The 57,671-nt window shown below is 59.1% G+C and carries 48 protein-coding genes, 1 tRNA gene and 1 pseudogene (2 of these 50 cut by a window edge); 29 read left to right on the top strand and 21 right to left on the bottom strand.

Translation table 11 applies throughout. The features are described 5' to 3' along the window. On the bottom strand, positions 1–3,695 hold the 5' portion of the coding sequence (locus B5M06_RS13800) for a cobaltochelatase subunit CobN (protein ID WP_054065320.1). Its footprint begins 1,120 nt before the window's first position; only the first 3,695 of its 4,815 coding nucleotides appear in the window; the start codon lies at positions 3,693–3,695; the stop codon falls past the left edge of the window. Between the two features lie 78 nt (positions 3,696–3,773). Here B5M06_RS13800 and B5M06_RS13795 point away from each other — a divergent pair, with 78 nt between their 5' ends. Beyond that, the gene (locus B5M06_RS13795) at positions 3,774–6,062 is read left to right on the top strand and encodes a TonB-dependent hemoglobin/transferrin/lactoferrin family receptor (protein WP_080025261.1); all 2,289 of its coding nucleotides are present in this window, start codon (positions 3,774–3,776) and stop codon (positions 6,060–6,062) included. Between the two features lie 24 nt (positions 6,063–6,086). Here B5M06_RS13795 and B5M06_RS13790 read toward each other — a convergent pair whose 3' ends face one another. From B5M06_RS13790 to B5M06_RS13760, 7 genes are all read right to left on the bottom strand, one after another. Beyond that, positions 6,087–6,545 carry a Fur family transcriptional regulator gene (locus B5M06_RS13790; protein WP_054065318.1) on the bottom strand — a complete coding sequence of 153 codons (459 nt, stop codon included), beginning with the start codon at positions 6,543–6,545 and terminating at the stop codon, positions 6,087–6,089. 232 nt (positions 6,546–6,777) lie between these two features. Beyond that, positions 6,778–6,853, bottom strand: a tRNA-Thr gene (locus B5M06_RS13785). A gap of 12 nt (positions 6,854–6,865) precedes the next feature. Beyond that, positions 6,866–7,888: a class 1 fructose-bisphosphatase gene (locus tag B5M06_RS13780; RefSeq protein ID WP_054065317.1), complete on the bottom strand. Its 1,023-nt coding sequence runs from the start codon at positions 7,886–7,888 to the stop codon at positions 6,866–6,868. 90 nt (positions 7,889–7,978) lie between these two features. After that, entirely contained in the window at positions 7,979–10,666 is a 2,688-nt protein-coding gene (gene pepN / locus B5M06_RS13775) for an aminopeptidase N (protein WP_054065316.1), read from the bottom strand. Positions 10,667–10,675: 9 nt separating this feature from the next. After that, positions 10,676–11,780, bottom strand: a protein-coding gene (gene prfB / locus B5M06_RS13770; protein ID WP_114070878.1) for a peptide chain release factor 2 whose coding sequence is annotated in 2 segments (ribosomal slippage) — positions 10,676–11,698 and positions 11,700–11,780 — 1,104 coding nt in all. Because the reading frame shifts where the segments join, the coding sequence is not laid out codon by codon here. A gap of 230 nt (positions 11,781–12,010) precedes the next feature. Next, positions 12,011–14,320 carry a type IV pilus assembly protein FimV gene (locus B5M06_RS13765; protein WP_130932731.1) on the bottom strand — a complete coding sequence of 770 codons (2,310 nt, stop codon included), beginning with the start codon at positions 14,318–14,320 and terminating at the stop codon, positions 12,011–12,013. A gap of 193 nt (positions 14,321–14,513) precedes the next feature. Next, positions 14,514–15,572, bottom strand: coding sequence for a DUF72 domain-containing protein (locus B5M06_RS13760; protein ID WP_054065314.1), 1,059 nt, complete (start codon positions 15,570–15,572; stop codon positions 14,514–14,516). A 157-nt stretch (positions 15,573–15,729) separates the two neighbouring features. On the opposite strand from B5M06_RS13760, the gene B5M06_RS13755 reads away from it, so the two are divergent. The 3 genes from B5M06_RS13755 (at position 15,730) to B5M06_RS17665 (ending at position 20,805) form a co-directional block, all read left to right on the top strand. Then, positions 15,730–18,099, top strand: coding sequence for a Tex family protein (locus B5M06_RS13755; protein ID WP_054065313.1), 2,370 nt, complete (start codon positions 15,730–15,732; stop codon positions 18,097–18,099). 357 nt (positions 18,100–18,456) lie between these two features. Beyond that, positions 18,457–18,948 carry a GAF domain-containing protein gene (locus tag B5M06_RS13750; RefSeq protein WP_162777366.1) on the top strand — a complete coding sequence of 164 codons (492 nt, stop codon included), beginning with the start codon at positions 18,457–18,459 and terminating at the stop codon, positions 18,946–18,948. Between the two features lie 342 nt (positions 18,949–19,290). After that, entirely contained in the window at positions 19,291–20,805 is a 1,515-nt protein-coding gene (locus B5M06_RS17665) for a methyl-accepting chemotaxis protein (RefSeq protein WP_162781735.1), read from the top strand. Between the two features lie 208 nt (positions 20,806–21,013). On the opposite strand, the gene B5M06_RS13740 is transcribed toward B5M06_RS17665, so the two are convergent. Both B5M06_RS13740 and B5M06_RS17735 read right to left on the bottom strand, forming a co-directional pair. Next, positions 21,014–22,276 carry a flagellar basal body-associated FliL family protein gene (locus B5M06_RS13740; RefSeq protein WP_054065310.1) on the bottom strand — a complete coding sequence of 421 codons (1,263 nt, stop codon included), beginning with the start codon at positions 22,274–22,276 and terminating at the stop codon, positions 21,014–21,016. A gap of 57 nt (positions 22,277–22,333) precedes the next feature. After that, positions 22,334–22,486, bottom strand: a pseudogene (locus tag B5M06_RS17735) (zinc-ribbon domain-containing protein); the annotation flags it as partial. A gap of 330 nt (positions 22,487–22,816) precedes the next feature. Here B5M06_RS17735 and B5M06_RS17095 point away from each other — a divergent pair. Continuing rightward, positions 22,817–23,083, top strand: a complete 267-nt coding sequence (locus tag B5M06_RS17095) for a hypothetical protein (RefSeq protein WP_162777365.1) — start codon at positions 22,817–22,819, stop codon at positions 23,081–23,083. 217 nt (positions 23,084–23,300) lie between these two features. Here the strand turns inward: B5M06_RS17095 and B5M06_RS13730 are convergent, their stop codons facing one another. Next, positions 23,301–23,987 carry a TenA family protein gene (locus B5M06_RS13730; RefSeq protein ID WP_054065308.1) on the bottom strand — a complete coding sequence of 229 codons (687 nt, stop codon included), beginning with the start codon at positions 23,985–23,987 and terminating at the stop codon, positions 23,301–23,303. 248 nt (positions 23,988–24,235) lie between these two features. Further along, positions 24,236–25,309 (bottom strand): site-specific integrase, encoded by a 1,074-nt coding sequence (locus B5M06_RS13725; RefSeq protein WP_054065307.1) that lies wholly within the window; start codon positions 25,307–25,309, stop codon positions 24,236–24,238. Positions 25,310–25,422: 113 nt separating this feature from the next. Between B5M06_RS13725 and B5M06_RS13720 the strand changes: the two genes are divergently transcribed. The 11 genes from B5M06_RS13720 (at position 25,423) to maiA (ending at position 38,356) form a co-directional block, all read left to right on the top strand. Then, entirely contained in the window at positions 25,423–26,418 is a 996-nt protein-coding gene (locus B5M06_RS13720; protein WP_054065306.1) for a DNA-binding protein, read from the top strand. Between the two features lie 150 nt (positions 26,419–26,568). Beyond that, positions 26,569–27,189 carry a nucleotidyltransferase family protein gene (locus B5M06_RS13715; protein ID WP_054065305.1) on the top strand — a complete coding sequence of 207 codons (621 nt, stop codon included), beginning with the start codon at positions 26,569–26,571 and terminating at the stop codon, positions 27,187–27,189. Positions 27,190–27,201: 12 nt separating this feature from the next. Beyond that, the gene (locus B5M06_RS13710) at positions 27,202–28,212 is read left to right on the top strand and encodes an XdhC family protein (RefSeq protein WP_054065304.1); all 1,011 of its coding nucleotides are present in this window, start codon (positions 27,202–27,204) and stop codon (positions 28,210–28,212) included. Positions 28,213–28,590: 378 nt separating this feature from the next. After that, a complete protein-coding gene (locus B5M06_RS13705) occupies positions 28,591–31,524 on the top strand; it encodes a xanthine dehydrogenase family protein molybdopterin-binding subunit (RefSeq protein ID WP_054065303.1) in 2,934 nt (977 codons plus the stop codon). Continuing rightward, the gene (locus tag B5M06_RS13700) at positions 31,521–32,066 is read left to right on the top strand and encodes a (2Fe-2S)-binding protein (protein WP_054065302.1); all 546 of its coding nucleotides are present in this window, start codon (positions 31,521–31,523) and stop codon (positions 32,064–32,066) included. The genes B5M06_RS13705 and B5M06_RS13700 overlap by 4 nt, the downstream gene beginning before the upstream one ends. 11 nt (positions 32,067–32,077) lie before the next feature. Further along, entirely contained in the window at positions 32,078–33,379 is a 1,302-nt protein-coding gene (locus B5M06_RS13695) for a cytochrome c (RefSeq protein WP_054065301.1), read from the top strand. A gap of 377 nt (positions 33,380–33,756) precedes the next feature. Further along, on the top strand, positions 33,757–35,454 hold the full coding sequence (locus B5M06_RS13690) for an FAD-dependent monooxygenase (RefSeq protein ID WP_054065300.1): 1,698 nt from the start codon (positions 33,757–33,759) through the stop codon (positions 35,452–35,454). Between the two features lie 20 nt (positions 35,455–35,474). Beyond that, positions 35,475–35,669, top strand: coding sequence for a hypothetical protein (locus B5M06_RS13685; protein ID WP_054065341.1), 195 nt, complete (start codon positions 35,475–35,477; stop codon positions 35,667–35,669). Positions 35,670–35,721: 52 nt separating this feature from the next. Then, entirely contained in the window at positions 35,722–36,261 is a 540-nt protein-coding gene (locus B5M06_RS13680; RefSeq protein ID WP_054065299.1) for a VOC family protein, read from the top strand. Between the two features lie 107 nt (positions 36,262–36,368). Further along, positions 36,369–37,697 (top strand): fumarylacetoacetase, encoded by a 1,329-nt coding sequence (gene fahA / locus B5M06_RS13675; RefSeq protein WP_054065340.1) that lies wholly within the window; start codon positions 36,369–36,371, stop codon positions 37,695–37,697. A 14-nt stretch (positions 37,698–37,711) separates the two neighbouring features. After that, the gene (gene maiA / locus B5M06_RS13670) at positions 37,712–38,356 is read left to right on the top strand and encodes a maleylacetoacetate isomerase (protein ID WP_054065339.1); all 645 of its coding nucleotides are present in this window, start codon (positions 37,712–37,714) and stop codon (positions 38,354–38,356) included. A gap of 105 nt (positions 38,357–38,461) precedes the next feature. On the opposite strand, the gene hppD is transcribed toward maiA, so the two are convergent. Beyond that, a complete protein-coding gene (hppD, locus tag B5M06_RS13665; protein ID WP_054065338.1) occupies positions 38,462–39,544 on the bottom strand; it encodes a 4-hydroxyphenylpyruvate dioxygenase in 1,083 nt (360 codons plus the stop codon). A gap of 262 nt (positions 39,545–39,806) precedes the next feature. On the opposite strand from hppD, the gene B5M06_RS13660 reads away from it, so the two are divergent. The 4 genes from B5M06_RS13660 (at position 39,807) to gloA (ending at position 42,526) form a co-directional block, all read left to right on the top strand. Continuing rightward, positions 39,807–40,286, top strand: a complete 480-nt coding sequence (locus B5M06_RS13660) for an Lrp/AsnC family transcriptional regulator (RefSeq protein WP_054065298.1) — start codon at positions 39,807–39,809, stop codon at positions 40,284–40,286. Positions 40,287–40,529: 243 nt separating this feature from the next. After that, positions 40,530–41,453 carry a Bug family tripartite tricarboxylate transporter substrate binding protein gene (locus B5M06_RS13655; protein WP_240183935.1) on the top strand — a complete coding sequence of 308 codons (924 nt, stop codon included), beginning with the start codon at positions 40,530–40,532 and terminating at the stop codon, positions 41,451–41,453. 124 nt (positions 41,454–41,577) lie between these two features. After that, complete coding sequence (locus tag B5M06_RS13650) at positions 41,578–42,039, top strand: MarR family winged helix-turn-helix transcriptional regulator (protein ID WP_054065337.1); 462 nt, start codon at positions 41,578–41,580, stop codon at positions 42,037–42,039. A 70-nt stretch (positions 42,040–42,109) separates the two neighbouring features. Continuing rightward, positions 42,110–42,526, top strand: a complete 417-nt coding sequence (gene gloA / locus B5M06_RS13645; RefSeq protein WP_054065296.1) for a lactoylglutathione lyase — start codon at positions 42,110–42,112, stop codon at positions 42,524–42,526. Positions 42,527–42,580: 54 nt separating this feature from the next. Here the strand turns inward: gloA and B5M06_RS13640 are convergent, their stop codons facing one another. Continuing rightward, complete coding sequence (locus tag B5M06_RS13640) at positions 42,581–43,135, bottom strand: OmpA family protein (RefSeq protein ID WP_054065295.1); 555 nt, start codon at positions 43,133–43,135, stop codon at positions 42,581–42,583. A 177-nt stretch (positions 43,136–43,312) separates the two neighbouring features. On the opposite strand from B5M06_RS13640, the gene pdxH reads away from it, so the two are divergent. After that, positions 43,313–43,960 (top strand): pyridoxamine 5'-phosphate oxidase, encoded by a 648-nt coding sequence (pdxH, locus tag B5M06_RS13635; RefSeq protein WP_054065294.1) that lies wholly within the window; start codon positions 43,313–43,315, stop codon positions 43,958–43,960. A 166-nt stretch (positions 43,961–44,126) separates the two neighbouring features. Here the strand turns inward: pdxH and B5M06_RS13630 are convergent, their stop codons facing one another. From B5M06_RS13630 to msrA, 5 genes are all read right to left on the bottom strand, one after another. Further along, on the bottom strand, positions 44,127–45,071 hold the full coding sequence (locus B5M06_RS13630; protein WP_054065293.1) for an AEC family transporter: 945 nt from the start codon (positions 45,069–45,071) through the stop codon (positions 44,127–44,129). Between the two features lie 244 nt (positions 45,072–45,315). Further along, positions 45,316–45,666 carry a hypothetical protein gene (locus tag B5M06_RS13625; protein WP_420809970.1) on the bottom strand — a complete coding sequence of 117 codons (351 nt, stop codon included), beginning with the start codon at positions 45,664–45,666 and terminating at the stop codon, positions 45,316–45,318. Positions 45,667–45,705: 39 nt separating this feature from the next. Continuing rightward, on the bottom strand, positions 45,706–46,005 hold the full coding sequence (locus B5M06_RS13620) for a hypothetical protein (protein ID WP_054065291.1): 300 nt from the start codon (positions 46,003–46,005) through the stop codon (positions 45,706–45,708). Positions 46,006–46,062: 57 nt separating this feature from the next. Next, on the bottom strand, positions 46,063–46,524 hold the full coding sequence (locus B5M06_RS13615) for a Fur family transcriptional regulator (protein ID WP_240183934.1): 462 nt from the start codon (positions 46,522–46,524) through the stop codon (positions 46,063–46,065). A 62-nt stretch (positions 46,525–46,586) separates the two neighbouring features. Continuing rightward, positions 46,587–47,126 carry a peptide-methionine (S)-S-oxide reductase MsrA gene (gene msrA / locus B5M06_RS13610; RefSeq protein WP_054065335.1) on the bottom strand — a complete coding sequence of 180 codons (540 nt, stop codon included), beginning with the start codon at positions 47,124–47,126 and terminating at the stop codon, positions 46,587–46,589. 158 nt (positions 47,127–47,284) lie between these two features. Between msrA and B5M06_RS13605 the strand changes: the two genes are divergently transcribed. Genes B5M06_RS13605 through B5M06_RS13580 form a run of 6 tightly spaced genes read left to right on the top strand, consistent with a single transcriptional unit; the run spans position 47,285 to position 54,924 of the window. Beyond that, on the top strand, positions 47,285–47,923 hold the full coding sequence (locus B5M06_RS13605) for a TetR/AcrR family transcriptional regulator (protein ID WP_054065334.1): 639 nt from the start codon (positions 47,285–47,287) through the stop codon (positions 47,921–47,923). Next, positions 47,920–49,119 (top strand): efflux RND transporter periplasmic adaptor subunit, encoded by a 1,200-nt coding sequence (locus tag B5M06_RS13600; protein ID WP_240183933.1) that lies wholly within the window; start codon positions 47,920–47,922, stop codon positions 49,117–49,119. Before B5M06_RS13605 ends, B5M06_RS13600 begins: the two co-directional genes overlap by 4 nt. 21 nt (positions 49,120–49,140) lie before the next feature. Beyond that, positions 49,141–52,353 (top strand): efflux RND transporter permease subunit, encoded by a 3,213-nt coding sequence (locus B5M06_RS13595; RefSeq protein WP_077344937.1) that lies wholly within the window; start codon positions 49,141–49,143, stop codon positions 52,351–52,353. A 49-nt stretch (positions 52,354–52,402) separates the two neighbouring features. Continuing rightward, complete coding sequence (locus B5M06_RS13590; RefSeq protein WP_054065282.1) at positions 52,403–53,110, top strand: protein-L-isoaspartate O-methyltransferase family protein; 708 nt, start codon at positions 52,403–52,405, stop codon at positions 53,108–53,110. 32 nt (positions 53,111–53,142) lie between these two features. Beyond that, positions 53,143–53,490 (top strand): rhodanese-like domain-containing protein, encoded by a 348-nt coding sequence (locus tag B5M06_RS13585; RefSeq protein WP_054065281.1) that lies wholly within the window; start codon positions 53,143–53,145, stop codon positions 53,488–53,490. Between the two features lie 33 nt (positions 53,491–53,523). Continuing rightward, positions 53,524–54,924, top strand: coding sequence for a TolC family outer membrane protein (locus B5M06_RS13580; RefSeq protein ID WP_054065280.1), 1,401 nt, complete (start codon positions 53,524–53,526; stop codon positions 54,922–54,924). 232 nt (positions 54,925–55,156) lie between these two features. On the opposite strand, the gene B5M06_RS13575 is transcribed toward B5M06_RS13580, so the two are convergent. Beyond that, complete coding sequence (locus B5M06_RS13575) at positions 55,157–55,765, bottom strand: isochorismatase family protein (RefSeq protein ID WP_054065290.1); 609 nt, start codon at positions 55,763–55,765, stop codon at positions 55,157–55,159. Between the two features lie 196 nt (positions 55,766–55,961). Here B5M06_RS13575 and B5M06_RS13570 point away from each other — a divergent pair, with 196 nt between their 5' ends. Together B5M06_RS13570 and B5M06_RS13565 are read left to right on the top strand one after the other, a co-directional pair. After that, positions 55,962–56,558, top strand: coding sequence for a C40 family peptidase (locus B5M06_RS13570; protein WP_080025257.1), 597 nt, complete (start codon positions 55,962–55,964; stop codon positions 56,556–56,558). 42 nt (positions 56,559–56,600) lie between these two features. After that, the gene (locus B5M06_RS13565; protein WP_054065279.1) at positions 56,601–56,882 is read left to right on the top strand and encodes a hypothetical protein; all 282 of its coding nucleotides are present in this window, start codon (positions 56,601–56,603) and stop codon (positions 56,880–56,882) included. A 59-nt stretch (positions 56,883–56,941) separates the two neighbouring features. Here B5M06_RS13565 and B5M06_RS13560 read toward each other — a convergent pair whose 3' ends face one another. Continuing rightward, a protein-coding gene (locus B5M06_RS13560; protein ID WP_205245336.1) for a xanthine dehydrogenase family protein molybdopterin-binding subunit crosses the window boundary here: on the bottom strand, positions 56,942–57,671 show its 3' end. Its footprint extends 2,264 nt past the window's final position; the window shows 730 of its 2,994 coding nt (coding positions 2,265–2,994); its start codon lies off the right edge, out of view — the gene reads right to left on this strand; the stop codon is at positions 56,942–56,944.

Genomic DNA, 57,671 nt, shown 5'->3' with positions numbered 1-57,671 from the left:
CGCGCCTGCGCCGGGGCTGCACCGCGCTCTTTCAGGGTGCGCTCCACCGCCTGCACGCCCTGAGCGACGGCATTGTCCGCTTCACGCGCCTGTGCCGCCATGGCCACGGCCTGGTTGATCAGGTACAGGCGTGAGGCGGCCAGATCGCGCAGCTGGCCCGAGGTCTGCACCACCACATCAATGCGGGGGCGGCCCAGCACTTCACGGTCAATCAGGCGCAAACTGGAGACACGGCCAAAGGCATCGCGCACCGGTTCCACCCCCAGCAGGTAGAGGATTTGCGCCACGCTGGTGCCTTCGGTGTGGATGAAGTCACCCGCCCACAGCGTGAACGCCACTTTGCTGGGCCACTGGCCCTCATGGGCAGCGCGGTGCTGGGCCAGCATCTGGTCCACCATCTGGCGTGCCACACGCCAGGCCTGCTCGGATGGGGCCTTTTCCGCATCAATGCTGTAGAGGTTGCGGCCCGTAGGCAGCGCCTGCGGGTTGACCAGGGCATCGCCCCCCGAAGACGGCTCGGTAAAACCGCCAGAGAGCGCATTGCTCAGCGCCGCCAGTTCACGCGCAGGGCTGTGGGCCAGCTGCTCGCGGTAGTCGGGGATGGCCTGCAGGCGTGCGCGCAGCGACAGCACGGCCTGGGCAAAGCGGCGCTCGCTGTCCTGCTGCTGATCTTCTGCTTTTTGTAGCGCTTTGCGCAGATGCTCTAAGCCTTTCAAAGCATTTTGTATTTGAAATGCTGATGTATCAAGCGCTGGCTGCTCTGTTTTTTGCCAGAACGCCAAGGCAGCGTGCAATTGCGCACGGGCCGCTGGATTGAGTTGCTGCACGTGCTGTTGCGCCTGTTCTGCACTGGTGATGGCAGCTGCCGTATCCAGCGTGCCTTCATACTGCTGGGCCTGTGCCAGCCATGCCTGCTGCGCGCGCTGCCTGGCCTGCAGTAGTTCAGCTTCTACGCTGGCCTGCAACGTGGGGTCGGCCAGCCAGTCGAACACTTTCTGGCGGCCTGCCGCGCTTTGCATGACTTGCAGCAGGGGCAGCACATCGGCATCAGTGGCGATGTCCAGCGCCTTGCCCATGACCGGAATGGCCTTGGCGATGCTGCGTGCGGTTTGCAGCGCCTGAGGGTCCAGCGCCCGCAGTGCGTGCTTGAGCTTTTGCTCAGAGCGCAGGCTGTGCAGAAATTCCTGTTTGTCAGGGTCGGCCAGTGCGCGGGCGAGGTGCTGGCGCAGCACGGCATCATCCACAGCCGGGGCTGCGGCAGGTGCTGCAGATGCGCGCTGGCTGCCCAGTGCGATAAAGCCGCGCACCAGGTCGTCATCGCTGGGGCGGTGCTGGCTGTGCTCCCAGTCCAGCGCGCGTTGCAGCTCGCCGGGCTGCAGCACTTGCTCCAGCAGTTTTTGTGCAGGCTCGCCTTGCTGGGCCAGCTCGATCAGCGCCTGCACACGCGGGCGGTAGGTCTGTGCCAGCCATGCGCTGTGCTCCAGCTGGGCCCGTGCAACGCTGCCGCGTGCTACGTCCAGCTCTGCCAGTGCGTGCAGGATGGCGTCTTCCCCCATCAGCTGGGCCATGCTGTCCAGCGCGCGATCCGAATAGGGCGTGCCCAGTGTGTAAAGCCCATCGGTGATGTTCGCGCTGGTCACGGTTTCCATGTGGTCGGCCAGCTGCTGCAGCTGTGCTTCGCTCCACGGGGCATCGGCGGTCAGGGACAAGTCCTGGTGCAGGCCCAGTACCACCGCCTGCTGCTGGATGTCCTGGGCGTACTGGTGCTTGAGCGCGCCACTGTCTGCGCTGCTCCAGGCCAGCAGCAGATCAGCCAGCTGCTTATGTGCAGATTGGGCACCTGCAGCACGCAGTGGCGGCGTCAGGTGCGAAACAGTGGTGGCATAGCTGCGCCGTTTGGCAATCATGGCTTCACCCACATTGGCCATGGTGTACAGGTACAGATGCGGCACATTGCCAATCAGGGCATCGGGCCAGTCGTGGTCTGACAGGGCCATCTGCTTGCCGGGTGTGAATTCCAGGCTGCCGTGGGTGCCAAAGTGCATGACCACATCGGCGCCAAAGACTTCGTGCGTCCACAGATACGAAGCCACATACGGCCAGGGCGGAGCCTGCTTGGTGCCGTGCACGATTTTGAAGCTGTCGTCACCCACGCCAGACAGGGGCTGCGGCAGCAAGACCACATTGCCCAGCGGCACACGGGCCACGGCGACGTGGTTCTGGTGGCTCAGGTAGTTACCGGGCGCAGGGCCAAACTGCTGGCTGACTTGCTCACACAGTGTTGATGCAATGCGTGCGCCGCACCATTGCTGCAATTGCGTGGCAGACACCAGTGCAGGGTCTGCATGCTGCAGAAACTGGGCAAAGTCGCCCTTGGCGTAGGGCCCAATATTGGGGCCGCGCTGTTGCAGCAGGCGGGCAAACTCCGCTTCAGTGGCAGGCAGGCCATCCACTCGGTAGCCCTGTGCACGCAGGTGCTGGAGCAGGGCGTACAAAGAGGGCACGACCTCCAGATCACCTGCCGTCAGCGCACTCTGGCCGGGGCCTTTGTAGTAGTAAATGGCCAGTTTTTTCTCGGCATTGGGCATGGTTTTGAGGGCCACGCTGCGCTGCACCAGATCGGCAAAGCGCTCCAGTCGCTGGGGCAGGGCGCGGAAAACGCGCAAACCCGTGCTGTCGCGAAACTGTGCGGCAATCGCCATGGGGGTGGTGGCGCCGTCCAGCTCTGGCAAGGTGATGGACATGGTCAGCAGGCTGCCGTCAAAGCTGCACGGCTCATCCAGCCATGCTTGCTCTTCCGCAAAGATGCTCACGGGGGCAAACAGCGGAATATTGCGCTGCGCCAGCCACTGGCGGGCCTCATCGGCCTGGCCCAGCGTCAGCCGCCCATGGGGCATGTAGACCACGGCGTCGGGCTGGACCTGCTGTAAAAAAGCCAGGCGCTGGCGCACCGCTGCCATGGGAATGACTTCAAAGCCACGCGATTCAAATGCGCGGATGGTGGCATCCACATGGTCACGATTGGCATTGAAAGGTCCGGGCACGCTGGTCAGCAATGCCAGACGTGGGCGCTGTGGCTGCCAGCCGGGCTGCTGTTGCAGGTGTTGCTCCAGGCTGGGTAAATCAGCGAAGACAGCTTCATCGCCCAGGTGAAAAAACACATCCTGCGGCATTTCCTGCGCAGGCTGTACGGCCTGCGTAAAAAAGCGCTTGCCATCGATCATGCTGCGTACGTAGGCCTGCAGGCGTTCGTAATTGGCAGGGCCACCGCTGTGCAGGTAGCTGGAGACGGCGTCCAGATCCCCACCCTGCAAGTTGGTGAGGGTGTCGTGTTGCGGGTTGCTGGCCCCATCCACAAACAAAGGGGTGCCTGCCTGCGCAGCTTCGCGCAAATGCTGCAGCTGCGCTTCATCCAGCTTGAGGCCACGGCCAAAAACCAGCACCAGGTCATAGTCCTTGACCTGCTGCAGGCGCTGCAGTGGCAACACGCTGATGCGATGAAAAGCATCAGGGCTGGCCTTGACCAGGCGTGCTGCCTGGAACTCCGGGTAGTTCACCAGCGCGATGCGTGTGGGTGCCAGCCATGTGCGCCAGCCTATCCACAGCCACACAGCACATGCCAGCAACAGTAAAGCGCCCAGCGCAATGCGCTGCCAGCGCCGGGCAGTAAAGCGTGAGCGAAAAGCTCCTGTCATTTTTCTTGACCTGTTCAGAAAATCAATTTGTGATGTTATAACATTCTTTGTTTCGCATTTGGTTCAAGGTGAAGTGAGATGTTTCGTATGACTGCGCTGCAAGCAGCGATCTGGGGGGTATGTGCCAGCATGGGAGTGGCCTGGGCACAGCAAGCACAGGGGCAGATGCATACGCACCCCGGCGCACAAGACAAGGCAAGTGCCAGCCTGGAAGCCGTCACCATTACGGCAACCCGCAGGCCCTCCGCAGCGTTAACGACGCCTGCGACGGTGACCGTGATTGACAGCCAGCAGCTGCAGGAAGACCTGGTGAGCGATCTGCGCACCATGTTTCGCCACGAGCCCGGCGTGGCTGTGGGGCGCGATCCACGTGGCCGAGGTGGAGAGGCGCATATCGAAGTGCGTGGCATTGGCAGCCAGCGACTGGGCTTGATGGTTGATGGCGTGCGCCAGCCAGGCGGTTATGTGGCCGCAGGCGCCAACCATGGGCAGTTAAAGCTGGATGTACGGTCGCTGTCGCGTGTGGAAGTGCTCAAAGGGCCGGCATCCAGCCTGTATGGCAGCGATGCGCTGGCGGGTGTCGTGCTGTTTCGCACGCTGGAGCCACAGGATTTTCTGGACGATGGTCAGCACCTGGCAGGCTCTGCATCTGCAGGCTTTGATGGTGCTGATGACAGCCGCTGGGCCAATGCCAATCTGGCATTTCGCGCGGGTGCCGCGCAAAACCTGGTGTCGGTTTCATCCAGCCGTGGGCATGAGCTGCAAAACCACCCTGACAGTGCACTGCAGCCAGACCCACAGGATTGGCGCATGCACAACGTGTTGCTCAAGTCTGTGCTGGGCATAGATAGCAGCCAGAGCATGACGCTTACGGCAGAACACTTTCGCAAGGAAAACAGCGCCTATCTGCAATCGCTGCTAGGCCCCATCGCAGGTGGTACACGCATTACGCGCAGTGCGGCCGATGACAGCAGCCAGCGCGATCGCCTGGGGCTGGCTTATCGCTACACACCCGGAGGGGCATGGTTTGAAAACCTGTCCGCACAAATCGATGTGCAGCACAGCCGCAGCAACGAATTCACCGACGAGGCACGCCAGCCGCCGGGCGCACAGCCTGCCCAGCTGCGCGAAAGCACACTGGCACACAGCGAAAAGCAATGGTCTGGCAGCCTGCAACTGGATGGCCAGCACCAGCAGGGCGCACTGACCCACCGCTGGGTACTGGGCGCAGACATGCTGTACAAAAAGCTGGAGGTGCGCAATGACGCACTGCAGCGCACTGTGGGCAGTCAAGTGGTGAGCAAGATCGTGGATGGTGACTTGTACCCGCGCAAAATCGCACCAGACACCACGGTGCAAAACCTTGGCGTTGTTGTGCAGGATGAAATTGCGCTGCTGCATGACCGCCTGCGCATCACGCCCAGCCTGCGCTTTGACACTTACCGGATTACGCCACACCCCGATGCGCTGTTTGCCAATGCCAATGTGGCTGGCAGCAAACCCGTGGGGCAATCCAAAACCGCATGGACGCCGCGCCTGGGCCTGAGCTACAGTTGGCTGCCCCAGCAGGTGATCTATGCCAACTTCGTCACGGGCTTTCGCATGCCCACCTATGACCAGCTCAACCGCATAGGGCGCGTGCCTGTCGCCAGCTTTATTCACGACTTTATTCCCAACCCCAACCTCAAACCTGAGCGCAGCAGGGGATTGGAGCTGGGCATGCGTGGGCAGTTTGAGCGCGGCTCCTATGAGGTTGCGGCTTTCTACAACCGCTATACCGACTTTATCCAGACGCAGATGATTGCCTTCATTCCACCAGGGCAAAGCGGCGATGCGCGGGCCATCCGCACGTTTCAGTCACGCAACATTGGCGAAGTAGAAATCTACGGCATTGAAGCCAAGGGGCATTTGTCAATCGGGCAGTGGCTGCACGCCAAGGACCACTGGAAGTTGCTGGGCGCGCTGCAGTTTTCTGTGGGTAACGACAAAGTCACCAACCAGCCACTCAACAGCATTCAGCCCGCACGGCTGGTCGCTGGTCTGCGCTGGGATGAGCGCAGCCGCCGCTGGGGCGCAGAACTTACCGCCAACCTGGTTGCCGGTAAGCGCCGTGTCAATGAAGCTTTGGCGCAGACTGGCCCCACCGCACCTGTGCCGCTGAAAACCAGCGGCTATGCCACCGCAGATATCACGGCCTACTGGAGGCTGGGCAAGCAGGTGACGCTTCATCTGGCGATCCACAATATGTTCAACCGCTCGTATTACGACTGGTCCACCGTGAGCCACCTGACAGGGAATGATCCACGCCTGGCTGCCTACAGCGCACCGGGGCGTACAGCCGCAATGAGCCTGCGGCTGGATTTTTAAGGGCGAAAGAGGCAAGCCGAGGGCTCAGGCCCCGGCTGTCGGTTCAGGTTCAGGTTCAGGCTCTGCCGCAGCCGTTTGGTGGCACTGGTCACAGGTGCCATGCATTTCTACCGTCGCCGTGTGCATGTGAAACGCATTGCTCTTGGACCAGTTTTTCAGACGGCGCTCCACCGTCTGGTCGGGAAACTCATTGACATGCCCACACTGGTCACAAATCGCAAAGACGACCAGGCCATGCTGATGATCATGGGGGTGGGCACATGCCACATAGGAGTTCAGACTCTCTACACGGTGCACCAGGCCGTATTCGATCAACTTGTCCAGCGCTCTGTAAATCTGCTGTGGAGCACGCAGACCTTCACCACGCAGCTGATCCAGCAGCGTATAGGCGCTCGCCGGAGCTTCCTCACGCGCAAGCGCGTTGAGCACGAGTGACTGGTGCTTGGTCAGCTCATGGTGGTGCGTCTTTGCTGTGGATGACATTGCTTGCATAAGTGATGTTGTAACGCCAGAGAGTTTAGCCTTTATCGCAAGCACGCATGACTGACCCCAAGTGCAGGAGCGTGTGCGTCCAGCAAGGGCAGGGGAAAGCTGCAGATGTGCAGAACGAGGGCATGAACGGGTAGCCCATGAAAAATACAGTGCACCTGGCTACACCAGCCACTAATGCAAAAAGCATGCTACTTTTCCAGTAGCAGGCTTTTCTTTATTTCATTGGTGCCGGAGACATGAATCGAACACGCGACCTTCTCATTACGAATGAGCTGCTCTACCAACTGAGCTACACCGGCAACGAGGAAAAATTATAGCGCTTTTTGATCCGCTTCGAGGTGATATTGCGTCACGCGTTCCACTTCGTTCTTGGAGCCAAGGATGACGCTCACGCGCTGGTGCAGCTCGGTGGGCTGGATTTCCAGAATGCGCTGGCGGCCGTTGGTGGCCATGCCGCCAGCTTGCTCAATCAGCCAGCTCATGGGGTTGGCTTCATACATCAGACGCAGCTTGCCGGGCTTGTGGGGCTCACGCTTGTCCCATGGGTACATGAAGATGCCGCCACGGCACAGGATGCGGTGTACGTCTGCCACCATGGCTGCCACCCAGCGCATGTTGAAGTTCTTGCCACGGGGGCCTTCTTCGCCTGCCAGGCACTCGTCCACATAGCGCGTTACGGGGGCATCCCAGTGGCGCATGTTGGACATGTTGATGGCAAATTCCTTGGTGTCTTCAGGAATCTTGACGTTTTCTTCAATCAGAATGAAGGAGCCTTGCTCGCGGTCCAGCGTAAACATGGCCACGCCATCGCCCACGGTCAGCACCAGTGTGGTCTGGGGGCCGTAGATGCAGTAACCTGCCGCGACTTGCTGGGTGCCAGGCTGCATGAAGTCGTTGTCGTGCACGCCGGGGTGGTTATCAGGTTTTTTGAGCACGCTGAAGATGGTGCCAATCGACATGTTGATGTCGATGTTGGAGGAGCCATCCAGTGGGTCAAACATCAGCAGGTATTCGCCCTGGGGGTAGCGGTTAGGCACCACATAGATGCCTTCCATTTCTTCCGAAGCCATGGCTGCCAGGTGGCCACCCCATTCGTTGGCTTCGATCAGGGTTTCGTTGGCGATGATGTCCAGCTTCTTCTGCACTTCACCTTGAACGTTTTCACTGCCAGCGGTGCCCATGACATCGCCCAGTTCACCCTTGTTCACGGCAAAGCTGATGCGCTTGCAGGCGCGTGCCACCACTTCCAGCAGCAGGCGCAGCTGGGGGGGGATGCGTCCGTCAACGCGTTGTTGTTCGACCAGATAGCGGGTCAGGCTGACACGACGTGTCATGGGGTCTCCTTCGGGTAGAAGTGAAAAATAAATATCAAAAATGCTAGCTACTAGCGCTTGCTGCACAAGCGCTAGAGGCCAATTTCTTATTTAATCGCCAATCGCGCGGGTGATGACTTCACGCACATCGTTGCTGAGGTCGGGCTTGGCAGCCACGCGGCCCAGTGCTTCACGTGCGGCAGTGCGGTAGGGCTCGGCCAGCTTGCTCCAGCGGTCCATGGCACGCGCAAGGCGGGCGGCAACCTGTGGGTTGATGGCATCCAGCTCCAGCACACGCTCGCTCCAGAACACATAGCCTGCAGCATCGGGACGGTGGAAGGCGCCGGGGTTGGCTGCGCAGTAGCTGAAGATCAGGCTGCGTGCGCGGTTGGGGTTCTTGAGGCTGAAATCAGGGTGCTGCATCAGCTGCTTGACCGCAGGCAGCACCTGGCCACCACGGTCGCAGGCAGCAGCCTGCAGGCTGAACCACTTGTCAATCACCAGCGGCTCGTTCTTGAACATGGCGTGGAAGCGCTCCAGCGCAGGCTGGGCCAGCGCCGCGCCGCTGTGCACCAGGGCAGACAGGGCATTGAAGCGGTCGGTCATATTGCCTGCCACCTTGAAGCGCTGGTAGGCCTTGCCGGGCCAGACCGTGTCGCCCGTGCTGCGAGCCGCCAGGCACAGCATCAGCAGGGCCAGACCAGTCAGCGAGCGGCGACCTGCAGACACAGGGTCTGGCCGGTATGCGCCGGTGTCCTGATGGGTCTCATAAGCCCATTCCCAATCCGCTTGCAAGGCCAGTGCCAGCTGCTGGCGCATGGATTCGCGCACGGCATGGATACGCTGTGGGTCCACCACGTCCAGCTGTTCGGCAATGTAGGCTTCAGAAGGCAGCTGCAGCACGAGTTCCTTGTAGGCCGCGTCCAGTTCAGGGTGACGCAGCACATCGCGCAGGGCGCTGACAAAAGCTGCGGGCAGGATGTCGGCAGCCACTTCACCTTCAGTACGGATGGCTTGCAGCGCGTAGCGCAGGGCCAGGCGCTGGCCCGCTTCCCAGCGGTTGAAGGCATCGCTGTCGTGCGCCAGCTGGGTCAGCAGCTCTGCATCGCTGAAGTCGTAGTGCAGCACCACAGGGGCGCTGAAGCCACGCAGCAGCGAGGGCACGGGCGCTTGTGTCACACCGTGAAAGACCCAGGTCTGCTGGTTTTCTGTCAGCACCAGCGTCTTGCTCAGGCTGCTGTCTGCTTCGCCTTGCAGCTGCAAGGGCAGGGCGGTGCCGTCCTGACCCAGCAGCCCCATTTGCACAGGAATCACAAAAGGCAGCTTCTCGCTCTGACCTGCAGTAGCAGGGCAGCTTTGCGACAGGGTCAGGGTATAGGTCTGTGCAGCGGCATCGTACTGGCCCACAGCCTTGACCGCAGGAGTGCCAGACTGGCTGTACCAGCGCTTGAACTGCTCCAGATGCTGAGCCAGTGGGCTGTCGGGGTTGGCATCTGCCATGGCCTGCACAAAGTCGTCACAGGTCACGGCGTTGCCGTCATGGCGCTCAAAGTACAGCTTCATGCCCTTGGCAAAGCCTTCGCGGCCGACCAGGTTGTGCTGCATGCGCACCACTTCGGCACCTTTTTCGTAAATCGTGACGGTGTAGAAGTTGTTGATTTCGATATAGCTGTCCGGGCGCACGGGGTGGGCCATGGGGCCTGCGTCCTCAGGGAACTGCACGGTGCGCAGCACGCGCACGTCTTCAATGCGCTTGACGGCGCGGGCCGAAGGTGTACCCGCCATGTCCATGCTGAATTCCTGGTCGCGGAAGACCGTCAGGCCTTCCTTGAGGCTGAGCTGAAACCAGTCACGGCAGGTGATGCGGTTGCCGGTCCAGTTATGGAAGTACTCGTGCCCCACCACGCTTTCGACGTTGGCAAAGTCCACGTCGGTCGCTGTGGACTGGCTGGCCAGGACGTACTTGGTGTTGAAGATGTTCAGGCCCTTGTTTTCCATGGCGCCCATGTTGAAGTCGCTGGTGGCGACGATCATGAAGCGGTCCAGGTCCAGGCTCAGGCCAAAACGTGCCTCGTCCCATGCCACAGAGTGCATAAGCGAGTTCATGGCATGCTCGGTTTTTTCCAGATCGCCGGGGCGCACAAACACCTGCAGCAGGTGGTCACGGCCTGCACGGCTCTTGATCAGCTGCTCGCGAGCCACCAGCTTGCCAGCCACCAGTGCAAACAGGTAGCTGGGCTTTTTGTGGGGGTCTACCCACTTGGCAAAGTGGCGGCCATCCTCCAGATCACCGGCTTCCACCAGGTTGCCGTTGGACAGCAGCACGGGGAAGGCTTCCTTGTTGGCGCGCAGTGTCACGGTATACATGGCCATGACATCGGGGCGGTCCAGGAAGTAGGTGATACGGCGAAAGCCTTCTGCTTCACACTGCGTAAAGAACGTGCCCTCGCTCACATACAAGCCCATGAGCTTGGTGTTCTTCTCAGGCGCGCAGGTGGTGAAGATTTCCAGCTCGATAGGGTCATCCCCTTCTGGGAGGTTCTCCAGCACCAGCTGGCTGCCATCCATCCTGAACGAGGTGCCGCCACCGTTGACCAGCACGCGTGCCAGATTCAGCTCGTCGCCATCCAGACGCAGTGCCTGTGCAGGCACGTCGGGGTTGCGACGGATGCGCATCTTGTTGAGCACACGGGTCTTGGCAGGGTCCAGGTCGAACGTCAGATCGACGGTCTCAATCCACCATGCAGGCGCCTGGTAGTCGGCGCGGTAAATGGCAGTGGCTTGTCCTTCACGCAGCATGAAAGCTCCTTACAGGCCTTGCTTGAGCGAGGCTTCAATAAACATGTCCAGATCGCCGTCCAGCACCTTCTGGGTGGCCGAGACTTCAACGTTGGTGCGCAGGTCCTTGATACGGCTGTTATCCAGCACGTACGAGCGGATCTGGTGGCCCCAGCCCACATCGGTCTTGGTGTCTTCCAGCTTTTGCTGTTCTTCCTGGCGCTTGCGCATTTCGTAGTCGTACAGGCGCGAGCGCAGGCGTTGCCATGCCACGTCACGGTTGCTGTGCTGCGAGCGGCCGTCCTGGCACTGCACCACAATACCCGTAGGAATGTGGGTCAGACGCACGGCAGAGTCGGTCTTGTTGATGTGCTGACCACCAGCGCCGGAGGCACGGTAGGTGTCGGTGCGCACGTCAGCAGGATTGATGTTGATCTCGATGGAGTCATCAATCTCTGGGTAGACAAACAGCGAAGAGAAGCTGGTGTGGCGGCCGCCCGAGGAGTCAAAAGGCGACTTGCGCACCAGACGGTGCACGCCGGTTTCCGTGCGCAGCAGACCGTAGGCGTATTCGCCTTCAATCTTGATGGTGGCGCTCTTGATGCCAGCCACGTCGCCGGGAGTTTCTTCTTCCACGGTAGCCTTGAAGCCCTTGCGCTCCGCGTACTTCAGGTACTGGCGCAGCAGCATGCTGGCCCAGTCGCAGGCTTCGGTGCCGCCGGCACCCGCCTGGATGTCGATAAAGCAGTTCAGAGGGTCTGCTTCATGACGGAACATGCGGCGGAACTCCAGCTCCTCGATCAGGGGCTGGAGCTTGGCGGTTTCTTCTTCGATGGTCTCCAGACCAGCGTCGTCGCCTTCTTCCTTGCTCATCTCGAACAGCTCGGCATTGTCAGCCAGTTCTGTGGTGAGCTTTTGCAGGGTCAGGACGACGGAGTCCAGCGACTTCTTTTCCTTGCCCAGTTCCTGAGCCTTCTTGGGGTCGTTCCAGACGGCAGGGTCTTCCAGTGCCGCGTTTACGGTGCGCAGACGTTCGTACTTTGCATCGTAGTCAAAGATACCTCCGTAACTCTTGGGTCCGGGTGGACAGGTCTTCAAGAGTTGCTTCGATTTGATTGATGCGTTCGGCTTCCATGTCTGATTCCTGTTGTTTGGGGTTTGTATAGCCGAGTGCAGTCCGCATAGGAGCTGTAGGCTAGTCAAAACGGGGATTTTCGCATGTCCTGACCGCTCATGGCTTGAATGCTGTCCAGCAAAAGCAGTGAATGGCTGCTATTGCCTGTGGCGCACACCAGCGAGCCATCCAACAAAAACGCCACCAGCAGTGTGGTGGCGTACAGATGCCGGCCAATGGCGTGCCGTAAATTAGCGATTCTTGGTTGCAGGTGGCAGATCACGCTCATCCATGATGAACGCCTGCAGCTCCAGGTCCATCGCCTGGGCTTCAGGGGCGCGCAAAGGCTTGACCGTCGCTGCGGCAGGCACAGCTGGCTGGCTAGCTGCTTCACTCAGATCCAGAGAGAGCTCTGCGACCAGCGCCTCGTCAGGTGCAAAGTGCTGCACAGGCTGGAAGTGCGACTGGCCCGATTGCTGTTCCAGCGGTTCATGCACGGGCATGGTGCTGAGCAGGCCCAGATGCGCTTCATCAAGCGACAGTACAGGGGGAGCTTCAGCGGCAGGCGCTGCCGCAGCCTGCACAGGAGATGCTGCACCAGGCACTTCCGGAAGAGGGGGAACAGCTTGCCCCGGCGTCACCTCAGGTGCAATTTCAGGCAAGGGCGCTTCGCTGGGAGCGGTGCGCCTGCGACCAGGCATGGCACCGCGGCTGGCGGCTGGGGTGCTCTTGGCCACGTTGTAGAGCATCAGCAGCTCATCAAACGCGGCCAGGTCAAAGCGCTGCGCTGCTTCGTTCTTGCGCAGAATCAGATTGCGCAGCAGCTCCTGCACTTCATCTGTGGGCCACAGCGCTTCAATCTGCGCCAGTACGTCAGGGTGGGCGCTCCACAGATCATGCCCCTTGCGTGAAAAGCCCAGAAAGTCAGGGATGTGCACATTGAAGTGCTTCTGGAACTGCTGGCGCACTTCTTCATAGGCGTCCATGCGGCCAAGGCGGAAAAGCAGCTGCAGCAATTCCACATAAGCCAGCGGGGAAGAGTTCTCATGCTCCGCAATATGGGCCTGCAGAATTTCAATGGCCTGATCGTTTTCGCCAATAGAGGCATAAAACTCAGCCTGCTCCTGCACATCGAACAAGGCCTGGGCAGTCAGCACCTCGGTGAGCGGGAACATGGTCGCAGGAGCGAGCGAAGGCGGCTGAATGCTGGATTCAGCAAACGCCGTATCCGGGAACTGCGTGAGTGCCTGCGCCTGCGGCACGCTGTCGCGCGTGTGCAGGGAAGCGGCGGCCATAGAAGCCACAGGCTTTGCCACTGGTTCCGCCTTCGCCGCAGCCACTGGGGACGCAACTGGTGCAGAAGGCAACTGGCCCTTGCCGGTACGGACTGCGGCGCTGTCAGTATCAACACGCGTAAGGCTTGCAGAGTTTTCCACTGCCAGCACGGTGTTTGCCCAGTCGTTCTGCGCTTTCAGGCGCTCCTGGCGCAGGCGTTGCAGCAGCCAGGCGATACAGGCCAGCGCCAATGCCAGCAGGCCCAGCGCTGCATGGACCCAGACTGGCAAGGCTGCGTTCTGCGCTTCGACCAGTTGCCGCTGGAGGGTAGAAATTTCTGTGAGATTGCTGGTCAGCTGCTTTTTAAGCGCCAGCAACTGGCCTTCCAGCGCATCAATGCGTTCCGTATTGGCCTGCAGCAGTACCTGTGTTGCTTCAGCAATGGGCGACTCTGCCTCTGGTACTGTATCCGGCAATGGCGCGGCAGATGCTGCTCCAGTTCCAACTGCAGCAGCATCTGCGACTGCGTCTGTAGCGGGGGCCGTGCTTGCATTAGCAGGTTTTGCATGCAAGCCTTCCAGGCCGTCGAGTGGTTCCATGCGCTGGCGAGAGCGGCCGGTATCAGCGGCCTGTGCATCTGCTGTACCTGAGGGCACCGCAGCTGGCTGCGAAGCAGACTTGGCGGGTGTTTCTTCAGGCGCAGGAATATCTACCGTATCGGCAGACGCAACCATGGAGGGCACAAAGTACGCTGGCAGGCTGTTGTCCTGCACCGCCCGTGGGTTGACGGCGCGTTTGGCAGGGCGACGAGGTGTTGCCGCAGCGCGTGTTGCAGTGCTGGCGCCTGCGCTGCCTGCCACAAACGCAGCGGGCAGAGGGGCTGCCGCCTGAATTTTGCTCAGATCAATGGGCTGCACCGACGCTGCCATAGAGCCTGGCGGGTCCGCAAAGAAGGTGTAACTGCGCGTCATGGTGGCGGAACAGCCAGCACTGAGCTTGACGGTAAGCAAAGGCTCGTTCACCGGAATGGTGGTTTGCACACGCACAGAATTGCCTTGCGGCACGAGTGTGAAGTCTCCGCGCGCGAGCGGGACGTCGCCCATCAGAATGTCAGCAGCAACGCAGCTGGTTTCTGCCGTATGGCCAGCATCCGGCTTGAGCTGAAAGACCAGATCCATGGGCGAGCCAAGCTGCACATTGCCCTGGCTGTTGCCAAGCGATAAGGCGCTGACTTGCGAAGCAGCAGCCACACCGCTGAGCAAAACGAGTAGATCACGAAGGTTCACGGTCATTCTTTGCCGTCAGAAGTTGACAAGCGCACTGTGCGCTGCGAATGCATCTCCCACCCCTATGCGATCGCTGCCGTGCGAGAGCTGAAAATGTATCAAATCGTGAAGCACAAATGCCTTGCCTCAAAGCAATTCAGTGCGAAAAACTCCGAATGTGGCGCAATGAGAACTAAATGTTAATTAATGCTAACTATCTAGAAGGCGTCTGAATAGCTTGCATCGACAGCGCCTGCAAGTGTTCTGCCAGACGCTGGATAGAGCGTGGCGCACAGCCTTCCGCATCGTTACTGATAGTGACAAAGGCCGATTGACCAGCACCTGTGATGCCTTTCACGGTGCGCGCCAACACCGCCAAGGTGTGCGGGTCTGGCGTGCGGATTTCGTGAAACGGCTGGTGCTTTTCCTGTGCGACAGGGTAGCCAAAGGGACCAAATGCCGTATTCAGATTCCACCTGCAGACCAATGGCGTGGGCCAGAGGCGGCGCAGCATGGGGAGTTGCTGCTCAATGGGTGGCATCTTGCCGTGCAGGCCCAGGCACAGCGTAGCTCCATGCTGCTTGAGCACCTGCACCAGCGCCTCTTCCAGCAGCAGCGGATCACGCACCTCGACAGCCACGATCACATCCGGGGCCTGTGTCAGTGCTTCACGCGTGGCTTGCAACAGGCTGGCGAGCAGGTCATAAAGTGGCGCTGTGTGCGAGAGCATGTCCCACGGCAGGGGACTGAGTTGGTAGACCAAGACCCCCAGCTTGCTACCCAGCCCCTGCAGGGCAGGCTCTACAAACTGCTGCACAGCCAGCCCCCCGTCCAGAAAAACCGGATTGCGCTGCTGGCCCTTGCCGTCCTCGCCGCGCACCAGCGCATCGGTCACTACGTTCGGACATTTGACGACGAAGCGAAAGTCCTCAGGCACCTGCGCCGCCATCTGCGCGTACTGCTCCACGCTCAAGGGCCGCCAGAAGCTGCGGTCTACACAGACCGTGCGCATCAGCGGGTGCTGGCTCAGTGCCGTCAGCCCCTTGCGAGAGAGCACGCTGGGGTCGTATGCACCGTCCCACACCAGCCCATCCCAGCCAGGATAGGACCAGGTCGACACCCCCATGCGCAGCTGGGGCGGCATGGCCTGCGCCAGTGCCAGCAGGGCTTCGGACGGCACAACCGCCTGCACGCCCCTGGACTTGCGCACAGACTGCGCGGCAGGCGTGGTGGAGGGCGGTGGCGCATCTGCGCCAAACAGATCGTCTTGCATAGATGATGAAATTTTGAGCGATTTTGGCCCCCAGGGCAGATCCTGCCTGCGCGAACAGCTATCAAATGTGAGGATATGTTTTTGTCTATGGGCACGGCTGCGGTCTATGGCAAACTTGCGCGCTTTCGGAGCTACAGCGCCAAGGGGCGCGCAACGCATGCAAAAAATCATTGGGCAGATTGCCGCAGAGATCAAAGTCAGTGCGCAGCAGGTGACAGCTGCCGTGGAATTGCTGGACGGCGGAGCCACCGTCCCTTTCATCGCCCGTTACCGCAAGGAAGTCACAGGCGGGCTGGACGACGTGCAGCTGCGCGAGCTGGAAGCTCGTCTTGCCTATCTGCGCGAGCTGGAAGACCGCCGTGGTGCCGTGCTCAAGGCCATTGACGAGCAAGGCAAGCTCACGGACGCGCTGCGTCTGGCCATTGCCAATGCGCCCACCAAGCAGGAGCTGGAAGACATCTACCTGCCATTCAAGCAAAAGCGTCGCACCAAAGGGCAGATTGCCAAAGAGTTCGGCATTGAGCCCCTGGCCGACAAGCTGTTTGCCGACCCAACGCTGGACCCGCACGAAGAGGCGAAGGCTTTCTGCAAGCCTGCCACTACGCTGGATGACGGCAAGCCCGGCCCAGACTTTTCCACCACTTTTGCCGTGCTGGACGGTGTGCGCGACATCCTTTCTGAACGCTGGGCAGAAGATGCCACCCTGGTGCAGAAGCTGCGTGAATGGCTGTGGCAGGAAGGCCAGCTGCGCTCACGCAAGGTGGACGGCAAGGACGAAAACGACGCTGAAGTCTCAAAGTTCCGCGACTATTTTGATTACGAAGAACCCATCTGCCGCGTGCCATCGCACCGGGCGCTGGCTGTGTTCCGTGGCCGTGCGCAGGAGATTCTGGAAGTCAAGCTGGCGCAACCTGAAGAACCGGTGGTGGGTCAACCCAGCCTGGCCGAAGGCCGTATTGCCCTGCATCTGGGCTGGAGCCACGCCAAGCGCCCCGCAGACGATCTGATTCGCAAATGCATTGCCTGGACCTGGCGCGTCAAGCTCAGCCTCTCGACGGAGCGTGACCTGTTCAGCCGCCTGCGTGAAGATGCCGAGCAGGTGGCCATCAAGGTGTTTGGCGACAACCTTCGCGACCTGCTGCTGGCCGCACCTGCCGGTGCGCGTACCGTGATGGGTCTGGACCCCGGAATCCGCACCGGCGTGAAAGTGGCCGTGGTAGACAGCACCGGCAAGCTGGTGGATACCGCCACGGTCTATCCCCACGAGCCCCGCAAGGACTGGGATGGCTCGCTGGCCGTGCTGGCCCGTCTGGTGGAAAAGCATGGCGTGAACCTGATTGCCATTGGCAACGGCACGGCCAGCCGCGAAACCGACAAGCTGGCCGCTGACCTGATCAAGCTGGCTGCCAAGGTGGACAAGCAGCTGGAAAAAGTGGTGGTGAGCGAAGCCGGGGCATCGGTCTACTCGGCCAGCGAATTTGCCTCGCAGGAGCTGCCGGATGTGGATGTGAGCCTGCGAGGTGCGGTCTCCATTGCCCGCCGCCTGCAGGACCCGCTGGCAGAGCTGGTCAAGATTGACCCCAAGAGCATTGGCGTGGGTCAGTACCAGCACGATGTCAACCAGAGCGAGCTGGCACGCAAGCTGGATGCGGTGGTGGAAGACTGCGTGAACTCCGTGGGCGTAGACCTGAACACGGCTTCTGTGCCGCTGCTCACCCGCGTGTCGGGCCTGAGCGGCTCGGTGGCCAAGTCGGTGGTGCGCTGGCGTGATGCGAATGGTTCGTTCCGCAACCGCAAGCAGCTTATGGAAGTCTCTGGCCTGGGCGCCAAGACGTTTGAGCAGGCTGCAGGCTTTTTGCGCATTCGCGGGGGGGACAACCCACTGGATATGACCGGCGTTCACCCTGAAACCTACCCCGTGGTGGAGCAGATCATTGTGGCCACCGGCAAGCCTGTGGACCAGATCATGGGCCGCCCCGAAGTGCTCAAGCCCCTGAAGCCAGAGCTGTTTGCCAACGAGCAGTTCGGCCCCATCACGGTCAAGGACATTCTGAGTGAGCTGGAAAAGCCCGGACGTGACCCACGCCCTGACTTTGTTGTGGCCCGTTTTAACGATGGCGTGGAAGACATCAAGGACCTCAAGGAAGGCATGATTCTGGAAGGCACCGTGAGCAACGTGGCGCAGTTTGGCGCCTTTGTGGACCTCGGTGTGCACCAGGACGGTCTGGTGCACGTGAGCCAGATGAGCCACAAGTTTGTGGAAGACGCGCGCGAAGTGGTCAAGACCGGCCAGGTTGTGAAAGTGAAGGTGCTGGAAGTGGACGTGGCCCGCAACCGCATCAGCCTGACCATGAAGCTGGACGCCGCCCCTGCACGCCGCGATGGCCCACGCGACAACCGCTTTGAAGCTGCAAGCCGCAACCAGCAGGGCCGTGGTGGCTACGCCCAGCCCCAGCGCAGAAACGATGCCCAGCCACAAAGTGCCATGGCATCGGCCTTTGCCAAGTTGCAAGGGCTGAAGAAATAAGGCTTGGGCCTTGGCTGCAAAGAGCTGCTTCGGCAGCTCTTTTTTATTGCTGCAGAGGCGGTAAAAGCGATGGTTTACGGCCTGGATTTGCTCAAAATTCATAGCTTCCAGCGCTTGATTGACGGACGCCACATTCTGAAAACACTCATAAATCAGGCAAGGGATGACGTAAAAGCCTGACAGCCTGCAGCTGCATGGCATCTACGCGACCTGTGCCAGCCATGCACTGACGGCGACAGTGGCGCAGGAAGCAACCCAGGGCTGGGGCGATGTGCAGTGGCTGGTGGTTTCCGTCTTTCATGCCCAGCCACAGCCCATGGTGCGCCAGCTGCGCTGCCAGACAGCGATGCCGAACGCGTGCAAGCCCTGCAGCGCAGCGGGTTGCGCTCTCCCAGTCTGCTGCCTGCGTACAAGGAAGCGGTGCTCAAGGCAGCCAATGCCTTTCATGTGAAATATGCACAGGTGTCGTTGGTCGATCACGAATGGGTGCATACCCCCGGCAGTCTGCTGGCGCATGACCATGCGCCCGATGAACTGCCCGGCCTGGCACGCGATATATCCATTTGTTCCTATGTGGTTCACGATGGCGAAGCGCTGGTTGTGGAAGACGTGGCACGCGATCCACGCTTTGCCGATAACCCGGCCCTGCAGGAGGCCGAGGTCAAGTTCTATGCCGGTGTACCGCTGCGCAACAGGCAGGGCGATGTACTGGGTACGCTGTGCATCATGGATGAAGCCCCTCGGCAAATGGCTGAAGGGGAAATGGATGTCCTGCAGGAAATGGCCAAGGAGCTGGAGGAGGCATTGCGCATAGCCTCGCAGGACAAAGGCAGCACGGCCAACCCATGAAACCACGGCACTGCAGCTCGTGCATCAAGCACTTGTTGCCATATTTTTGATTCCCCGCTTTTCGCGGATGCCCAGCTTGCACTCAGCAGAGTGCGCATGCCACGAAAGTGCCAGCGAAAACTCACTTGTAAACATCTACTCACTCGCATTTCGATAGCTTCAAAGCCATATAGCATCAACGCTTTCTCGTGAGTGCGGCGCTGCATCAGGAAAAACCACACTGCTTACATTGTGTAACAATGAGCGCCTCTTTATCGAAGCCACTGGCGTATTGCCTGTGGCTTTTTTTCATTAGACCTTATGCAATTTCAAAATATTTCAGTTGCCAAAAAAGTTTGGGCATTGGTCATCGCCATTCTGGTGTTACTCGTTGCAGCCAGCCTTGGGCTGGCCCGCCACATCAGCAATCTGGAGCAGGAGGTACGTGAAAACACCAGCCTGATGGAGCATCGCATCTTGCTGGCTTCCAAGCTGAGAACAGGCATGGATCTGGGCGGTGCAGAAAATGCGGCCTCCAACCTGGGCAAGGACCTTGCCACGCAGGACTTTTTCGACGCACGCTTTGCGCGGACCAAGCAGCGCAATGCGGCCATGATGCAGGAGTTTCTGAAAGTGGCCACTACGCCTGAATCGGAAGCACTGATGGCCAGTCTGATGGCCCAGCTCAAGAAGTGCGACGCCTTGATTGATGAGTCCGACAACCTGCGCAAGCGTGGTGTGGACGTGGACGACCGCGTGCGTGGCGTGAACATGGTCTGTACTGACGAGTTCACGGCCAAGTTCGACGAAATGGTGGATCTGCAAAACCAGATGAAGCAGGCCTATCTTGCCAAGGCAGACGAGCAGCGCCGCACCGCATGGCTGGTAGCCAGCCTGTGCTTTGCCGTGGTCATCATTGTGTCCTTGCTGGTCGCTTCCTGGCTGGTGCGTCAGCTGACCGAGCCTTTGGGCCATGCCGTGGTGCTGGCGCAGGAAATTGCCAAAGGCAATCTCACCCATGAACTGAACGACAGCCGCCAGGATGAACTGGGCGTGCTGCTGCGTGCGCTGAACACCATGACACAAAAGCTGCGTGCCCTGGTGGGTGAAGTGCGCCATGGCGTGGACTCCGTACAGACGGCAGCAGCACAGATTGCGGAAGGCAACCAGGACTTGTCGGTGCGCACAGAGCAGACCGCCGCCAACCTGGAGGAAACTGCTTCCAGTCTGGAAGAGTTGAATGCGCATGTGTCACAGGCTTCGGACACTGCACGCCAGGCCAGCCAGCTGGCAGCTACCGCCGCCAAGGCGGCCGAGCATGGCGGAGACGTGGTCAGCCAAGTGGTGCACAGCATGGAGCAGATCAATACCTCCAGCCGCAAGATCAGCGACATCATTGGTGTGATTGACGGCATTGCCTTCCAGACCAATATTCTGGCGCTCAATGCAGCGGTGGAAGCCGCACGCGCTGGCGAGCAGGGTCGTGGCTTTGCCGTGGTGGCCGCAGAGGTGCGCTCTCTGGCCGGGCGCAGTGCCGAGGCTGCCAAGGAAATCAAGGAGCTGATCACCAGCAGCGTGGCCAATGTAGACACGGGCACCCAGCAGGTGGCCGAAGCCGGCAAGAGCATGCAGGACATTGTGGACAGCGTGCGCCGCGTGACCGATCTGATCAGCGAAATTGCTGCTGTCGCCACCGAGCAGCGCGATGGTTTTGGCCAGGTGAACCAGGCCGTCAACAATCTGGACCAGATGACGCAGCAAAACGCGGCCTTGGTGGAAGAGTCCAGCGCTGCTGCACTGGCCATGAAGGAGCAGACGCAGCGCCTGGCAGAGCAGGTGGCACAGTTCAACCTGGGAGCACGCCAGAACGTGATGTAAGACGGCTATAGCGCTGCGGCATACGCGGCGCTTCTAAAAGCAGAGCTGCCTGCGCTTATGTATTCTTGATTTCAAAGTTGTAATGCTTTGAAATCCAGCAAATAAAAGCGCAGGCAGCTCTTTTTTATGTAGCTTCAGAAGAAAAAATGCGCTGTTTCCAGCGCATTTTTTAGGTGCTTTGTGTTTTGTGCTTTGTGCTTTCAGCCCATTAATTTCCGCTGGAGAAAGCATCACTATTGCTCGACCTGCGCATGCAGCCTGCAATATTGTTGTTCCAGTTGTAGCCATCCGGCGCGCACTTCCAGAAGGTGGCAGGTCCTTCCAGCATGCAGACCGGGCGCGACAGGAAGTGCGCCTCGCTGCAGCTGCGCACCTGAACGGCAGGCTGTGGAGCAGGGGCTGGCGCAGCTGGAGGAGGGCTACTGCGTTGCGCCGCCTCACGTTCCCGGCGCTCTCTGGCTTCTGCTTCACGTTTGGCCTTTTCAGCCTCACGCTTGGCGCGCAGCTCTGCATCGCGCTTGGCCTTGGCTTGCGCCTCTGCCTTGGCTTTGGCTTCATCCTCTGGCGATGTGCTGGGGACGGCTGCAGCTGGGGGAAGTCCAGCCGTGTCAGGCTGGGGTGCTGGCTCAGATGCAGGAGCAGGCGCTGGCAAAGACTGCGGAGGAACGGAACCTGTAGAGGAGGTGGCCTTGTCTGCCTTGTCAGACTTGCCATCAGCACTACCCATCAGGTAATACGCAGCACCACCAGCTGCCAGCAGCAGCACCAGAACGCCTGCAATGATGTAGCGCCACATATTGCCCGGAGGAGGCGGAGGTGGTGTAGTGCCAGACTGGCCACCACCCGTCGCGGGCTGGGTCTTCAAGCTGGTATCCAGAGGCGCTGAGTGGGGCGTGGAGGGCTGGACACTTTGCGGCTGCCCCACACCTGCTGGTGATGGCTGCGACTGGCCCGCTGCTGCAGCGCCTGCACCTGCACCTGCAGTAATGGCAGTCACTGCTGCGCCGGTGCCGAACAGATCGTCAGCATCAACACCTGCTGCATCAGCAGGCTGGCTTGTGTTTGCGGTGCTTTCAGCAGTAGCTGCCTGCGCAGCTGTGGGCTGTGCGGCAGCCGCACCAGTATTCACAACCACGGGAGCAGGTGTGGATTCGCCAGTGCCAAACAGCTCATCCACTTCAGCAGGGGCTGGTGTGACAGCAGCAGGTGCAGAAGCTGCAGATGGTGCTGCGGGCTGTGTCACCTCAGGCTGAGAGCCTGCAGCATCCGTGCCGAACAGCTCATCCACATGGGTCACAGCGGCTTCGACTGCCACTGCAGCAGTGGTTGTGGCAGTAACAACAGCCGCCGCGACCAGCGCATCATCGGTCTTGGAAGCTGTGTCTGCTTCTGCTGGGGGTGTATCGGAGCCAAACAGCTCATCCACATCCAGCGGCTTTGCTGGCTCAGCGTTGACTGGGGCAGGCGTCACAACGGGGTCAGTAGCAGGTGCGCTCTCAGGCTGGGGCTGCTTGCTGCCGCAATGGCTGCAGAAGCTGGCATTGCCTCTGAGGGGGCTATGACATTCCCAGCAGGTGGGTGCCGTCGATGCTGCGCTGGGCGCAGGCGTGGTTTTCTGTCCGCATCCGGAGCAGAACGCCGCGCCGTCCGGTAGTTCTTTATTACAGTGTGGGCAATGCATGGCTCAAGCTCAACGAAGTTTGTGACCGCAGGAAGTGTAGAAGGCATCGCCTGCGCCTACCACCTGGTGGCATGCAGGGCAGCTGATTGTTGCAGCTGCTGCAAGCTGGGCCACGGGCGCAGGGGGCGTACTGGTGCCTGTGCAGCAGGAGTTGGCACGGGGGCAGGTGCCGCAGCTGGAGCCGCTGAAGGGACAGGCGCGGCAGGGGTTTGCACAGGTGCTGGCGCAGTGGCAGCAGCATAGGACTGACGGTTAGCTGTGTTGATTGTCTTGACCGCAGCCTGCAGCGCTTGCAGCTGACCGCCTTCCGTGGTTGCCACATAGACACGCATGCCTGCTGCAGGAGGAACTTCAGACATCCATTCCTTTTCCAGCGTGAACAGGTATTTTTTATTTATTGCCATTGGAATTAATCAAGCCTGTGCCGTGCTGACAGTCGCGCAGGATAGTGCCTTGGTGCATGTTTGTTTGCATGGTGTAGTTAGTGGTTATAAACAAAGCTTTATTGCACAAAAGCACAGCAATGCATCTAAACCGGGCAATATATCGCGATGCATGATCTGCAATGTGCTTAAAGCACAGTATTTACTTGGCTGAATGTTTTATTTTTTCTTCTCAAGACAGCACATCACAACTTCTGGAATCACCGCTTTGGCGACTGATTTTGTGAATGATGCTGATCTACGCACCTGCATTCGTGCGAATACTTAGCCAAAAGATAAAGAAAACTGCGGTCAGCAAAGCTGAAACCGCAGTTGACAAAAGCTGGCTTACGCATCAGAGGCTTGCATGAAGCAGGCCAACAGCCTGCGCATCAGGCATAGACATGGTCAAAAAACTGTCGCTCCAGTTGTACGGCACGCTGAAAGTAGCTGGCAGCTTCAGTGCGCTCTGCCTCGCTCAGATCTGTTGCAATGCGATCCAGCTCACTGCGCAGCCAGCCGACAAAGCCACGGAAAAAGTCATTCGCGTGCAGCGTGATCCATTCTGCATGCTCAAATCGTGCAGGCAGGGGCAGATGCTTTTTGGCGGGCTGATCAGCCCAGTCCAGGTACAGGCCTTCAGCCACGGCCAGCACCGCAATGCAGTTGGCGTACTTCTGGCTTTGCGCCGCTTCATGCATGAGCTGCTGAAATGCCTGGGTAGGCGCCGTCAGCGCAGGCTGCAGGCGTTCTGACGCGGGAACACCCAGCGCATCAAAGCAGCGCAGAAAATAAGTGTTCTCATCGCTGGTAATCATGGCTGCAAATTGCGACAGCGTAACGCGAGGTGCAAACACATCGGCACTGGCAATGGCTGCGCCCAGCAATGCCACAAAGCGGTTGATGAACTGATAGTCCTGCACCAGATAACGGCGCAGCACGTCATCACTGAGGCTGCCATCAAAAATCTCATGCACGAAGCGGTGCTGCACGCAGGCATTCCAGTCATCCAGACAAAGCTGGCGCAGCTGTTCGGCAAATCCTGTGGCGACACTCGCCGGGGCAGTGGTGGCAGACATATGGTCCTGGTCTCCTGAAACGCTCTATATATGTACGGGCTTAAATGCTGCGCTGCAGCGCGCGTATTGTGCAGGCAAATCTGCGCAGCCCTTTGACCTGCATGCCGACCTGCTGGCAGTGCAAGACGCAAAAAACATAGCTGTCAGCGCTTGATGAATCTTGATTTCGAAGATGCTTTACCTTGAAACCAAGATGAATCAAGCGCTAGCCGCTCTCTTTCTAATAGAAGTCGCAAACACTGCCAGCGCTACTCCTCATCCATCAGATTCGCGGCCTGGTTGTGGATCACGGATTCCGCGCGGAAGTAGCCCAGCACGGTCGCCACGCTCTGGTGCCCCGTCAGTGCCATGGTCTCCGCCAGCGGCACATTGCGCTTGCCAGCTTCCGTCACAAAACCCGAGCGCAGGGAGTGCGCTGAAAAATCACCTTCCACTCCCGCCAGAGCGCAGCGTTCCTTGACGATGGCGCGTACTGCGGGTGCCTGCAGGGGCTCGCCCACATGGCCACCTTTGCGGATACGGCGAAAGATGGCGCCTTCCGTGATCTCGCTGGCCTGCAGCCAGTCACTTAGCGCTTTGCCTGCCGCTCCCAGCACCGGCTTGGTGTTCTCAGGCAGGTCTGCGCCGCTCTGGTTGGTTTTGGAGACAGCCAGTTCATACAGATATTGATCCGGGCCAATTTGCCGCAGGTACTGCATGTCTGCTGCACTGACTTCAGAGCGGCGACGGCCGCCGCTGCTCCAGGCAAACAGGAGCAGGGCGCGATCGCGCTTGCCGCGCAGGCTGTCGTCACAGGTGGCCAGCAGCTTTTGCAGCACATCTTTGGTGATCGCCGCTTTTTTCTGTGCACGCTCGCCACGTTTGGCGTAGGCCTTGCGCGTGCGTGAGAGCAGTTCGCGCACGCGCTCGTCATGACAGGGATTGGGCAGACCGCGGTTCTGGTGCGCCTTGGACATGACAGCCACACGGTGCACCAGGGTGTTGTGTGAGGGCGGACCTAGCCTGGCCTTGCAGCCGGACTGCACCAGCGCAGCGTCAATCGATGCAGGCAGCTCACAGCGCAAGCCATAGGGCGTGCTGCGCTGGGCGTGGTCCGCAATAAACAGCAGCACAGTTTCCACGGGCAAGGGCAGGGCAATGGCTTGCCCCATGCGGAACTGGTGCCAGCCTGCCCAGTAGCGCATGGCGCTCTGGTAGCTGCGCACTGTGTTTTCTGCTTCACCTTCTCTGAGCAGCTCACGCAGGGCATTGAGCGTGCTCTGGCTGAGCTGCGTGAGGCTTTGCGCCCCAGATCCGGCGAGCAGTTGGTTTTCACCTGACATATGTTGTATTTTTTCTATATTACGTATTAAATATTACATGTTATGTATGTTGTTATATAATAATATTTAACAACTCACGATAACAATCTCTTATCGATGGTAATCTACTTCCTATGCAACCAGTAGCACCAAAAACATCGCGTGGCATTCAAGAGGCAGACGTCTGGGCTGCCGCAGACGCCTTGCTGGCCGATGGCCAGAAACCCACGATTGAAAAAGTCCGCCAGCGCATGGGGCGCGGCTCCCCCAATACCGTGGCCCCCATGCTGGACGCCTGGTTCGCCACACTGGGCGCACGCCTGGGGCTGAATCAGCAGACGCAGGAGCTGCGCAATTCCGTGCCCAACGAAGTGCTGGAAGCCGCACAAACCCTGTGGAGCAGTGCACTGGAGCAAGCGCGTGAACTCGCAGAACAGGCACTGGAAGTCAGAGAAAAGGCAGCCAGTGAGATGGAGCAGGCGCTGCAAGGCCTGCAAGCCAAACTGGCACAACGCGAAGAAAGCCTGCAGCAGCAAAAAGAGGCCATGGATGCCGCACTCAAGCTGGCCCATGCCCAGCGCGAAGATCTGTCGCGCCGCCTCGATGAAATGCAGCAGCAGTTGACAGAGCGTGACCAGTGGCTGGAAAAGCTGCGCCAGGAAAATGCCGAGCAGCGCAAGGCCAAGGAAGCCCTGCGTGAGCAGCACTCCCGCGAGCTGGAAGCAGCTGCGCAAGAGCGCCAGCGGCTGGCCGAGCAGTTCGCAGGCAATGAGCGCCGCATGCTCTCTGACGTGGATCGCAGCCGCCAGGAAGCGGAAAAGCTCAAGAAACAAATGCAGGATGCAGAGCGCGCCGCCGCTGCACGCTATGAAGAGCTGCAAAACCGCCATCTGCAGACCGAGGAAGAATTGCTGACCACCCGTGCTGCTCACATCAATCTGCAGCAGGCCCTGGACATGGCCAATGAGCGCGTAGCTGAACTCAAGCTGCTGCTGCAGGCTCGTACTGCTGCCCCTGCAGAGTTCGCAGCAGCCGCCGAAGCACCAGCCGACAAGCAGCGCAATAGCCGTTCGTTGCAGCGCCGTGCACTGTCGCAGCGCTCGCTACGACTGGGGCGCAAATCCATCTGATAGCCGTCCCGTGGGTGGCTGCAGCGGCACAGCCATCCACTTTTGAGCTTTGTCCTACAAACAAGGCCCTGCACAGCGCCGCAACTGCTGGACAATAGTTCTTTGAAGGTGAGCACCGTGGCCTCACCTGCAAGGATTCGCTCTTTCCCCATGACTGCTGCAGCAGCACATCCCCATCCATCTCTGTCATCACTGAAAGTTCTGGTACTTGCGGCCGGGCAGGGCCAGCGCTTTACAGCCAGTGGTGGGCGCACGCACAAGCTGCAAGCTTCTTTATTCGATAAACCAGTGCTGCAGCATGTGCTGGATACGGTGGCCGATGCAGGCTTGCAGGCCTTTGTGGTTCGCCCTGACGGCGCAGCCACCGCGGGCATGGGTGACTCGATTGCCAGCGGGGTACGCGCAAGCTCTGATGCCTCAGGTTGGCTCATCCTGCCTGGCGATATGCCTCTGGTACACGCGGCCACACTGCGCACCATTGCGCAGCAACTTCTGAGTACTGACCGCTTTGACGCTGTGCAGCCCGTCTGCAATGGCCAGCCTGGCCACCCCGTAGGTTTTAGCGCCCCATGTGCTGCGGCGCTGCAGCAGCTCACTGGCGACCAGGGCGCGCGCTCGGTACTGCAACAGCTGCGCAGCCAGGGCAGGGTGGTGCAACTGCCCGTCGAAGACCCAGGCATCCTGCAAGACATAGACACGCTGGACGATTTGCAGCGCGCGCAAGCCGTGCTGGAGCAAGGTGCTTTGGTGCGCCCGCTGTCAACCCCATAGAAAGACTCCCCGATGGACGCTGTAGATATCACCGTATTGCGCGCACTCAAGGCCTGGCGAGAAGCGGGTGAAGACGCCTTGCTTGTCACCGTCGTCAAAACCTGGGGCTCCTCACCGCGCCCTGTTGGGGCCATGCTGGCGGTCAGAGTCGGAGTGGAAATGGTGGGCTCTGTCTCAGGCGGCTGCATCGAAGACGATGTGTTCCAGCGTTTTGCCGATATACGCGACATGCCAGCCACCACATTGCTGCGTTATGGCGTAAGCGCCGAGGAAGCACATCGCTTTGGCCTGCCATGCGGTGGCACGATTGAACTGATGGTGGAGTGCAATCCCAGCCTGCAGTCCATCGATGCCTTGCTGACACAGCTGGATGCAGGGCTGCTGGTGCAGCGCAGGGTAGACCGGGCTTCCGGCAGCGTTGAACTGGAGCCTGTGAAAGCCTATGTGCCTTTGCAGTTGACGGAGCAGGCCATGTCCTTGTGCATTGGCCCACGCTGGCGCATGCTGCTCATTGGCGCAGGGGTGCTGGCCCAGTATCTGACCACCATTGCACACAGCACAGGCTTTGCCGTGACGGTGTGCGACCCACGCTCCGAGCACAGCTTCAGCTGGGATGAAAGCCTGGCACCGCTGATGCGCTGCATGCCAGACGACGCCGTACAGGCATTCAAGCCTGATTACAGCAGCTGCATCGTCACCCTGAGCCATGACCCCAAGCTCGATGACCTGGCTATTCTGGAAGCATTAGGCAGCCCGGCCTTTTATGTCGGAGCCATTGGCTCCCGCCGCAATAACGAGGCCCGACGCGCCCGACTGATGGAGCATTTCGATGTCTCGCCTGCAGTCATGCAGCGCCTCAGAGGCCCGATTGGTCTTTTTATAGACAGCAAAACCCCGGCAGAGATCGCGGTGAGCATCATGGCAGAAATCATTGCCGTGAAAAACGGGGTGCCCTTGCTGCCGGAAATGCAGGTCTGCGCTGGCAAAGCGCTGCACGAACTGCGTGCCAGGGCCGAGGCCTAACAGCGAAAGAAACCGCTGCAGCACAAACCTGAAGGCAAGATTCAGGTATACCGACCTCAAGGTGTTGGATTTTTTACGCCCATCTCAATAATCCAAGACTGTTGGCGTAGGAATTTTCCTTCATGTACGTAGGAATTCAAGAAATTCAGGACACAACTTCAATCAATAAAAACAATAAGACATTGTTTTTATTAAGTTTATTTTGTTTGAAAAATGTTTGATTCATCTAGCACTGACAAGACTTGCTGAATTGAAAAGTGCCATTTCTTTGGCACACTCTCACAGCACACAGATATTCATGCTCCACGAATCACCCAATACATCAGCCCATGTGCTTGAGTATGTCTTGCGGTGAGGTCCAGACAGGAAAAACAAATAATGGCTGCAAGTTTTAGTCGCCGCGACTTTATCAAGTTAGGCACATTTGGCAGCATCACCGTCATGCTGGGGCGCCTGCCCGTGACGCAGGCGACGGAGGTGCATTCTGGTCCCCAGACCAGTGAGTGGATGGCGCCCAACGGGGATGTCAAATACCGCTGGGATGCCATTCGCAAGGTGACGGGGGAGAAAGTGTTCGCACGCGACTTCCGCGCCAAGGATCTTGCGGGCTGGCCACAGGAACAGGCCCATGCCTTTTTCCTGAAAGCCACTGATATCGAACACAGCTTTGAGGACATTGATCTTTCCGTACTTGGGCAAGATCTGCAGCCAGACCAGCTGGTACGTCACGAAGACATGGCGCGTGACGGCATCGCCGTGCCAGAACTGCAGGATCTGGGCATTGGCTTTTACGGCTACAACTTCCTGCTGCCCAAAGGTGAAACATCGCCCATGTATGGCCATCCTGTGGCTTTGCTGGTCTACAAGGATTTTGATCGCTTTGAGGCAGCCAAACGCCTGCTGCGCTTTGACAAGAACGTTGTCAAATATGGCAAGCACACAGGCCCCAAGCCACCACCCAACTATGGTGCAGCCCGCTATGTGCGCATTGGCGGTGAGACGCCATCTGCAACGCCCGCCTTTTCGCCCATGCAGGATGCAGTGATCTGGGGCAATTTTGACGGCGACACGCCCGTGTGGCCCAGCCCGGATGCAGAAGGCTTTCTGGTGCCGCGCTCCGTCATGCTGCGGCATCGCGGGGGTGGGGCAGTGCGTGATCCAGAGCAGGTGGCCCACGAAACCTATGAACCCATGCGCCGGGGCATGGCAGCAGCCAAGGCCCTGGAAGCAGAAATCGAGGCAGCACGCCAGAACCCGAACAAGCTGGTGCTGCAGCGCCAGGGTTTTTCGCAGTCTATTGACCCCAGTGCCATGGAGCCGGACAACGGCAATGCCTGGTACGACGCGGCCAGCAAAACGCTGCACATCATGATTGCAGCGCAGTCGCCCTACGAGGTGGCGCGGGTGGCAGCCTTCATGATGAAGGACAACAAGCGCTTCCCCGTAGAGAACATCGTGCTGCTGTCTGGCTCGACGGTGGGCTATGGCTCCAAGGACCACTCCATCTTTCCGTTCTACGTGATTGCTGCCTGCTTCTACGGCAATGGTTTGCCCGTGCGGCTGGCCAATGACCGCTATGAACAGTTCCAGATGGGCATGAAACGCCACAGTATTGAGGCAGACCTGACACTGGTGGCAGATCGTGCAACCGGCAAGTTTGAATTGCTCAAGGCTTTCTACAACTGCAACGGAGGAGGGCGGGCCAACTTCTCTTTCTCTGTGGCACAGGTAGCGGCTACTGCCGGGCAGTCTATTTATTACTTCCCCAAGTCCGACATGTCCAGCGCCGCTATTGCAAGTGCAGCAGTGGAAGCAGGTTCCATGCGCGGTTACGGCACGATTCAGGCCATGTCCCTGACGGAGCTGCTGGTCGATGAGGCGGCTGCCGAGCTGAAGATCGACCCGATTGAACTGCGCCGCCGCAACGCACTGCGTGCAGGCGATGCCAACACCCAGGGTGCAGTGCAGCTGGGTGATCCACGCAATGTGGAAATGCTGGAACTCGCGGCCAAGCATCCGCTGTGGACCAACCGTGACAAGGCCAAGGCAGCCTACGAGGCGCAGCACCCTGGCAAGCGCTACGGTGTGGGCTTTGCCCAGGTCCAGAAGGACTACGGCACAGGCGCTGATACCTCGGCACTGGTGCTGGAGTTTGATGCCCAGGGCCAGATCACCATGCGCCATTGCGTGCAGGAAATTGGCACAGGCGCCACCACAGCGCAGCAAGTCATGGTGCAGCGCATGCTGGGCAAAGCACCAGACGTGACGATCTGGGGCGAAACCGACTTCCCGCAGCTGCCGCTCAAGAGCAATTTCGAGCCTTTTACCATTACCCAGGAGCAGCAGGACGAGCTCTCACGCGACCCGCACTGGGTACCGTGCATTCTGCCGGCCATGAGTGCCTCCAACAGCGCTTACTTTCTGGGCTTTGGCACACGTCAGGCTGCACAGTTTCTGCTGGAGAACACCATCTGGCCTGCCGCCAAGGCCATCTGGAGCAGTGGCCCAGCAGGCGGGCAGATCGCCAGTGGCAATGTGACCCTGCAGGATTTGCGTGCCGTGCCCGGCGGCATTGGCGGTGGCGGCATGGCCACCATTGCTTTTGCGGACATTGCCCGCAAGGCACATGAGATGGGCCTGGTCACCGGTGTGGCCGTGCACTGCTTCAGCCGCTGGGAATGGGCAAGGGCGGACTTTGACATCCCCGGTGTTGGCAAGCGCCATCTGGCAGTCGATGCGCTTGCCGTGCGCTACGGCGATGGTGCACCGCAAGCCCTCAAGTCGCGCATGACGACTGGCGGCTATGACTTTATTGCACGCAGTCAGGTGCATTTCCCCTCTGCCCAGCGCAACAACGCAGGTGTGACGACCTACACGCCTGCTGCCTGTCTGGTGGAGCTGAACGTCAACACCTTTACCGGTGAAGTGCAGATCATGAGCCACCACAGTCTGCTGGACCCCGGCAGCGTCATCGTTCCCGCGCTGGTCTCCGGCCAGCAGCAGGGTGGGGTGGCCATGGGCATTGGCCACGCACTGATGGAAGAGTTGCCGCTGTACGCCGATGGCCCCGGCAATGGCACCTGGAACTTCAACCGCTACACCTTGCCCCGTGCACGGGATGTAGCGGTCTGGACCCAGACTGCAGACTATCTGGAGCCCTTGACCGAAACCTCCCCACCCAAAGGCATGGCTGAGGTGGTGATGATCCCCGTCGTCGCTGCAACCGTGAATGCGGTGACGCACGCGACCGGCACACGTTTTTATCGTCTGCCCGTGACCCCTACCAAAATCAAAAAGGCGCTGATGCTATGAGTCTGGAAAAACGCCCTCTCGCACTGACGATCAATGGTCAAAGCATTGGCCCTGTGGACGTACCCGTCGGTATGCCCATGATCGACTTTCTGCATGACTATCTGAACCTGACTGGCACACGCTTTGGCTGCGGCCAAGGCATATGCCATGCCTGCACGGTCATGGAGCTGCGCGAAGGCAATACACCCATAGAGACACGCACCTGCGTGTTTGATGCCCATTTCTTCAATGGCAAGAAGATCATCACCATTGAAGGCCAGGCCAAGCGTGACGAAAAAGGGCAGGTGCAGGAGCTCACACCCGTGCAGCAAGCCTTTATCGAGCACTTTTCCTTCCAGTGCGGCTACTGCACACCGGGCTTTGTGACGGCTGCCACCGTCTTCATTGAGTCACTCAAGCAAAAGCCGGTAGCGCGCGCTGAGCTGCGCAGCCGTATTGAGGCATCGTTGAACGACCACATCTGCCGCTGCACGGGCTATGTCCGTTACTACCAGGCGGTAGAGGAAGTGGCGCTGAAGACACCAGGCTGCGTAATCGGCTGAAGGAGATGACGATGAAAAGCCATACCTTGCGCAACAGCCTGCTGGGCATTCTGATTCTGCTGATCGTCTTGTCCATTGCCGTGCTGGTTGGCGTGTTTCGTAGCAGCAGCGTCGCCCCGCAGGCCAAACAGCCGCTCAGTGATGCCCAGATGCATGACCTGATCCCCACAGGCCGGGAACTGGCGCTGGCAGGTAACTGCATGGGCTGCCACTCGCAGGCCCAGGGTCCCATGGGAGCAGGGGGCGTGCCCATTGACACACCTTTTGGCACGTTGCACTCCACCAACATCACGCCAGACCCCACCTACGGTATTGGCAAGTACACGCGCGAAGACTTTCACCGCGTGATGCGTGATGGCATTGCACCCGGCAATCGCAATCTGTATCCCGGCATGCCGTTTGTGTTCACGCACATTACGCGGCCTGACGATATCGACGCCCTGTATGCCTACATCATGAGCGTGCCGCCCATTGCACAGCCCAATGCGAACAACACCGGCGTGTTCACCTTGCCCGTGCGTCCGTTCATGAACTTCTGGGCGCTGATCAACTTCCCGGACCGTGAACCACCCACACGCCAGGGCGCTTCCGAGCAATGGCTGCGCGGTGCCTATCTGGTGGAAGGCCTGGGCCACTGCGGTGCCTGCCATACGCCACGCAATATCACCATGGGGGTGTCGTTCTCGCGCTCCTTGCAGGGCGGTGATGCGATTGACGGCTTGACGGTGCCCAACATCACGGCTGAAACGCTGGCACAGCGCGGCTTTGATGCGGCATCGCTGAGCCAGTATCTGCGCACAGGCACTTCGGCGCAGGGCACATCGTTTGGCAGCATGTACACAGTGACGCATTTCTCCACCAGCGCCATGCAGCGCGAAGATGTGGATGCAATTGCTACCTATCTGATGACCGACAAGCAAGGCAAGCTGCTGACTGCAGCACCTGGCCCCGAAGCATTGCCGATAGCTTCTGATCCACTGCTGCAGCCAGGCCGCCTGAGCTATATGTCTGCCTGCGCGGCATGCCACGGCGTAAGTGGTGAGGGCATTCCCAATGTCGCGCCGCCCATGCGTGGCAATACTGCCGTCATGATGGAAGACCCGAACAATCTGGTCACAGTCATCCTCCATGGCGTACAGACGCAGACCTTTGCTGGCAACGAGCGCATGTATGCCATGCCTGGTTTTGCCGACCGCATGAGTGCAGCAGACGTTGCAGGACTGGCCACCTGGATGCGTGCGCAATGGGGCGCTCAGGCGCAACCCGTGACTGCAGAGCAGGTGCAAAAGCTCATCCCCAAGACATACGACTGACGCGCTTTGCGCCTTCGAACCATCCAGCCGTGCTGAGAGCGATCTCAGCGCGGCTTTTTCATGCATATGGCACACACGCCAACGCACAAGCGCTTTACAAAAAATAGCTGCTAGCGCTTGCAAAATCTTGTTTTCAAAGTCTTATGGCATTGAAAACCATATGAATTCAGCGCAAGCAGCTCTGTTTTCAATAGTGCAGTACCCAAGCTATGCTGCGATGACTGGATAGCTTCATACATTAGCTATTTAACATAATATACATTGTATTTAATTCGCAGATCCCCACAGGGTAAGCACCGATTGGGCTACTTAGTTGCCTGTGCAACTATTTGAACATTCATCCACGTTGATTGTTCATTGCGTTTTGCCCAATAGCTATGCACCAGCCAGATTCCACACCCCGTCCTTCGATTTACTACGACTACCAAGTCTTTCAGCCATGGTTGCCCAGCGCGCATGGCACGCCAAGCCGCCAGCAAGTGGTGATCGTTGGCAGCGGCCCTTCAGGCATGGTGACGGCGCTGGAGCTGGCGCGTTACGGTGTGCGTAGCGTGGTGCTGGAGTCCGAGCTGCAGGTTTCCGCTGGCAGCCGCGCCATTGTCTTTACCCGCCGCAGCATGGAAATCCTGCAGCAAGTGGGCGTGGCAGACCGTATGGTCGAAAACGGTCTGCCATGGCAGTTTGGCAATTCCTACTATCGCGGCCAGCGCGTTTTCCGCATGGAAGCACCGCACGATGCGGATGATCGCTTTGGCCCCATGCTCAATATCCAGCAGCAATACATGGAGCAATACCTGCTGGAGGCATGCGAGGCATCGGACTTGATTGACTTTCGCTGGGGCAACAAAGTGGTGAAAGTCAGCCAGGACGCACAGACCGCCACACTGGAAATTGATACGCCCGAGGGCACATACACGCTGGAAACAGACTGGCTGGTCGCTGCTGACGGTGGCCGCTCCGGCATCCGGCAGGGATTTGGCCTGAAGATGGAAGGCGCTTCCTACGAAGGCCTGTTTGTGATTGCAGATATCAAGGTCGATCTGCCGCTGCCCACGGAGCGCCTGGCCTTTTTTGACCCTGAGTGGAACCCCGGCAACACCATCTTGATGCACCGTGAGCCACACGGCATCTGGCGCCTGGACTATCAGCTGCCTGCAGGTGAGACACCTGAAGAGGCGCTGGCACCTGAATCCTTGAAGTCGCGCATCGATGCGCAGCTGGCCATGATCGGCTATCCGGGTATTGCCTGGGAGCTGGACTGGTCCTCGGTGTACTCCGCCCGCACGCTGACACTACCCAGCTATGTGCATGGCCGTACCCTGTTTACTGGCGATGCCGCCCACCTCCTCCCCATCTTTGGCGTGCGCGGTGCCAACACAGGTTTTCAGGATGCGCAGTCACTGGCATGGCATCTGGCCATGGTCGTGCAAGGCCGCGCAAAGCCCAGCCTGCTGGAAAACTACAGCCGCGAACGCGTAGGTGCGGCACGCGAAATCATTGACGAGGCTGGCAAAAGCACACGCTTCATGACCCCGCCCACCAAGGGCTTTCGCCTGCTGCGCGATGCCGTCCTGTCTCTGTCATTGACGCAGGAGTTTGTGCGTCCCCTGTTCCACTGGCGCACTTCCCGCCCCCATGCCTACGAGCATTCAGCCCTGAACAGCCCATGTGATGACAACGCCCTCTTCGCTGGTGGCCTATCCCATGGCGCACCGCCACAGAACATACGCCTGGGCGAAGACCAGTTCCTGTTGGACAAGCTGGGCGCGGCTTTCGAGCTGCTGTACTTCACAGATGCAGACGCCCTGCCAGCAGACATTCAGAGGGTAGTCACCGACATTCAAGCCACAGGCATGCCGCTGCGTGTGACGGCCATCCGCCGCAGTGGCACAGCCAGCGTTCTGGGAGTTGACCAGACCTTGCTGGACCCTGCAGGTCAGGTGCACCAGCGCTATGGCGTGCAGCAGGCAGGCAGCGCGTATCTGCTGCGACCTGACCAGCACGTCTGCGGCCGCTGGCTGCAGCTCGATGCACAACGCCTGAAAGCCACTTTGGAGCACATCCAACAATGCTGAATCACCTGGAGACAAGCACCATGACCCGTAACCCCAACACCTCCAGTCTGGCCGATACCGAGGCCATCTACGATTTGCTGGCCGAGGCCATTGACCAGGCTGGCCCCGGAAAAACCGAGCTTTTCCTCACCAAGCTGGCTTTGCTGCAATCGCACGCTATTGGCCATGTGCCCAGCGTGCAGCAATATGTGAACACGGCTTTGCAGGATCTGTGACGCGCTTTTGCCAGGGCGCATCACGACTCAACCCCTTCAGGAGACAAACACCATGCTGATTCAAAAAATTCACCACGTGGCCTACCGCTGCAAAGACGCCAAAGAGACCGTGGAGTGGTACACCAAGCATCTGGACATGAAGTTCGTGCTGGCCATTGCCGAAAACGAAGTGCCTTCCACCAAGGCACCTGATCCTTATATGCACGTGTTTCTGGATGCCGGTGATGGAAACATTCTGGCCTTCTTTGAGCTGCCCACCAAACCAGAAATGGGCCGCGATGAAAACACGCCTTCGTGGGTGCAGCACCTGGCCCTGAAAGTAGAGTCACTGGATGTGCTCAAGTCCACCAAAGCGCGTCTGGAGTCCGAAGGTATCAAGGTCATCGGCCCTGTTGACCACACCATTTTCTATTCGATCTATTTTTTTGACCCCAACGGCCACCGCCTGGAACTGGCTGCCGATGTCGGTACACCCGAGATGTACGCAAAGCTCGATGCCGTGAAGTGGGACATGCTGCAGGAGTGGAGCGAAACCAAGCGCGCCCCCAAACATGCGGCCTGGATGCATGACGGCAGCATGCGCAAGCAGTAAGAACCGCCAAGCCTGTGGCTTTGCGCCATATTTTTCCCTCCGCAGCGCTCGCACTTGTGCCGCTGCGGCTTTTGCATTTGTACTTTTTCCGTTGAATGCCATTTGCCATGACAGACTTTTTGAACGAAACCCACAACCCTGAACTGCGCAGCTGGGTGGGCAGCGCCAATGTGGCCGGATGTGACTTTCCCATCCAGAACCTGCCTTTTGCCAGCTTCAAGCGCAGCGGCAGCAGCGAGCCCATGCGTATCGGCGTGGCCATTGGCACTGAAATTCTGGATTTGACGGCCGCTGCAAAGACGGGCGTTTTTTCGGACCAGGCCGCCGAGGCTTTGCAAGCGGTGGCACAGCCCACGCTGAACGCACTGATGGCACTGGGCAAGCCCTGCTGGAGTGCGCTTCGTCTGGCCCTGTCGCGCGCTTTGCGAGAAGGTGCAGCGCAGCAATCGGCCCTGCAATCCTGCCTGGTTCCGCAAGCTGAAGTGGAATACGCCCTGCCCGCGCAGATTGGTGACTACACCGACTTCTACACCTCCATCTACCACGCCACCAACATCGGTCGACTCTTTCGCCCCGACAATCCATTGATGCCCAATTACCAGTGGGTGCCGATTGGCTACCACGGCCGTGCATCCAGTGTGGTGATTTCGGGTGAAAACTTTGCGCGTCCATGCGGCCAGATCAAGGCACCTGATGCACCTGCACCTGTGCTTGCACCCAGCAAGCGCCTGGATATTGAGCTGGAACTGGGTGTATTCATTGGCAGCGGCAACACGCTGGGCCAGCCTATTCCTCTGAGCCAGGCCGAAGACCATGTCTTTGGCATCTGCCTGCTCAACGACTGGTCCGCCCGAGATATTCAGGCCTGGGAATACCAGCCGCTGGGCCCCTTCCTGGCCAAAAACTTCGCGACTACGATTTCCCCCTGGGTTGTCACCCTGGAGGCATTGGCCCCCTACCGCGCCCCGCTGGAGCGCCCTGCGCAAGACCCGCAGCCCCTGCCCTATCTGGACAGCGCAGACAATCGCAGCCACGGCGCGCTCGACATTCAACTGGAAGTGGGCCTGCAAACCAGCCAGATGCGTCAGCACGACCCTAAGGCAGAAGCTCGCATCTGCCGCACCAGCTACCGCCATGCCTACTGGACCATGGCACAGATGGTGACGCACCACACCGTCAATGGCTGCAACCTGCAGCCCGGCGATCTGCTGGGGACAGGGACGCTGTCCGGCCCCACACTGGATCAGGCAGGCGCACTGATCGAGTTGACCAGCGGCGGCAAAAATCCCTTGCAACTGCCCAATGGAGAGCAACGCACCTTCCTGGAAGATGGCGATGCAGTGGTCCTGCGCGGCTGGTGCGAAAAACAAGGCTTTGCGCGCATCGGTTTTGGTAGCTGCTGGGGCACGATCCTGCCTGCTAAACAGCCAATTTGAGCCCGGAAACAGCCATGAAGCACTACAACTACTTTCGCAGTGGCACTTCCCACCGCCTGCGCATTGCGCTCAACCTCAAAGGTGTCAGCGCGGAGTACATTCCGGTCGATCTGCGCGCAGAAGCGCATTTGCAGTCTGACTTCACCACGGTAAACCCCCAGGGGCTGGTTCCCGCCCTGGTGCTGGACAGCGGCGAAGTGCTGACCCAGTCTCCCGCCATCATTGAATGGCTGGAAGAGCGCTACCCTGAGCCATCGCTGCTGCCCGATACCCCTGAAGCACGCGCTCATGTGCGCGCCCTGGCTGCGCTGGTCGGATGTGATATTCACCCCGTGAACAACCGCCGCATTCTGGAGTATTTGCGCCATCAGTTTGGTGCGAATGAAGACGCCATCAACCAGTGGTGTGGACACTGGATCACGGCTGGTTTTGATGCCTATGAGGCACTGCTGGCGCAGCATGGGCAGACCGGGCCCTACAGCTGGGGCGACAGCCCCACACTGGCCGACGTCTATCTGGTGCCACAGGTAGAAAGCGCACGCCGCTTCAAAGTGGATGTGTCGCGCTGGCCCAGAATCTCGGCCATTGATGCTGCCTGCGCCAAGCTGCCAGCGTTTGCACAGGCATCTCCCTGGACACAGCCAGACACACCGGCTTAAAAACGATCAAGGGCTGCGTCCACAGCCCTTGTTGTTGCGTAGCGCTATAGAAAAACGCCCTGCATGCGCCAGATCATGCAGGGCGTTGTGCTTGGGAAAGCAGTGTCAGGCCGATTCGGTCACCAAGGTGCCGCGACGGATCTGGTCACGCTCGAGCGACTCAAACAGCGCCTTGAAGTTACCCTCTCCAAAGCCTTCATCGTTCTTGCGCTGAATGAACTCAAAGAATACGGGGCCCAGCAAAGGCTGAGAGAAGATCTGCAGCAGCAGGCGCTTTTCGCCATTGGCCGTCGTGCCATCCATCAAAATGCCGCGCGTCTGCAGTTCGGCAACGGGTTGGCCGTGGCCTGGCATGCGCTCTTCCAGCATTTCGTAATAGATGTCATTGGGCGCAGTCATCAGAGGCACCCCGGCCATTTGCAAGGCATCCACACTGGCGATGAGATCGTCGGTCAGCAAGGCAATGTGCTGAATACCTTCACCGTTGAACTGCATCAGGAACTCTTCAATCTGACCGCCGTTCTTGCCCGACTCTTCATTGAGCGGGATGCGAATCATGCCATCGGGGGCCGTCATGGCCTTGGATGTCAGCCCCGTGTATTCGCCCTTGATATCGAAGTAGCGAATCTCACGGAAGTTGAACAGGCGCTCGTAAAAATCTGCCCAGAACGCCATGCGGCCTTTGTACACGTTGTGCGTCAAGTGGTCTATGACTTTGAAGCCGTGGCCTGTCGGGTGACGATCTACACCGTCAAGGTATTCAAAGTCGATGTCATAAATGCTCTTGCCGTCTTCGAAACGGTCAATCAGATACAGCGGTGCACCGCCAATGCCTTTGATGGCAGGCAAGCGCAACTCCATCGGACCTGTGGGAATTTCAATGGGTTGCGCGCCCAGCTCCAGCGCACGGTTGTACGCGTAGTGCGCATCCTTGACGCGGAAAGCCAGACCACAGGCACTGGCACCATGCTCTGCCGCAAAGTAGCTGGCGATGCTTTTGGGTTCACGGTTGACGATGAAGTTGATGTCTCCCTGGCGATAAAGCACCACATCCTTGGAGCGATGCTTTGCGACCAGCGTAAAGCCCATGCGCTCAAACAATGGCTCCAGCACTTGCGCCATGGGAGAGGCAAACTCCACGAATTCGAAGCCGCACAGCCCCATGGGGTTGTCATACAAATCTGCCATTTCTGTCTCCTTGGTCGTTTGCATGCAGCTCTCCGATGAACGTTTCTGCATGCAAAAAGATTTCTTAACTGCTCCTGCTGCTCTGATCCCGGAGCATGTCAAGATAGTTGTCGCCTCATTCCTTGCCCGTAGATCAGCAGCCATGCATTGGATAAAGTCTAAAAATCAAGCCTCACAAAGAGTTTTTATTTGAAGCGCTGGATTTCCCTTAAGCACCAAATAAAAATTCATCCAAAGCCAATAAAAAGAGAAAATATTTCCTATGAATGAGACAAGCATCACACTGGACCGCATCGACCAGAAAATCCTGGCCCACCTGCAGACCAACGCACGCGCGACCAATCTGGAGCTGGCGCAAGTGGTGCAGCTGTCTCCCGCGCAGTGCCACCGGCGCCATAAGCGGCTGGAAGAACTGGGGCTGATTCGTGCCTACGAAGCGCGGCTGGAACCTGCAGCGCTGGGCTGGAGCGTGACAGCCTTTATTCATGTATCCATGGAGCGCAGCCATGTCCGCGAGCTGGAGCAATTTCTGGTGCATGTGCGCCAGCTGGCTGAGGTACTGGAGTGCTACTCCGTCACTGGTGACTTTGACTATGTGCTCAAAGTCACTGCGCGGGATTTGCCATCGCTGTCCCGCTTCCTGATGGGCACGCTCATGCGTCTGCCTGGCGTGGCATCTGTGCGCTCCAGTGTCTGCATGGATGAAATCAAATGCACCAGTGCGCTGCCTGTCGAGCTGTAATCCATCCGCTGGAATCTGAGCTTTGCGTTAATAGATTTCTCATTGCTTTTCCACCTGAATAATCAAACTCAACGAGAAAAAACTCGGGAAACCTCTTGGTTGCGTGCGCAACCTTCACCGCTACAGTCTCCGTGTTGCTGCCACAAGGCAACACTATTCCAACCAGAAAAAAAGAACCAGAAGGTTCTACGGAGACGTTTCATGTCCTTAGCCCGACGTAGCTTTGTTATTTCCTCCTTGCTTATGCCCCTGGTCACATGGGCAGATGCTTATCCCAGCAAACCCATTGAATGGGTCGTGCCCTATGCTGCGGGTGGCGGCACAGACGTAGTGGCACGCGTACTCAGCGAGCCCATGGGCAAGGCACTGGGCCAGTCCATCATCGTGGTCAACAAGCCTGGCGCAGCCACCAACATCGGTGCGGATGCCGTAGCGCGCGCCAAGCCCGATGGCTACACCATTCTGACTGGGGACACTGGCACCCTGGCTGCCAACCCCTATCTGTACAAAAAACTCAGCTACAGCGCAGAAAAAGACTTCGTGCCAGTGGGGCTGCTGGTGCGCTTTCCCATGCTGCTGGTGGTCAACAGCCAGCTGCCGGTCAACAACTATGCTGAATTTGTGGAATGGGCCAAGCAGCAGACCAAAGGTGTTTCCTATGGCACGCCTGGTGCAGGCAGCCCACACCATCTCGCCATTGAGTTGCTGCGCTCGCAAAGTGGCTTGAACTTTGTGCACATCCCCTACCGCGGCTCAGCCCCTGCGGTACAGGACGTTGTGGCGGGTCAGCTGCCATTCATGTTTGTAGACACGGCCGCAGGCATTCAGCACGTGCAAGGCGGCAAGATTCGCGCCATTGCCGTGGCCAGCCCTGCCCGTCTTCCTACACTGCCAGATGTACCTACGCTGGATGAACAAGGACTCAAAGGCTTTGAAGCCTATGCATGGCAAGGCATTGTGGCGCCGGCTGCCGCCCCTAAGGAACGCGTAGCCAAGCTCTCCGATGCCCTGCAATCTGCGCTCAAGCAGGCTGACATCGTGGCCAAGCTGGAAGGCATGGCGCTGGAAGTCACGCCCAGCACCGCTGAAGAAATGGATGCCTACGCTAGCGCAGAACGTAACAAGTGGCGCAGAGTGATTGAAGAGAGCCAAATCACACTGGACTGAGCCGCCTCAAGATCGCCATCTTGTGCGGGAACGTACAGGTAGTGAGAATTGGGGCTTTCAAAGACCCCGCCTTGCAAAGGCCTGCCACATATTCTCTGGCAGGCCTTTGGTTTGAATGACAGCCATGAATTCACGCGAACACACAGACTGGGTGCCTCTGGACAGGACCTACACCCACCGCATTCACACGCTGATGAAGCTGGCCGATCGCATCACGCAGCTCGCCTATGAGCAAGAGTCCGGCATTCCCGCCCATGAAGCGCGCTGCCTGGCAGCCATTGGCAACTTTGCGCCGCTTTCCGTGAAAGATCTGGCACGAAGCGCCAACCTCGATAAGGCCCAGGCCAGCCGCGCAGCGCAGGCACTGGTAGACAAAGGCCTGATTCTGAAAGCAAGCAGCCCAACCGATGGGCGCGGTGTGGTGCTGAACCTCACGGCGCAAGGCCGCGAAGTATGGGTGCGAACCATGCGTCTGGTCACGCGGCGCAACCAGGAAATAACAGCCTGTCTGGATGCAGAGGAAGCACAGCAGCTGGATGTCATTCTGGACAAGCTTGTGGCCCATGCGCGCCAGAGTCTCACGTAGTGGCACCAGCCAAGGCAATATTTCCCGTGCACTGCCATGTGCGCTGCATCTTTGTGCAGAATATGCGCTTATGAGAATCCTCCACACCATGCTGCGCGTTGGCAATCTCCAGCGCTCTATCGATTTCTACACCAAGGTGCTTGGCATGCAATTGCTGCGCACTTCGGAAAACACCGAGTACAAGTACTCGCTGGCCTTTCTGGGCTATGAAGGCGGCAACCCCAACCAGGCAGAAATTGAGCTGACCTATAACTGGGGCACTGAAAGCTATGACATGGGCACGGCTTATGGCCACATTGCCATTGGTGTGCCAGACGCCTACGCGGCTTGCGACAAGATCCGCGCTGCAGGCGGCACCATTACGCGCGAAGCTGGCCCCGTCAAGGGCGGCACAACCGTGATTGCTTTTGTGACAGACCCTGATGGCTACAAGATTGAGCTGATCGAACGCAAGGACGACGCTGGCACTGGTACTGGCTTGCGTTAAACCATATCCACGGTCACCTTCAAACGCCCAGGTAGCTGATGCACCGGGCGTTTTTTATTTCTTCAGCAGTGAAACTTCCACACGGCGGGCTTCAGCCAGATCGAGCGTGTCTTTGGAGACTGCGGGTTTGTTCATCTGCATGACAGATGCTGGTACACCCAGATCTATCAGGCGTTTTTGCACTTCCAGCGCGCGTTTTTTTGCCAGCGCAGTGTTGAGCATGGGATTGCCTGTCTGATCATGAAAGCCCGCAATCTGAATCTTGTGTCCGTCACGCCAGGCATCTGCAATGGCTTTCAGGCCCTGATCCGCAGTCTCGCGCAGCTCTGCACGGCTGGCCGCAAAAAAGAACTTCACCTTGTCCTGCTCTACCCGGTAAGCCGGTGTACCCGCCTGCACGACGGCCGAAGGAGCCAGTGAAGGCGGCTCGTATGCGTGGGGGCTTAACCCCGCCTGCTGCAAAGTCTCTGTGCTTGAAGCAGCAGATGCTGATGGGCTGTCGCTGGAAGCATCAGCTTCCACCGAAAACGCCACAAGCATGGCAATACCTGCAGCAAAAGCAGCAAGAGGCAGTAAGGGAGGATGGGCAGCGGCGCTGAACTGTGACATGGGCAGGATCTTGCAAGCGAACGGATGTGCGCAGTGGAGCGTGGAGGTCGGTTTCTAAGTGTTACGGGAAATTGTAAAAAAATCTATACATTGGTGAGCTCTTTTTACTGCAGCACATCAAAAAAATGCCTAGTAACTTCCCTTTCATTGGCATTTTCACGGTACACAATCCGCTGTATGAGCCAAATTTCCACCCACATTGCTGATTTGCGCAAGAGCTATGAACGTGCGGAGCTCAACGAAACAGCCTCGCATGCTGACCCTCTGCAGCAGTTTGACCAGTGGCTGCAAGAAGCCATCAAGGCAGAAATTGCCGAACCCAACGCCATGACGGTAGCCACCGTGGGCAGCAACATGCGACCCAGCACACGGGTCGTGCTGATCAAGGGCTATGACGAGCGAGGCATTGTCTGGTACACGAACTACGACAGTCGCAAAGGCAAGGAGCTGGCTGGCAACCCTTTTGCTGCATTGCAGTTTCACTGGGTGGATCTGGAGCGTGTGGTACGCATCGAAGGCCGCGTCGAGCGTGTGAGTGCGCAGGAAAGTGACGCCTATTTCAACAGCCGCCCGCTTGACTCACGCATTGGCGCCTGGGCCAGCCCGCAAAGCCAGGTCATCAGCGGCCGCAGTGTGCTGGTGACGAATGCGGCCAAATACGGTGCGCAGTTTCTGTTGAACCCTCCTCGCCCTCCGCACTGGGGTGGCTTTCGTCTGGTGCCGGACCGCTGGGAATTCTGGCAAGGGCGCAAAAGCCGTCTGCATGACCGTCTGCGTTATGAACTGAGAAACAACGAGTGGGTGCGCGAGCGTCTTGCCCCTTGATGGCAATGGGCCGCTAAAAATCAGCTTTCCACGTTTGAAAGCTGATTTTTACACCATGTAAGCTAGATTCAATCCAATATTGATAGCTGCTTGCGCAGTTCTATAAAGGTTTTCAGATATTTTTCATATTGAAACTCAATGAATTCAAGCGCTAGCAGCTATCTTTTTATTGAACCGCACTGATCAGCAACAGCATCACAGGCACGGTGACAAGACAGCACATGGTGCCCAGTGCAATGCTGGCCGTGACCTCTTCTTCTGCCACACCATAGCGCTGGGCAAACATCAGCACATTGGCCCCTGTGGGCAAGGCAGCCGCAAGTGCCATGGCCACCATGGGGATGCCCTGCAGATGCATGCACCAAGCCACGGCCAGAAAGACCAGCGGGTGAATCACAATCTTGACGCCTGCCATGCGCAGTGCCGGCTTGAGCAAACTGCCGATGCGGCTGTACGCTAGGGTCACGCCTACCAGCAGCAAGGCCATGGCGCCCAGCGCTGAGCCCAGCAGTTGCAGGGGCTTGTCAATCACAGCCGGAATGCTCCAGCCCGTCTGCGCAAACAGCAGCCCTGCAATAATCGGCAGCGGCACAGGGTGAATGACGCTGTTTTTCGCGGCCTGCCCCAGCGTGCGCAGCAGTCCTTGCGACCGCCCTGCCTCGCTGTGCTGCCGGGCCTGCGCAAGTTCCAGAATCAAGGTGCCACTGCCCAGCAGCAGCAGCGCGTGAACGGAAATCAAGGTCAGCAAAACCACCAACCCCTCCTTGCCCAGCACCAGGCCAATCAGGGGAATGCCGATCATCACGTTATTGCTGAAGGTATGGCCCAGCGCACGCGTTGCAGCCAGCGTGTTAAAGCCGTTGACCAGCAAGGTGCCCGCAAACACCAGCCCTGCGGCCATGAAGTACACCACGATGGGCTTGAAATCCAGCTCAGACAGCCGCACGCTGGCCATGGTGCGAAACAGCAGTGCCGGGGTCAGCACATAAAACACCAGGTGCGACAGATCGCGAATGGCCGTAGCCCGGATCCAGCCCAGCTTGGCGGCCAGCACACCGCTCATGATGATCAGAACAACAGGCAGCAAAGCCGTCAGCGCAGGGGAATCCACGTTGCCACACCCATAAAAAAAGCCGAGGCACGCACCCTGCGTACCTCGGCTTGACATCTTAAGAAGATTTCAGTGCATGGACGGACAAACTGGCGACCGATTTTGGCGAGCAATTTCAGCGCTCACCGTGCTCGCTACCCGGCATTGCATGGATGCAGACCAGGAACATCTACATCGGAAATATGCATAAAAAGTGGCTTTACCGCTGATACAGCAGGCGATAACAGCTATGGTTTTAGAAAATTCAGACCGGCATATGTGGCGGTGCACGTGCATCAAAGCCCGCGCGAGCCACAGGCCATGCACCGGCTGCCGGGCACCAGACCGGAACAGCATGCGGCTGGCCATGGGGGTGCAATGCCAGCGGCAAGGGCTGGTCGCAACCGAGGTTGAGCTGGTCAAAGGCCAGACACTCCAGCGCAGAGTGATCCGCAAACAGCGCATGCCCTGCTTCATCCCCTGGCTGTGCCTGGGTGTGTGGCAATACAGGTGCGTGCAGCACTTCATGCATGCGCCCCAGCGCTGGTGCCACCACCAGAGCCAATGCCAGCCACCACGCCATCCAGGGCGTGCGCAGTTGGTGCATGCGGGACAAGAAAGTCATGACAAAGTTACGCAGCAGCTCGCCCTGTGCTTAGTGGCTATGGCGCATGCCGCAGTTCTTGCCCAGTGCCAGGCCCTTGCAGCTGGTCTGCAATTGTTTCTGGCAGTCTTCGTACTTGTTGCCCTGTTCCAGACACTGTGCGGCCTGCTCGTGGGCGCGCGCCATACCGCGGTGGCGTTCGATGTCTTCCAGCGTGTGCTTGTCCAGCTGGCTGGATGCAGGCGCTGCGTGGTCATGGGCGTGCGCATCCTTGGCATGGTCGTGGTTATGGGCAAAAGCCGGTGCGCTCAGCGCCAAAGTGGCGGCAAAGATGCAAAGCAGTGATTTCATGGTGTGAAGTCCTTGAAGGGGTGAAGGTAAAAAAGCCAAACGTGCTGCGTGTGGCGCTCATTCAGGGCTTTGTGCACATTGCGCGCACTCGCCATGCATGGCCACATCAATGGAAGAATTGCGCACACCCGCGCTGTGTGCCAGGGCCTGGCGCAGAGCCTGCAGCGCCGACTGCACGGCGGCTGAGCCCTGATCCAGGCTGAAGTGCTGGCGGCAGCGCGTGCATTCGAGTTGCGGCACGGCATCGGCACCCTCTGCCGAGCGCAGCCAGTAACGCGTCACACGCGAAGCATCCACGCTGCGCTGCAGCAAGCCCGCCTGCACAAAGCGGTCCAGCGCCCTGTACACCGTCACGCGATTCACCACCACCCCACGCGCCTGCAAGGCGGATTCGACCGTACTTTCGGTCCAGCCCTGCATGGGCTGCTGGGGCAGGATGTCAAGCATGGCCAGCACCGCACGCGTGGCACGCATGCCAGCGGGCAGCTGCAGTGGTGTAGAAGGTGAAACAACAGGCATAGGCAATTCCATGGCATTGCTAACGCAACACAGTTGCAATTATGCCTGTGCAAAGTGCAGCTTCAGTCGTCCTGCTTCACGTGCTGCGCAAAGGTATGCAGGAACTTCTGCACCTTGGGGCCGACCACATAGGCGCAGTAGCCCTGCAATGGATTGCGCGCAAAGTAGTCCTGGTGGTAGCCCTCGGCGGGCCAGTAGTTGTCCAGCGGCTGCACCTGCGTCACAACCGGCTGACCAAAGGTGTTCTGCGCATTGAGCTGCTGCACAAAAGCCTGTGCCTGCTGCAGCTGGGCCTCGGTGGTTGTGTAGATGGCACTGCGGTACTGCGTGCCTACATCGTTGCCCTGGCGGTTAAGTGTGGTGGGGTCGTGCGTGCCAAAGAAGATCTCCAGCAACTGCTCCAGTGCAATCTGCGCCGGGTCAAACTCCACTTTGAGCACTTCGGCGTGCCCGGTCGTGCCTTCACACACCTGCTCGTAGCTGGGGTTGGGCACATGGCCATTGGCGTAACCGCTTTGCACATCCAGCACGCCCCGTACGCGGTCGAACACAGCTTCTGTGCACCAGAAGCACCCGCCGCCGAAATAGATGGTTTCCTTCATGCCCTGTTTGTACACGCTGTCATCCCGCACTGACTACCGGCACCATGCTTGTCCATGCAGGAAGCAATCCTTACTTGACGCACACCCATCTGCTTTCTAAGATTCTGGTTAATGACCGATCGGTCATTTTCTTTTTCCCCTACCGCTCTGACACTCAGGTGAACACTGCTTCCACCCGCCGCACTCGCCGCAAAGCAGCACGCCCGGCTGAACTGCTGGCGGCGGCCACGCGCCTGTTTGTGGCAAAAGGCTATGCCGCCACCCGCGTGGAAGAAGTGGCTGCGCTGGCCAATGTCTCCAAAGGCACCTTGTTTCTGTACTACCCCAGCAAGGAGGCCCTGCTCAAGGCCGTGGTGCGCGAAAACATTGCCGGGCGCTTTGCCGAATGGCAGGCCGAGTTGGAAAGCTTTACCGGCAGCACGGCCGATCTGGTGCGCTATGCCTTTGCTGTCTGGCTGGAGCGCATTGCCAACAGCGAAGCAGGTGGCATCTACAAGCTGATGACCAGCGAGTGCTGCAACTTCCCTGAGCTGGCCAGCTTTTACCTGCAGGAAGTGATTTACCCCGGGCAGGCGCTGGTGCGCCGCATTCTGGAACGCGGTATTGCACGTGGCGAGTTCCGGCCCATTGACCTGGACGCTGGCGTGCACCTGATCATGACGCCCATGTTCTCCTACATCCAGTGGAGGCATTCCATGGGTGTGCACTACCCCGAATCGCTGGGCATCAGCGACACGGCGTACTTCGATATTCACGTTGACAACCTTCTGCGCGGCCTTGCCGCACTATCCGCATGACGCAGACTTCTTCTTCCTCTTCCTTTCGTGTGCCGAAATGGATGTGGCTGCTGGCCATTATTTCTGTCATTGCCATCGCAGCTGGCGTCTGGCGAGCGGTCGATGGCAGAAGCGCAAAAAAAGAAGCACTTGAGGCAAGCACAGCAAGCGCTGCACGCACTTTCAGCATTCCTTCACAGGAGTGGTTTACCGTGCAGCCCAGGCAGATGCCACTGGGCATTCCCATCACCGGCAGCCTCTCAGCCATGGACAGCGCGCTCGTCAAAGCCCGCATTCCCGGGGAACTGCGCGATCTGCAGCTGCGTGAAGGCGACCGTGTCACACGCGGCCAGGTGATTGCCCGGGTCGATGCCACAGAAACCGAGGCACGCTTTCGCCAGGCCAAGCTGCAGGCCGATGCTGCACAGGCCCAGGTCACGATTGCCCAGCGCCAGTACGACAACAACCGCGCACTGGTGGCCAAGGGCTTTATCTCTGATACGGCCCTGACGGCTTCGCTGTCTAACCTGCAGGCCGCACAGGCCAACCATGCCGCAGCACGTGCGGCGCAGGATGCTGCCCGTAAAAATCTGGACGACACCGTGCTGCGCAGCCCCATTGACGGCCAGATTGCCAGCCGCATGGCACAAAACGGCGAACGCGTGAATGTGGAAGCTCCCATTGTGGAAGTCGTAAACCTGTCTGCGCTGGAGCTGGAAGCGCAGATTCCTGCCAACGACTCTGCACAGGTTCAGATCGGCCAGGCGGCAAGCCTGCAGCTGCGTGCCAGCAACGGTCAGCTGCCTCAGAGCCTGCAGGCCAAGGTGGTGCGCATCAACCCCAGCGCCTCCAGCAGCAACCGTGCGGTACCTGTCTATCTGCAGGTACTGCCCGCTGAAGGCATCACCCTGCGACCCGGCATGTATGTAGAAGGCTTTATCCAGACCGGCAGTCTGGAAACACTGGCTGTTCCCCTGTCTGCCGTGCATACCGACCAGCCTCTGCCCTATGTGCAGACCGTGCGGGATGGCACCGTGCAGCACACCACGGTGTCGCTGGGCGCACGCAGCGTGGGGCAGGACGTGACCTGGGTAGCCGTTGAAGGTCTGCAGCCTGAACAGATCGTGCTCACAGGCTCTGCGGGGCGTATTCCTGCAGGCACGCGGGTTGAGCTGCAGCCGCAATCCACACCTGCCCAGCCGTCCAATGCCTCGTAGCGCAGAAAGAAGAGCTGCATCATGTGGTTTACCAAGGTAAGTCTGCGCAATCCGGTCATGGCCACCATGGTCATGCTGGCCTTTGTGGTGCTGGGTCTGTTTTCCTACCAGCGTCTGGCGATTGATCAGTTCCCGAATGTGGATTTTCCCGTGGTGGTCGTCACCGTGGACTATCCCGGCGCTTCACCCGAAGTGGTGGAAAGCGAAGTCACCAAGCCGCTGGAAGAAGCCATCAATTCGATTTCGGGCATTAATGCGCTGACCTCGCGCAGCTACGAAGGCAAGTCCGTCATCATCATCGAGTTCCAGCTGCACATGGATGGCCGCAAGGCCGCTGACGATGTGCGCGAGAAAGTAGCCACCGTACGTCCTACGCTGCGAGATGAGGTCAAGGAGCCGTGGGTGCTGCGCTTTGACCCGGCCAGCGCACCCGTGTGGTCTGTGGCGGTACTGCCCAATCCAGCTACCTTGCCTGAAGGCGCCCAGCCACTCACGCCCATCCAGCTGACCACCTGGGCCGACCAGGTGCTTAAAAAACGCCTGGAAAACGTGCGCGGCGTGGGTGCCGTCAATCTGGTGGGCAGTACACCGCGCGAGATCAATATCTATCTGGAGCCCACATCGCTCAAAGCCTATGGCATCACCCCAGCTCAGGTGGTGCAGGCGGTGCGCAGCGAAAACCAGGACCTGCCGGTAGGTACCATCCGCTCTTTGCAGCAGGAACGCGTGGTGCAGATCAATGCACGCGTTGCCCGCCCTGAGCAGTTCGCCGACATTGTGGTTGCACAGCGCAATGGCGCCCCTGTGCGCCTGGGCCAGCTGGCGCGCATTCAGGATGGCGCGCAGGAACTGGAGAGCCTGGCGCTGTACAACGGCGAGCGCACGCTGGTGCTGTCGGTACAAAAAGCACAGGATGAAAACACCATCGAAGTGGTCAACGGCCTCAACCGTGTGGTCGCAGAGCTGGACCAGGACCTGCCGCCCGGCATCATGCTCGAGACCATTGCCAACACGGCCCGCCCCATTCAGGTGGCTGTGGACAACGTGCGCCAGACGCTGATTGAAGGCGCGGTGCTCACGGTGCTGATTGTGTTTCTGTTCCTGAACTCCTGGCGCTCGACCATCATCACCGGCCTGACCCTGCCCATTGCGCTGATCGGCACCTTCTGGTTCATGTACATGTTTGGTTTTTCAATCAACATGGTCACGCTGATGGCGCTGTCGCTGTGCGTGGGCCTGTTGATTGACGATGCCATCGTGGTGCGCGAGAACATCGTGCGCCACGTGCAAATGGGCAAGTCGCCCTATGACGCTGCCATGGACGGCACGCAGGAAATTGGTCTGGCCGTGCTGGCGACCACCCTGTCCATCGTGGCCGTGTTCCTGCCCATTGGTTTCATGGGCGGCATCATTGGCAAGTTCTTCCACGAATTTGGCATCACCATCGTGGCAGCGGTGCTGATTTCCATGTTCGTCAGCTTCACGCTGGACCCTATGCTCTCCAGCGTCTGGCATGACCCCAGCATTCACCTGCACGGGCAGCCTGCCGCGAACAGCAAACGCAGCCTGTACGACCGCACCCTCGGTCGCCTCACGGCCTGGTTTGACAAGGCGACAGAAGACCTGACCGAGCTGTACCAGCGCCTGCTGCGCTGGTCGCTGATGCACAAGCTGGCCACCGTGCTCTCTGCGCTTGCCATCTTTATCAGCAGCTTGCTGATGCTGCCCTTGCTGGGCTCTGAATTTGTGCCCGGTGCGGACTTTTCGGAAACCTACGTCAACTTCGAAACGCCGCAAGGCTCCTCCATCGAAGCCACGGAAACCAAGGCACGGCAGGTGGAAGCCATCATCCGCGCCCAGCCCGGCGTGCGCTATACGCTGACCACCATCAACACAGGCAGCGCCGAAGGCAAGCACTCGGCCAGCATCTACATTCGCCTGACAGACCGCAGCGAACGCGCTCAGAGTCTGGAGCAGATGACGCGCACGCTGCGTGATGCACTGCGGGGCATTCCCGGCATTCTGGTCACGCACGTGGGCCAGCTGGAACCCGTGAGCGGCCAAAAGCAGATCGAGTTTTCCATCATGGGGCCTGACCTGCAGGAGCTGGACCGCATCAGCCAGGAGCTGCAGAGCAAGCTGCAGCACATTCCCGGTCTGGTCGATCTGGACAGCAGCCTGCAGCCGCCCAAACCCATTGTGGAAGTCAAAGTCCACCGTGATGCAGCGGCTGATCTGGGGCTTTCCGTGGCCAGCATTGCCAGCAGCCTGCGCACGCTGGTGGCTGGCGACACCATTGGCAACTGGCGCGCCAGCGATGATGAAACCTATGACGTGAATGTGCGCCTGGCGCCTGAAGCACGCACCCAGCCTGCGGACTTGCAGCACCTGCCTTTTGTACAGACACAGGCAGATGGCAGCCCGCGTGTGGTGGAGTTGAATCAGGTGGCCGATGTGGTCGAGTCGCGCAGCCCCAGCCAGATCAACCGCCGCTCCATGACGCGAGAAGTGCAGTTCACCGCCAATACCTCGCTGCGCTCGGCGGGTGAAGTCTCCAGTGACATTGCCAAGATGCTGCAGGATCTGCAATTGCCGCCCGGCTACCACTGGGAGTTTGGGGGCTCTACCAAGAACATGAATGAGTCCTTTGCCTATGCCGTGTCTGCACTGGCGCTGGCCGTTATCTTCATCTACATGATTCTGGCCAGCCAGTTCAAGAGCTTTATCCAGCCGCTGGCGCTGATGACTTCGCTGCCCCTGACCCTGATTGGCGTGGTGCTGGCACTGATGATGTTCAACTCTGCCATGAGCATGTTCTCCATCATCGGCATCGTGATGCTCATGGGCCTGGTCACCAAGAACGCCATCTTGCTGGTGGACTTTGCCATCCGTGCCCGTGGCGAACACACGAACGAGCAAGGCGAGATCAGCCCGGGTCTGCCCCGCGAGCAGGCCCTGCTGCTGGCAGCTCGCGTGCGTCTGCGCCCGATTCTGATGACCACGCTGGCCATGGTGTTTGGCATGGTGCCGCTGGCCTTTGCCGTCAGCGAAGGGGCCGAGCAGCGCGCCCCCATGGGCCAGGCCGTCATTGGTGGGGTGATTACCTCGTCGCTGCTGACGCTGGTGGTCGTGCCCGTGGTGTATTGCTATCTGGATGATTTCACGCAGTGGCTCAAGCGACTTTGGCATGGGCGCGAGTCCGATAAGGCCGCAAACCCATCCTCACCCTCGTAGAATCACGGATTTGTTTCAGATAAGCCATCCCGTAGCGGAGGAGACCACCATGAATTTGCCCCTGAACAGCCTGTTAGACCGTAACGACCCCACCGAAAACGCACGTTACAACATGGTCCAGCAGCAAGTGCGCCCCTGGAATGTGGACGGTGAACGCCTGCTGGACGCGCTCTACACCGTGCGCCGCGAAGATTTCACCCCACCTGCACACTACAGCCTGGCATTCATGGACGTGCTCGTTCCTCTGACTGAAGGCGCTCAGTCCCTGGACAAGGGCGAATGCATGTTCCAGCCCCGCGTGGAAGCCCGCATGATCAACGACGTGGACGTGCAGCCCACCGACCACGTGCTGGAAATTGGCACCGGTTCTGGCTACAGCGCTGCCCTGCTGTCCAAGCTGGCCAAGGAAGTGGTGACACTGGAGCTGAACGCCGAGCTGGCCGAAATGGCACGCGAAAACCTGGCTGACGCTGGCTGCGACAACGTGAGCGTGCGCGTGGCCGATGGTTCCAAGGACGTGCTGCCTGAAGGCCCCTTTGACGTCATCATGCTCAGCGGCTCGGTGGAAAGCATTCCTGAAGAGCTCCTGCCCCACCTCAAAGATGGTGGCCGACTGTCTGCCATCGTTGGCAATGAGCCCGTGATGCGTTTCACCGTGGTCACCAAGCAAGGCGGCTCCATCGTGACCAAGACCCCCTGGGACATCGTGGCTCCTCGCCTGCACGGTTTCAACACGACCAACCGTTTCAAGTTCTAAGTTCCCTGCCCGCATCACCGGAGAAAGTTTGCATGTTCTATCAAGTCCCCCCAGCCCAGTTTGATGAGTGGCTGGGTCAATTCGCCGGTGATGCCGTCAAGCCTCTGGTGCTTGACGTTCGTGAGCCTTGGGAATGCCAGATCGCCAGCATTGCGCCCAGCGACCAGTTTGAGCTGCAGTGCATTCCCATGGGACAAATCCTTTCTCGCTTTGAAGAGCTGGACCCTGACCGCCCCACTGCCTGCCTGTGCCACCACGGCGCACGCAGCATGAGTGTGGCGAACTATCTGGTGCGCGCCGGTTTTGAATCGGTAGCCAACATCGCCGGCGGCATTAACGCATGGTCGCAGGAACGCGATCCGAGCGTGCCCACGTACTGACACAGCCCTGAGCGAGATTCTGGAGACGAATTCATGGTGTTCCCCACTGCGTTGCGAAACCTTGCCGCTTTCCGCTTCTCGCTCAGTCATCTGGCCTGCGCTGCAGCACTGTGCTGCGCATGGCCTGCCGCGCAGGCCCAAAGTCTGGTCGAACTCACCGAGCGGGCCCAGACCTACGACGCTGCCTGGCAAAGTGCACGTGCACAGTACGAGGCCACCCTCAGCCAGAGCGCACAGGCCAAAGCCGGCTTGCTGCCACAGATTGGCATTCAGGCCGACAGCCAGTACAGCGAAACACGTGTGCGCGGTGATTTCCCCTCACGCCAGCTGGATGCCCGTCAAGACTCCGCTAGCCTGCAGGCCACCCAGCCGCTGTACAACCCTGCCAACTTTGCCACTTACAAGCAGGGCCAGTTTCAGGCAGAACTGGCTCAGATTCAGCTTGATGCAGCCTCGCAGGACCTCCTGGTGCGCACAGCCCAGGCCTACTTCCAGGTACTGACCACACAGGAAACGCTCAAGCTGGTCCGCGCCCAGCAACGCTCGGTCGCTGAACAATACGAATTTGCCAAGCGCCGTTTTGAAATTGGCGACGCCACCATCACGGATGCGCGCGAAGCGCAATCCCGCCTGGACCTGATCCGCGCCCAGGAAATTGCTGCAGCCAACGATGTGCGCGTTGCCCAGGCTGCGCTCGATCAACTGCTGGGCACCAGCAATGCCAGCCCCTGGCCCCTCGCCCAGCCCGAGCGCCTGCCTGAACTGACACCTGGCGACCTGCAAGCCTGGCTGGACCAGGCGGAAAACCACAGCCCGCAAATCCGCCAGACTCGCATTGCGCAGGACATTGCCAGACTGGAAACTGACAAGGCCTACGCTGGCCACAAGCCCACGGTGGATCTTCAGGCCAGCTATGGCACGCAGCGCAACCCGGATGGTTCCCTCACTCAAGGCTTGCCTGGCCGCGTCAACTCCACAGTCGGCAGCGTGGGCGTGGTCATGAACATTCCTCTGTTTGCAGGTTTTGCCGTACAAAACCGCGTCAAGGAAACCCTGTCACTCGAGGAAAAAGCCCGCGCAGATCTGGAAGGCGCCAGACGCCAGGTCGCCCAGGCCGTGCGCACGGCCTTCTTTGGCGTGCAGTCGGCCTATGAACAGGTCAAGGCACTGGAAACTGCGGTCGCTTCCAGCCAGAGTTCTCTGGAAGCCAATATGCTCGGCTACGAGGTAGGTGTGCGCATCAATCTGGACGTGCTCAACGCCCAGAGCCAGCTTTTCCAGTCGCAAAAAGACCTGGCACATGCCCGATACCAGCTGCTGCTTGGCCTGCTGCAACTGCGCCAGGCTGCGGGCAATCTGCGCATGCAGGATGTGCACACCATCAATGCCGTCCTCAGCCCTGCAGCGCAAAACCCCGCACAGCCTGCTTCATAAAAAAGAGCTGCCAGCGCTTGTCATTACTGGTTTTCAAAGTCATAGAGCATTGAAACCTTTATTTTTGCTGCGCAAGCAGCTCTATTTTTCATAGTTCCCTATCACACCTCTGTCACAGCATGTGCAGGACTGCCGATCTGTGTTTCGGCCGCTTTAAAACAGCATGTAAGCTAGATTCAAATGCCGTAAAAAAAGCTCCGGCAGTCACGCCGGAGCAGTGGCTGGTACTGGCTTACTTGACCAGCTCCAGCATTTGCTTGAATGCGGGGTGCTCGCAGCTGCGCAGCCACTCAAAAGCCACCATCTCTGTGGTCACCAGCTCTGCGCCAGCACCGGCCAGGCGGTCGAATGCTGCATCACGGTTGCGCTCTGTGCGCGAGCTGCAGGCATCCGTCACCACCCAGACTTCCATCTCTTCTTCCAGCAGTTGCAGTGCGGTCTGCATCAGGCAGACATGGGCTTCGCAGCCTGCAATCACAATGGAGGGGCGCTCGGGCTCCTGCGGTGCCGCAGGCTTTTGCAGGTGCTTGGGCAAGCTACGGGCATTGCCGCCCTGCTGCTTTTTGACGGGAGGACGCAGCAGATCAATCAAGCCGTCTTCCACCGCGCTAAAGCTCATCTTGGCCAAAGTGCGATCACTCAGGGCGCGCAGCTCTGCCGCATTGGGCCCCAGTTTGGAAGGATTTTGCTCGGTCGCCCACACAGGCACCTGCATCATCTTGGCAATCTTGGCCAGCTTGACCGCATTGGCCAGCACCTGCTGCCCTTCGAAAATGGCAGGCATCAGTTTTTCCTGATAGTCAATCAGCACCAGTTGCGAATCATCGGCATCCAGCAGCATGTAGTTTTCCTGTGTTCTGTTGTGCAAAACCTTATTGTCGCAGCGAAGCCTCAACCCCGTGGCATGCCTGCACACACAGCGGCGACAGGCTGCAGTCTCACAATATTGAAACAAGACGTTTCAGAAGCCGGGATATGCCCCGTCTTTGACATAGCTCTCATTTGTGCCATGCCCGCCGCGTGATAATCTCAAGACTATGACATGCAAATGGCTATTAGTTCTGGCCCTGGCATGTGGCAGCGTACATGCCACGCCTCCAGACCAAGAAGAACATCAAGCCCCCCTTTCCCATGAACGTCTGACAGAAATTCTGGCAGAGCGTGGGTTGGGCGCTAATTTGCAGTCCATGGGCGAGTCGGTTGCGTCCAACACTTCCGATCTGATCAGCACCGCCATGGGCATGATCGGCATTCCCTACCGCTTCGGCGGCACCAATGCTGAAACGGGTTTTGACTGCAGTGGCTTTGTGCGCGCCATCTATCAGGAAGCCGTTGGTCACGTTCTGCCCCGCAACGCACGTGAGCAAGCCAAGGCCACCCAGAAAATCGATAAAAAAGACCTCAAGCCCGGTGATCTGGTGTTCTTCAACACCATGCGCCGAGCTTTCAGCCATGTCGGCATTTATGTGGGTAATGGCCAGTTCATCCATGCACCACGGCGCGGCAAAAGCGTGCGCGTGGAAAGCATGAATAGCAAATACTGGTCCAAGCGCTTTAACGGTGCACGTCGCGTTGACGTTGCACTGAGCCAGCCTCAAGCCATCAACACCAGCATCTCCCCCATTCAGCCCTGAAGTCAGGCCCTCCTCTGGCCCACAGTTCAGGACTTCACACTTATGTCTACACCACAGCCCGACAAGGCCATGCCACGGCCCAAACTGGTTTTCTGGATCATTGGAACACCTGTGGCCCTGTTTGCCATTCTGATGCTGGGCAGCCAGATTCTGTTCAACCTCTCTCCTGCCAAAGAGCAGCAGTGGGTGGAGCGTGAAACCATTCGCCTGTGCTGGAAAGAGCGCGAAAAAGGCCCCAAGGAAGACACGCCACCACAGTTCACACCGGGCCAGTGTGAGCAGCTTGAATACGACTTCAAGAAGAAATGGAACATTAATCCATAGGATTCAGGCAGCTGATGCTTCACCAGCCATCAAGCTGCCCTTTGCCCCAGATCTCCTGCTTACTGATTCGCCGTAGCTTGCGCCTGCTGCTCGCGCAAGGCTTCTCCCGAAACCACAGAACTGGCTGTTTGCGACAGCGCTTCCTTGATTTTTTGCGGCGTGACAGGGTAGTGATAAAAGCGCTTGCCCACTGCATGGCTGAGCGCATTGCTGACCGCAGCCACCATGGGCACCATGCCCAGCTCTGCCAGCCCCTTGGGCGGCGATGTTTCTGACAAGGGCGGCAAGTAGTCTGCGGTTTGCGTCCACACCGCCACATCTCTGGCGCGTGGCAGCGTGTAGCGGTTGAAGTTCCAGGTGCCATTGCCCGGACCGTCTTCATAAAGCGGCAGCTCTTCCATCAGCGCATGGCCAATCCCCATGGCTGCGCCGCCCTGCAGCTGCCCGGAAACCAGCTCCGGAACAATCATGGTTCCCGGATCCATCAGCCCATGGTGACTCATTACCTGCACCTGTCCCGTAAAAGTGTTCACATTCAGCTCAACGATATAGGATGCAGGCGTATAAGTGGTGGGCCCAGCGCTGCTGCGCTGCGTGGGAGGATAGGTGGCACTCTTGCGCTTGATAAAGTCATATCCGGCTACGGTCATGCGGTTTTTCAGCGCAGCAGGCGCGCCATCGCCATAGCGCACGGCCAGCGCATCAATGGGCAGGTTGCGCAAGCCCACGCCCGGGATATCAAATTCTGCCCGCGCCCATTCCCAGCGGCTGTAGGTATGCACGGCCACC

This window comes from Comamonas kerstersii (genome assembly GCF_002056725.1).
GTDB lineage: Bacteria > Pseudomonadota > Gammaproteobacteria > Burkholderiales > Burkholderiaceae_C > Comamonas > Comamonas kerstersii.
This window is presented reverse-complemented; position numbering and strand designations above follow the sequence as displayed.

Coding starts and splice junctions, on each gene's coding strand:
- msrA (WP_054065335.1), bottom strand. CDS start 47,126: ATGAAGGAAACCATCTATTTCGGCGGCGGGTGCTTCTGGTGCACAGAA.
- B5M06_RS13700 (WP_054065302.1), top strand. CDS start 31,521: ATGAGTCTGGAAAAACGCCCTCTCGCACTGACGATCAATGGTCAAAGC.
- B5M06_RS13585 (WP_054065281.1), top strand. CDS start 53,143: ATGTTCTATCAAGTCCCCCCAGCCCAGTTTGATGAGTGGCTGGGTCAA.
- B5M06_RS13760 (WP_054065314.1), bottom strand. CDS start 15,572: ATGCAAGACGATCTGTTTGGCGCAGATGCGCCACCGCCCTCCACCACG.
- fahA (WP_054065340.1), top strand. CDS start 36,369: ATGACAGACTTTTTGAACGAAACCCACAACCCTGAACTGCGCAGCTGG.
- B5M06_RS13780 (WP_054065317.1), bottom strand. CDS start 7,888: ATGACACGTCGTGTCAGCCTGACCCGCTATCTGGTCGAACAACAACGC.
- B5M06_RS13575 (WP_054065290.1), bottom strand. CDS start 55,765: ATGCTGCTGGATGCCGATGATTCGCAACTGGTGCTGATTGACTATCAG.
- B5M06_RS13655 (WP_240183935.1), top strand. CDS start 40,530: ATGCCCCTGGTCACATGGGCAGATGCTTATCCCAGCAAACCCATTGAA.
- B5M06_RS13620 (WP_054065291.1), bottom strand. CDS start 46,005: ATGAAATCACTGCTTTGCATCTTTGCCGCCACTTTGGCGCTGAGCGCA.
- gloA (WP_054065296.1), top strand. CDS start 42,110: ATGAGAATCCTCCACACCATGCTGCGCGTTGGCAATCTCCAGCGCTCT.
- pepN (WP_054065316.1), bottom strand. CDS start 10,666: ATGCTGCGTGAAGGACAAGCCACTGCCATTTACCGCGCCGACTACCAG.
- B5M06_RS13640 (WP_054065295.1), bottom strand. CDS start 43,135: ATGTCACAGTTCAGCGCCGCTGCCCATCCTCCCTTACTGCCTCTTGCT.
- B5M06_RS13720 (WP_054065306.1), top strand. CDS start 25,423: ATGCAACCAGTAGCACCAAAAACATCGCGTGGCATTCAAGAGGCAGAC.
- B5M06_RS13690 (WP_054065300.1), top strand. CDS start 33,757: ATGCACCAGCCAGATTCCACACCCCGTCCTTCGATTTACTACGACTAC.
- B5M06_RS13795 (WP_080025261.1), top strand. CDS start 3,774: ATGTTTCGTATGACTGCGCTGCAAGCAGCGATCTGGGGGGTATGTGCC.
- B5M06_RS13580 (WP_054065280.1), top strand. CDS start 53,524: ATGGTGTTCCCCACTGCGTTGCGAAACCTTGCCGCTTTCCGCTTCTCG.
- B5M06_RS13730 (WP_054065308.1), bottom strand. CDS start 23,987: ATGTCTGCCACCACTGCCCCGGCGAGTGTCGCCACAGGATTTGCCGAA.
- B5M06_RS13660 (WP_054065298.1), top strand. CDS start 39,807: ATGAATGAGACAAGCATCACACTGGACCGCATCGACCAGAAAATCCTG.
- B5M06_RS13570 (WP_080025257.1), top strand. CDS start 55,962: ATGACATGCAAATGGCTATTAGTTCTGGCCCTGGCATGTGGCAGCGTA.
- maiA (WP_054065339.1), top strand. CDS start 37,712: ATGAAGCACTACAACTACTTTCGCAGTGGCACTTCCCACCGCCTGCGC.
- B5M06_RS13590 (WP_054065282.1), top strand. CDS start 52,403: ATGAATTTGCCCCTGAACAGCCTGTTAGACCGTAACGACCCCACCGAA.
- pdxH (WP_054065294.1), top strand. CDS start 43,313: ATGAGCCAAATTTCCACCCACATTGCTGATTTGCGCAAGAGCTATGAA.
- B5M06_RS13695 (WP_054065301.1), top strand. CDS start 32,078: ATGAAAAGCCATACCTTGCGCAACAGCCTGCTGGGCATTCTGATTCTG.
- B5M06_RS13565 (WP_054065279.1), top strand. CDS start 56,601: ATGTCTACACCACAGCCCGACAAGGCCATGCCACGGCCCAAACTGGTT.
- B5M06_RS13595 (WP_077344937.1), top strand. CDS start 49,141: ATGTGGTTTACCAAGGTAAGTCTGCGCAATCCGGTCATGGCCACCATG.
- hppD (WP_054065338.1), bottom strand. CDS start 39,544: ATGGCAGATTTGTATGACAACCCCATGGGGCTGTGCGGCTTCGAATTC.
- B5M06_RS13650 (WP_054065337.1), top strand. CDS start 41,578: ATGAATTCACGCGAACACACAGACTGGGTGCCTCTGGACAGGACCTAC.
- B5M06_RS13615 (WP_240183934.1), bottom strand. CDS start 46,524: ATGCCTGTTGTTTCACCTTCTACACCACTGCAGCTGCCCGCTGGCATG.
- B5M06_RS13725 (WP_054065307.1), bottom strand. CDS start 25,309: ATGTCAGGTGAAAACCAACTGCTCGCCGGATCTGGGGCGCAAAGCCTC.
- B5M06_RS17095 (WP_162777365.1), top strand. CDS start 22,817: ATGCCTGCTGCAGGAGGAACTTCAGACATCCATTCCTTTTCCAGCGTG.
- B5M06_RS13600 (WP_240183933.1), top strand. CDS start 47,920: ATGACGCAGACTTCTTCTTCCTCTTCCTTTCGTGTGCCGAAATGGATG.
- B5M06_RS13715 (WP_054065305.1), top strand. CDS start 26,569: ATGACTGCTGCAGCAGCACATCCCCATCCATCTCTGTCATCACTGAAA.
- B5M06_RS13790 (WP_054065318.1), bottom strand. CDS start 6,545: ATGTCATCCACAGCAAAGACGCACCACCATGAGCTGACCAAGCACCAG.
- B5M06_RS13680 (WP_054065299.1), top strand. CDS start 35,722: ATGCTGATTCAAAAAATTCACCACGTGGCCTACCGCTGCAAAGACGCC.
- B5M06_RS13685 (WP_054065341.1), top strand. CDS start 35,475: ATGACCCGTAACCCCAACACCTCCAGTCTGGCCGATACCGAGGCCATC.
- B5M06_RS13710 (WP_054065304.1), top strand. CDS start 27,202: ATGGACGCTGTAGATATCACCGTATTGCGCGCACTCAAGGCCTGGCGA.
- B5M06_RS13755 (WP_054065313.1), top strand. CDS start 15,730: ATGCAAAAAATCATTGGGCAGATTGCCGCAGAGATCAAAGTCAGTGCG.
- B5M06_RS13705 (WP_054065303.1), top strand. CDS start 28,591: ATGGCTGCAAGTTTTAGTCGCCGCGACTTTATCAAGTTAGGCACATTT.